The sequence below is a fragment of the Bradyrhizobium mercantei genome (genome assembly GCF_001982635.1).
GTDB lineage: Bacteria > Pseudomonadota > Alphaproteobacteria > Rhizobiales > Xanthobacteraceae > Bradyrhizobium > Bradyrhizobium mercantei.
On the sequence record NZ_MKFI01000012.1, the window covers coordinates 115,343 to 171,884 of the forward strand.

Here is a 56,542-nt window from a genome sequence, read left to right on the forward strand (position 1 = left end):
GGCACACGGACCGATTCGAGCAGGTCCGTTTCCCCGTCGCGGAACACCCCGTCCGCCGGTCTCACAACATGTTGCGTTGGCAGGTCTCCCGGCTTGCGGAGCAGGTTTTACCCTTCGATACCCACCTTCCCGACTCCATATGGAATCAGTGGCTTGGACATCTCTCCGGTCACGGTCGCGGGGGCGGCTGCACTTCAGGCCCGATCTAGCTGAGCCCTATCGCATTCCCTCTTCGCCTGTCGTAGGACAGGAACCAACGCGGGCCCACCATTCGTCCAAGCCCCGCACTTGTCAAGCCGAAGGACCATGATGATTTCTGATGGAAACGACGCCGGGAACGGCACCGTCGGCACCGACCCATCGCTGGATGCGCGCCATGCCGACAAGATGGCGAAAAAGAAGGCCGCCCGCGACCGCATCATGGCGACCAAGAGCGGCGAAAAGGGCCTGATCATCGTTCATACCGGCGCCGGCAAAGGAAAATCCTCCTCCGCGTTCGGCATGATCGTGCGCTGTGTCGCGCATGGCTTTCCCTGCGCGGTGGTGCAGTTCATCAAGGGCGCCTGGGATACCGGCGAGCGCCGCCTGCTCACCGGGCATTTCGGCGATCTCTGTCAATTTCACGCGATGGGCGAAGGCTTTACCTGGGAGACGCAGGATCGCGCCCGCGACATCGCAGCAGCGCAGGCCGGCTGGGAAAAGGCCAAGCAGTTGATCGCAGACGAAAGCCTGCGCATGGTCGTGCTCGACGAGATCAACATCGCGCTGCGTTACGATTATCTCGCGATCGCCGATGTCGTGGACTTCCTGACCACGTCGAAGCCGCCGATGACGCATGTCGTGCTCACCGGGCGCAACGCCAAGGACGAGCTGGTCGAGATCGCCGATCTCGTCACCGAGATGACGCTGGTGAAGCATCCATTCCGCTCCGGCATCAAGGCGCAGCCGGGCGTCGAGTTCTGACCGAAATCGCCATGGCGCGCGCATTGATGATCCAGGGAGCCGGCTCGGACGTGGGCAAGTCGCTCATCGTCGCGGGCCTCGCGCGCGCCGCCAGACGGCGCGGCCTGCGCGTGCTGCCGTTCAAGCCGCAGAACATGTCCAACAACGCCGCGGTGACGGTCGATGGCGGCGAGATCGGACGCGCGCAGGCCTTACAGGCGCTCGCCGCCGGCGTCGAGCCGCACACCGACATGAATCCGGTGCTGCTGAAGCCGGAGACCGATGTCGGCGCCCAGATCATCGTGCACGGCAAGCGGATCGCGACCGCGCGCGCGCGCGAATATGCCGGCATGAAGCCGTCGCTGATGGGCGCGGTGCTGGAGAGTTTTGGGCGTCTGAAGGATCGCGCCGACCTCGTGCTGGTCGAGGGCGCCGGCAGCCCCGCCGAGGTCAACTTACGCAAGGCCGATATCGCCAACATGGGTTTTGCGCGCAGGGCCGACGTGCCCGTGGTGCTGGTCGGTGATATCGACCGTGGCGGCGTGATCGCGCAGCTCGTCGGCATTAAGACGGTGATCGACCCTGATGATGCCGCGATGATCCAGGGCTTTGTCATCAACAAATTCCGCGGTGATCCCTCGCTGTTCGACGACGGCTACCGCCTGATCGAAGCCCGCACCGCCTGGCGCGGCTTCGGCGTACTGCCCTGGTTCACCCGCGCCGGCGAACTTCCGGCCGAGGACGCGCTCGGGCTCGGCGAGGCGCGCAAGCCCGGCCAATGCAAGATCGCCTTTCTGGCGCTGTCGCGGATCGCCAATTTCGACGATCTCGATCCGCTCAAGCTCGAGCCCGGCGTCGATCTCGTGATGGTGCGTCCGGGCGAAGCCATCCCGGGCGATGCGCGGCTCGTCATCCTGCCCGGCTCGAAATCGACCCGCGGCGATCTCGCCTTCCTGCGCGCGCAGGGCTGGGACATCGATCTCATGGCGCATCATCGCCGCGGCGGCCATGTCCTCGGCCTGTGCGGCGGCTACCAGATGCTCGGACACACCGTCGCCGATCCCGACGGGATCGAAGGCCCGGCCGGCGAAACGCGCGGCCTCGGATTGCTCGATGTCACCACCACGATGACCGAGCAGAAGACGCTGACCCGCGTCAGCGCGGTGCATGCTGCGACCGATCAACCGATCAGCGCCTACGAGATCCATATCGGCCGCACCGATGGCCCGGATCGCGCCCGGCCGTTTGCATCGCTCGACGGCGCAGCCGAAGGTGCGGTGTCCGCCGACGGACGTGTTCACGGCAGCTATCTGCACGGCCTGTTCAGCTCGGACGATTTCCGCAGGGCATTCCTCGCGCAACTCGACATTCCCACGGCTGATCAGCAGTATGGTGCCAGGGTCGAGAGCGCGCTCGACGCGCTTGCCGAGCACATCGAGACCCATCTCGATGTCGAGGGCTTGCTCGCGCTGGCGCGCTAAACCGACAGCACGGCGGACAGGCGGGACCACTCGGCCTCATTGCCCGGCAGGCCGAGGCGCAGCCATCCCGGCTTTTGCTCGAACACCCGCGACCAGATCTGACCGCGGGCGAGCTTTTCTTGCGCGGCCCGCGCATCGCCAGTCTCATAGAGCCGGAACAGCGGCGTGCCACCGACCATCGTCCAACCCTGCACGCGTGCCTCCGCATCGAGCCTGACGCAATCGTCCGCCAGCCGCGCGGCCGTCGCCTTGGCCCAGTCGTGATCGAGCAGCGCGCACCGTCCGATCGCGATTGCGGCGCCCGACACCGGCCACGGTCCCGCCATCGCCGCGAGCGCGGCAACATCCGCTTCACTGCCGAGCGCGAAGCCGAGCCGCAAGCCGGCCAGTCCGTAGAATTTGCCGAATGAGCGCAGGATCAGGAGCCCCGCTCGTCCAGCTTCAGGTGCGAGCGAGATGCCGGGAACGGCGTCCGCAAAACTCTCGTCGATGACGAGTCGGCCGACGCGCGGCAACAACGCCAGCACTTCGTCGCGATCATGGCATTGCCCATCGGGATTGTTCGGATTGACGACGACGGCAAGATCGGCTCCCGCAAGCGCGGCGAGATCGGATACCTCGGCGACGTCCCAGCCGGCCGCCGACAACACCGCGGCATATTCATTGTAGGTCGGCGCGAGGATGCGCGCCTGCCCCCGAGGCGCGAGATGCGGCAGCAACTGAATGGCAGCTTGCGCACCGCCCATTGCCACGATCGGCGCCTTGGTGGCATAGGCCTGCCGCGCGGCATCGTGCAGCGATTCAATGTCGGATCGCGACGGCAACGCGCTCCAGTGCCGCGGCTCCACAGCGACGACAGGATACGGCACCCGATTGATCCCGGTCGACAGGTCGATCCAGTCGTCTGCCGTGCCGCCGAAGCGTTGCTGGGCGACGTCGAGATTTCCGCCGTGCTCACGCATCCGCCGGTCTCCTACAACAGCGCCAGGGCGACGAACACCCCGGCCAGCAGCATCATGGCGCGGCGATAGAACTTCAGCCCGGCGAAGATGTCGGTGGCTGCCGGATCGCGCGCGCCCTGGTTCAGCCACGGCTCGTCGGCGACGTGCCCGTGATAGATGCGCGGACCACTGAGGCGGACGCCGAGCGCGCCGGCCATCGCGGCTTCAGGCCAGCCGGCATTCGGCGAGCGATGCCGATGCCCGTCGTGCAGCATGCATGACCACGCCTGCGAACGGTCTGGCGCGAGCAGCACGAACAAGACGCCGGTCAGCCTCGCTGGAATCAAATTGGCCAGATCGTCGATCCGGGCAGCCGCCCAGCCGAACGCTTCATGCCGCTCGGTGCGATGGCCGATCATCGAGTCCAGCGTATTGATCGCCTTGTAGCCGAGGATTCCGGGCAAGCCGAACAGCGCGCCCCAGAACACCGGCGCCACAATGCCGTCAGACGCATTCTCGGCGAGGCTCTCGATGGTCGCGCGCGCGATGCCGGCCTCGTCCAGCGTTGCCGGATCGCGTCCGACAATTTGCGCGACCGCGGAGCGCGCCGCTGTCATATCGCCGGACGCCAACGGATGGGCCACCGCAGCGACATGGTCATGCAACGAACGCAACGCCACCAGCGGCCACGCCAGCACACCGACCAGGACGACGCGCACCCATCCGGATGCGAGCACGGACTGAACGGCCCAACCGAGTGCGACCACCAGCGCGATCACCAGGACGGCAGCCGCGACGCCAGCCGCGCGCCGAAACGCCGGTGCATCGGACATCCGGTTCCAGCTGGAATCGGCAAAATGGATCAGGCGACCAAGCCAGGTCACGGGATGGCCGATGCGTGCAAACAGCCACGCGGGCCAGCCGATCAAGGCATCCACGGCCATCGCCACCGCCATCGCTCCCGCAAAAACCACGCACCTCTCCTCGCCGCGATCCCCCTGATGCGCAAGACATCGGCCGAGTGCAAGCCCTCCGTGACGGATTTCGGCTTTGTCTTTCACCCCGATTGGTGGTTAGAGCGGACGTGAACAGGAGATCACATGTCCGCCATTCTGATCACGGGGGGAGCCCGGTCCGGGAAAAGCCGGCGCGCCGAGCTTCGCGCGCAGAGCTTTCCGGGGCAGCCGGTCTATGTCGCCACCGCCGAGGCCCTCGATGCGGAAATGGACGAGCGGATCGCCAAACATCGCGCGCGGCGCGGCAATGACTGGATCGAGCGCGAGGTGCCGCTCGATCTCGTTGACGTGCTGTCCGCGACCGATGGCGGCGGCGCAAGGCTGGTCGATTGCCTGACGCTGTGGCTGTCCAACCTGCTGCATGCGGAGCGCGACTGGTCGCGGGAGGTGACGCGACTGGCGGATGCGTTGCCGCGTCAACACAGCCCGGTCGTGCTGGTCACCAACGAGGTTGGCCTCGGCATCGTGCCCGACAATGCGCTGGCGCGGACCTTCCGCGACGCCGCGGGCCTGATGAACCAGACGATTGCAGGTGTGGCTGACGAAGTGGAATTCGTCGTGGCAGGCTTGCCGATGAAGCTTAAATGATGTCCGCTACCCAGCGTATCAAAGGCCCGCGATGATCTCATTCGACGATGCGTTCCGCCGGCAACTGCACGAGCTGTTCGTGTGGCGGCGCGACGTGCGGCGCTTTCGAACCGATCCGCTGCCGGATGGGTCGATCGAACGGCTGATCGAGATCGCCTGCCTGTCGCCCTCGGTCGGGCTGAGCCAGCCCTGGCGCTTCGTGATTGTCGACGATGTGGCACGGCGCCGCGCTGTCATCGAAGACTTCAAGGCCTGCAACGCCGATGCGCTGCGCTCCTATTCGGGCGAACGGGCCGCAAAATATGCCGCATTGAAATTATCCGGCCTCGAGGAGGCACCGGGCCATCTCGCCGTGTTCGCCGAGAGGAGCGACCAGATCGGCTCCGGCCTTGGCCGCGCGACGATGCCGGAAACGACGGAATACTCGGTGGTCGCCGCGATCTGTTCGATGTGGCTTGCCGCGCGCGCTGAAGGCATCGGGCTCGGCTGGGTGTCGATCCTCAACCCAGGGCGCATTCACGAGATCCTGGAGATTCCGGATGCGTGGAAACTGATCGGCTATCTCTGCGTCGGTTATCCCCAGGCCGAATGCGACCGCCCGGAGCTCGAGCAGGCCAAGTGGGAATCGCGGCGAGGTCCGGATGAGTTCACCATCCGGCGCTGACGAATGTCCGGCCGGCAGCGGCGCCGCGCACTGGCGCGCGGACATCGCCTCCCTGGTCTTTGCCGTTCCGGAGCACGGCGCCATCTGCGCCGTGCATCGGGGTGCGTTTCGGACGCTGCTCGGCGCGGAGCCGGTGCCGGAGGCCTGCATCGGCTATTTCGAGCGGTATCGAGACGCGTTCAGGGCCGCGGCCGACGCCAAGATCCTGCGCAAGCGCATCCCTCCTGGAACAAATCTGCATCTTACCAGTCGCGACATCGCTCGAAAGCTGCTAGAAGCCGACCAAATCGAATGTGGAGAACGACCATGAGCCAGTCCCAGACCGCGCAAGCCCAGCATCTGCCGGTTGCCACCCGACAGGTCGGCCGGCTTGCCCAGTCGCTGATGGCGATGACGCTCGGCCTGTTCATCGTCGGCGTGGTCGGCTTCTCGCACATCGACGTGATCCACAATGCCGCGCACGATGTGCGCCACTCCAACGCGTTCCCCTGCCACTAACTCACCGGCATGAACACGTTTCGCTCGATCGTCTTCTCGTCGGTCATTGCCGGATTCATCGTTGGCCTGATCGTCACCGCGGTCCAGCAGTTCGGCACCGTCCCCCTGATCCTCAAGGCCGAGGTCTATGAGAAGGCGGCCGAGCACAAGCACGAAGCCGCAGCGCCGCCGCAGGCCATCCTCGTGCACGATCACGCCGATCATGATCATGGCGCCGAGGCCTGGGAGCCGCGGGACGGGCTGGAGCGCAATCTCTATACCGCGGGCGCGAACATCCTGACCGGGATCGGCTTTGCGCTTTTGCTGTGCGGCTTCCTTGCGGTCCGCAGCGGTGCGACCGGCGAGCCGATCTCGTGGCACGAAGGCCTGATGTGGGGTCTCGCCGGTTTTGCCGTCTTCACCATCGCGCCCGGTCTCGGGTTGCCGCCCGAATTGCCGGGCGTGCCCGCCGCTCCGCTGCTCTCGCGCCAGATCTGGTGGACGATGGCGGTGCTGGCGACATCAGCCGGCCTCGGGCTGATCGTGTTCCGGCGCTCGATGCCGGCCGCGATCGCCGGCGTGGTGCTGATCATGCTGCCGCATCTGATCGGCGCACCCGAGCTCGAGCATGTCGAGACCAACGTGCCCTCGTCACTGTCGCATCAGTTCGTCGTCGCCGTCACGCTAACCAGCCTGGTGTTCTGGTCGCTGCTCGGCGGCCTGACCAGCGCCGCCTTCGCCTATTTCGATCGGCCCGCGTCGGCCTGACTTCGCTGTTCGAGCGTGACGCCGCTCAGCTCGCCTGCCTGAGCGGCTTTTTCGCCCGCAACTCCCTGTCCTGCACCAAAACCTTGTCCGCGTAGAGCTGGTCGATCTCCTGCTCGGACAGGCCGAGCTCGCCGAGGATTTCCTCATTGTGCTCGCCGAGCAGGTCGGCCCTCAGCTCGGTGCGCTGCGGCCATTCCGAGAAGCGCATCGGCGCGCCCGGAATGGCAAATTGGCCGATCCTGGGATCGCTGACATGGCGCACCGTGCCGCGCTCGATCAGATGCGGTTCGGCCATCGCGTCATTCAGGGTCAGCACCGGCGCGCAGGGAATCCTCTCCTGCTCAAGGGCTGCGATCGCGGCCTCGCGCGACGGGAAGGTCTTGAGCCAGGCTTCGACAATCTCGCCGACCTCCACCCTGTTGTCGGCACGGGCGCGTGCGGACTCGAACCGCGGGTCCTTCTCGAGCTCCGGCCGCCCCAGCGCGCGGACCATCTGCGGCCATTGATGCGCCAGCGCGCAGATCACGAGAAACTCGCCCCGGCCGCAATCGAACACCCCGACCGGGCCGCCATTCGGGTGCAGCGAACCTTCCCGCTGCGGCACGAAGCTGTCGCCGCGCAGCGCGACCTTCGGCACGTTGGCCTCGTGCATATGAAAGTAGGTGTCGAGCAGCGTCGATTCGATGAACTGCCCCTCTCCGGTCCGCTCACGGTGAAGCAGCGCAAAGCCGACGGCCATCGCCGCGGCGACGCCGGTCGAGGCGTCTCCGATCGCGACCGGCACCTGCGCCGGCTTGCCATCGGGATCGCCGATCACCCCGGTGATCCCCGCGAAGGCCTGCGCGATGTAATCGAAGCCGGGCTTGTCGCTCAGCGGACCGGTCTGCCCCGCGAACGAGATCGAGCACATGATCAGCCGCGGATTGATCTGCTTGAGCGTTTCGTAGCCAAGCCCGGCGCGCTCCATCACCCCGGGCGTAAAGTTCTCCACCAGAACGTCGGCCCTGGCCGCGAGCCGGGTCAGGATCTGGCGGCTCTTCTCATGCTTGAAGTCGAGCGCGAGGCTGCGCTTCGAATGGTTTTGCTGGAAGAAATAGGTGCTCTGCGACGTGTTCTTGTAAGTGGGGTCGCGCGGCTTCAGGCCCTGGAAGCGCGACCGGTCGCCGAATGGCGCGAGCTCGATCTTGATCACGTCGGCGCCGGCCTCGGCCAATAGTCGCGTGCAAGTCGGGCCCGCGACGAACTGGGTGATATCGAGCACGCGGTAGCCGCTCAGCATTTTCGGAGGCAGGGTCATCTCAATGATCCAGTTGTTGTGATTGCAGAGCTCCGCCGGGCGCGTCTCCGCCCGCCGGCCTCGTTCCAAACAGATTGCTGCGCGCCTCGTCGTCGAGCGTCCTGCGCACCGCGCGGCGGCCGACCGCCAGCCCCTGCTGGAGCTTGGGCCGCGCGCGCAGCTCAGCGAACCAGCGCCTGACATGCGGGACGTCGTCGAGCGTGAAACCCTGCGCCTTGTGGGTCATCACCCAGGGAAAGCAGGCGATGTCGGCGATCGAATAATCGTCGCCGGCGACATAGCCGCTCTCGCCCAGCCGATCGTCGAGCACGCCGTAGAGGCGGCGTGCCTCATTGCCATAGCGCTCGACTGCGTAGGGAATCCTGCTCGGCGCATAGAGCGAGAAGTGCCCGTTCTGGCCCAGCATCGGGCCGAGCGCGCTCATCTGCCACATCAGCCATTGCTGCACGCGGTAGCGACCACGCAGGTCGTGTGGAAAGAACCTTCCGGTTTTCTCCGCGAGGTAAAGCAGGATTGCTCCGGACTCGAAGATCGTCAGCGGCGCGCCGCCGCCGGGCGGATCCCTGTCGACGATGACAGGGATCCGGCCATTGGGATTGAGCTTGCGGAATTCGGGCTTGAACTGGTCACCGCGCGTGATGTTGACCGGCACGACGGTGTACGGCAGCCCGCATTCCTCGAGCATGATCGAGATCTTCCAGCCATTCGGCGTCGGCGCGAAATGAAGGTCGATCATCGCAGCCTCCGGCACGGCTCAGGCCAGCTGCTTTTCGCGCGACAGCGACAGGCCGGCCTCCAGCAGCCGCCGCTCGAGCATCGGCACCCGATCGTTGCCCCAGAATTGCTCGCCGCGGAACACGCAGATCGGCACGCCGAAGATGTGATCGCCCTGGCTCTCCTGCTGCGCCTCCTCATATTCGCGGCGGCCGTCGCCCTCGAAATAGCTGCGGAACTCCGCGCCGGACATCCCAAGCGACTCGATGAAGCGCTCCACCGCATCGACCTCGTCGACCGCAAGCTCGCGGCGGAAGAACAGCTCATAGACCAGCCGGCTGTATTCGATCAGCCGCCCCTGCTTCTCCGCGAACAGCCCGCCGATCAGCGCCGGCGCGGTGTCGAAGATCTTCAGCGGGCCGCGGATGATCTTCTTGTCGCCGCGCTCGTTGGCGCTCCGCCGTGCATCCATGTAGGAATACTTGACCTTGTATTCCGAATAGACGCTGCGCTGGCCGGAGCCCTTGATCCGCAGCTGGAACGGCCGCCACTGCACCCTGATGTCGAACTTCTTCTCCAGCTCGAACACCGGATCGAACGCCAGCCAGGCGTACGGGCTCTTGTAGTCCGAATACATCTTGAGAACTTCGCGGGACATTGTCTCTCCTTTCATGTCGATGTCATTGCGATTGGGCGACGAGCGGGCACTGGCTCTCCGACAACGGCTGCGCCGCTTCGGAAGCCGGAATGACCTTCTCGATGGTGTAGTAGTCCCAGGGCTTCCTGACCTCGCCGGGGGCCTTGATGCTTGCCATGTAGAACGGATGCATCAGCCAGCCGTCGGCGCGCACCGAGCCGTTCTCGACATACATGTCGTTGACCGGCAGCTTGCGGATCTCGTCGGCGACCTTCAGACCGTCCAGGCTGTTGGCGGCAGCAACCGCCTGCAGATAGTGCAACGTTCCCGAATAGACCGCGGCCTGGTCCATGGTCGGCATCGCGTGATGCTGCTTGAAGAAGCGCGCCGACCAGGCCCGCGTCTTGTCGGTCCGGTCCCAGTAGAACGGCGTCGCAAAGGTCAGCCCCTGCACGTTGGCAATGCCGAGCGCGTGCACGTTGGTGATGTAGGTCAGCGGCACCACGATGTGCTGGCCGCCCTCGGCGATGCCGAACTCCTTGGCCTGCTTCAGCGCGTTGGTGGTGTCCTCGGCTGCCGAGATCAGCCAGATCACCTTGGCTTTCGACGCCACCGCCTGCAGCAGGAAGGAGCTGAAGTCGGGGTTATTCTGCGGGAAGCGCACCGAGCCCAGCACCTTGCCACCGGCCGCCTTGATGGCGTTTGCCGCGGCATCCTCCATCGCCTTGCCGAAGGAATAGTCGGCCGAGAGGAAGAAGAAGCTGTCGAGCCCGCGCTCGATCAGCGGCTTCGGCAGCGGCGCCGAGATGGCGTAGGCATTGAGCGACCAGGAAAACGCAGTCGGCGCGCAGGCCTGCTGGGTGATCGCAGGACTCCCCGTCACGCCATGGATCACGATCTTGTTGCGTGTCCGCGCCAGCTCCTGCACGGCGAGCGCGACGGCAGATTGCGCCACGTCGACCACGACATCCGCGCCGCCATTGTCGAACCAGTTGCGGGCAATCGCCGCGCCGACGTCGGGCTTGGCCTGGTGATCGCCGGAGATCACCTCGATCGGACGGTCAAGCACCCTGCCGCCGAAATCCTCGACCGCCATCTTCGCTGCGAGCACCGAGCCCGGCCCCATGATGTCGCGGTACATCCCCGACATGTCGGTAAGCACGCCGATCCTGACCGGCCGCACGTCCTCCGCCCGAACCGGCGTCAACATCGCGCTGCCGACCAGCAACGCGATCGCCGCACCTGTTATTCCTGATTTCTTCGCCATGACTGTCCTCGACGCTCCCCGTGTGGGCCGGCATGCGTGTGCCGGCCTCTTTGCTTCAGATGATCCGCCTTGACTTCAAATCGTCGATCCTCTCACTGGAGAGGCCGAGCAGGCCGCCATAGATCTCCTGGTTGTTCTGCCCGAGCGTCGGAGCCGGCGCGGTATATCCCCTGTGCGTCCGCCCCATCTTGATCGGGAACCCGGCGCCGATCACGCGCTGCTCCAGCGTCTCGGTCGGATGCTCGACCGCTTGCAGCATGTCGCGCGCGTCGAGATGCTCCCAGGCGAGGATGTCATCGATGTCGCGGATCGGGCTCGCGGCGACATCACCGCGATTGAGTGCATCGATCGCCTCCGACGTGGTGCGTGCCCGGGTCCATTCGGTGACGATGGCGTCGATGATCGCGTTGTTTGCCACGCGCCAGCTGGTGTTCATGAACTTCGCGTCTCCGGCGAGGTCCAGCCGGTCCATTACGCGCAGCAGCGCCAGCCAGTCCTCGTTGGTCGCGGCGCCGAGCGCGATCGCACCGTCGCGCGTGGCATAGGTGTTGAAGGGCGAGAACCGCATGATGCGATTGCCCTGCCGTGGCGCCATCCCCATCTGCGGATAGCAATCCAGGGGTTCGTCGAGCACCAGCGACAGCAGGCAATCGACCATCGCGACGTCGACGAACTGGCCGCGTCCCGACATGCGCTGCTCGGTCAGCGCGGCGAGAATGCCGGAAACGGCAAAGGCGCCGGTGATGCCGTCGGCAAGCGCGGTGCCAGCCTTGCTCGGACCGGCATCCGGCTCACCGGTAATGGACATCAATCCGGCGGCCGCCTGGATCATCAAATCGTAGGCCTTGAGGCGCTTGTCGGCACCGGTCGAACCGTAGCCGGTCAGCGCGCAATGCACGATTGCCGGGTTGACCTGACGGTTCACCGCGTAATCGATCCCGAGCCGCTCAGCGGCACCGGGACGCAAATTCTCGACCAGGATGTCGGCCTTGCGCAGCAGCGCATGGAACAGCTCCATGCCCTCCGCCGAGCGCATGTTCAGCGTGATCGACTTCTTGTCGCGGCAGCGCTTCAGATAGGCAAGGCCGAGATCGCTGTCATGCTTGCGGTCGAGCGAAACGCCATCCCTGCCGAGGAACGGCGGCCCGGTCATGGTGGGATCGCCCTGATCCGGGGTATCGATGCGGATGACCTCGGCGCCGAAGCCCGCCAGCATCAAGGTCGCGAACGGACCCGAATAGAAGCGTGTGAGGTCGAGAACGCGGACACCGTGCAGCGCGCCTTGCCTCGTCATCATCGGGCTCGCCGTCATCCGCAATTTCCCTTCCCGCTCGCTGCTCTGTCGTTGTCTTCATCGTTGACGCCGCGGGCATATAGGTCAAATATTTTCCGATCCGGATTATTGATGCCAGAATGGAATGAATGATGCGCGAGCGACGTCCACGCGGGTTCGAGGTCAGCCTCAAACATCTTCGCGCCGCCAACTCGGTCGCGGTGTATGGCAGCTTCACCGCGGCCGCCGCCGACCTCGGCATGACGCAATCGGCGGTGAGCCGTCTCGTGCTTCAGCTCGAACGGCAGCTCGGCGTCTCGCTGTTCCTGCGATCGACGCGCAACGTCATCCTGACCGCGCCGGGCCGCGAGTTCACGGCGTCGATCCAGCGCCTGCTCGCCGATCTCGGCGCCCAGGTCGACAACGCCCGCGCGCTGGGCGAGCAGATCAAGGGACGCCTGATCGTCTCCTGCCTGTTGTCGCTCACCCACCACGTGGTGCCGGAGGCCGTGCTGAAATACAGGAAGGCGCATCCGGGCGTCGAAATCCATTTGCGCGAGGGCCTCGGCAGCCAGGTCTATGAGGACGTGCGCAGCGGCTTTGCCGACTTCGGCGTCGGCAACGTCACTGCGCTCGGCCATGAGGTCGTCAGCGACGACGTGGTGCAGGAGTCCTGCTTCGCGATCCTGCCGTCGCGCCATCCCTTGCGGGACAAGAGCACGCTGAGCCTGCGCGAATTGCGCAACGAAGCGTTCGTCTCGCTTCCGACCGGCTCGGGCCTGCGGCAGCAAATCGACAGCGTCGCGACCGCGAACGGCATCGTGCTCAAGCACAGCACCATCGTCGAGCAGTTCGGCACGCTGTACGATTTCGTCGGCGCCAATGTCGGCATCTCGATCGTCCCGGCCTCGGCGTTGCCGCCGCGCGCCCCGCGCGGCGTGGTCGTCAAGCGGCTGGTCTCGCCGCCGCTGGTCCGCAAGATCGGGATCCTGCGGCTGAAGAACCGCCCGCTGACCCCGGCCGCGACCGGCTTTCTGGATATCTTCCGGCCGCTGTTCCTGAGCGCCTCACGGCGATAGCAGGCGGCGCACCGCGCCCGACATCCAAGAATCATTTGAGATTCGCGGCCGAGCCTGATTAGGTTCGGCAACACCAGATGCGACGGGACCCGACCACGAATGGCAAAGGCGCGACGGACACGACCGACGATTCGTGACGTCGCGGCCGAGGCCGGCGTGTCCGTCTCAAGCGTCAGCCGCACGCTCAATGGCGGCATCTATACCAGTGCGGAGCTGCATGCCCGCATCATGCGCGCGGTGAAGCGGCTGGGCTTCGAGCCCGACCAGGCGGCGCAGGCGCTGCGCTCGCGCGCCTCCAACACGATCGGCTGCATGGTCGCCGATTTCTCCAATCCGCACTACACCGGCATGGTGAGCGCGGCGGAGGAGGAATTCCAGCGCGCCGGCTTCCTGTTGATGCTGGCGGCCACCAAGCATGAGGAGGCGCGCGAGGCGGCGTTCCTGTCGGCGGTGCGGCGGCGCCAGATGGATGGGCTGCTGCTGTTCGCGGGCGACAATTCGCACAAGGATTTCATGAAGGGCCTGGCGACGCTCGAGCTGCCCTGCGTCACCGTCGATCGCGACGTGCCGGATAGCATCCCGGTTCGGGTCGATCACCGTGGCGGCGCGCTGGAGGCGACGCGCTATCTGATCGGCCTCGGCCACCGCCGGATCGCGCTCCTCACCGGCAGCGCCGCGGTGCTGCCGAGCTCGGAGCGGCTCGCCGGCTACCGACAGGCGCATCAGGAGGCGAAGATCGAGGTCGACGCAGGCCTGATCCGCCCGCACATGCAGGGCGCCAACACCGCCTTCAGCTCGGTGTGTCAGCTCTTGCAGTCGGCGAAGCCGCCGACCGCAATCATCTCGCTCGGCACCAGCATGCTGGCCGAGGTGCTGGACGCGATCACCAGCAACGGCCTGCGCTATCCGCAGGACGTGTCGATCGTGTGCAGCGGCGACACCGACCTCGCGCGCCATGCGACGCCCGCGATCTCGGCCCTGAGCTGGGACATGAACGAGGTCGGCCGCACCGCCGCGCGGCTGTTGCTGGAGCGGATCCGCGACAGCGAGAAGCCTGCCGGCACGGCCGAGCCGATCTATCTGCCGACGCGCCTCATCCTGCGCCATTCCTGCGCCGCACCGGCGGCGCCCGCGCGGGGACGAAAGTAGCGTCGCGCGCCGGTCAATCCGCCTGCGGCGCCGCCGCGTATTGCGCATCGGAGACGTGCTCCATCCAGGTCGCGTAATCGCTGTCGAGCGCTTCGTGGATCGCGATGTGGCTCATGCCCGTGGTCGGCGCCGCGCCGTGCCAGTGCTTTTCGCCCGGCGGAATCCACACCACATCGCCCGGGCGGATCACGCGGATCGGACCGTCCCAGCTCTGCACATATCCGGCGCCGGCGGTGACGTAGAGCATCTGGCCGAGCGGGTGGGTGTGCCACGCCGTGCGTGCCCCCGGCTCGAACGTGACGCGCGCACCTTGCAGGCGCGCCGGCGCGGCCGCATTGACGATCGCGTCGGCCCATACGGTGCCGCTGAACCATTCCGCATTGCCGCGGCGGCTCGGGACCGTTCCTGCGCGCTTGATCTCCATGTTCTGTCCTCCAACCTTTCTCAAATCTGGAAACGGTTCCAACCCTATCGTCATTGCGAGCCAACGCGTCGCGCGAACGCGCGCCCGATGGCTCGCAATGACGGAGAGAGACAGCCGCCCGCGAGACCCCGCCTCAGCGCAGCACAAATCCTTCGTAACCGCGCTGCGCGATCTGCGCGATGCGGTGGCGGTAGCCCTGGCCGACATAGGGCATGAACACGCGTGGCTTGCCCGCGATGTTGGCGCCCTGGTACCAGGAATTGGCCTTCGGATAGAGCGTGCGGCTGGCCGCATCCGCGACATGCGCCATCCAGGCACGCTCGGCATCGCGCTCCGGCTCGATCCGCGTCTGTCCCTTGTCGCGCATGCTGCCGACGCAGGCCGTGATCCACTCGACATGGTTCTCGCAGGCATGGATCACATTGCCGATCACTGATGGACTGCCCGGCCCGGTCACGACGAACAGGTTCGGGAAGCCCGACACCATCAGGCCGAGATAGGCGCTGGGTCCGTCGGCCCAGGCCTCCTGCAACGTGGCGCCGTCGCGTCCCCGGATCTGCATCGCGGCGAGTGCGCCGGTCATCGCGTCATACCCCGTCGCGAGCACCAGCGCGTCGAGCGCGAACGACCGAGTCGCAGTCTCGACACCGGTCTCGGTGACCGTCGTCAGCGGCTCCGCACGCAGATCAACCAGTTCGACATGCGGCAGATTGTAGGTCGTGAAATAGCCGGTATCGATGCAGATGCGCTTGACGCCGAGCGGATAATCCTTCGGTGACAGCACGTCCGCCGTGGTCGCGTCGTCGACCATGCCGCGGATCTTGTCGCGCACGAAATCGCAGGCGACGTCGTTGACGGCCTCATCGGTCAGGATGTTCGGGAATGCGGTCAGGATGCCGCCGCCGCCCTGCTCCCACAGCTGTTGATAACGCGCCCATTGCACGTCGCGGTCGGGCACCGCAGCATCGAAGGCGTTGGCGGGCACCCGTCCGAATTCCGGCGTCTCGAGGCTTTCGCGATATTTCGCGATCACGGGCTCGGCCGCCGCGATGTCGTCGTCCGACAGCGGCGCATTGCGCGCGGGCACCGAGTAGTTCGGCGTGCGCTGGAAGACGGTCAGGCGGCTCGCCGCCTTTGCGACCATCGGGATGGTCTGCACGCCCGACGAGCCGGTGCCGATCACCGCGACGCGCAGGCCGGAAAAGTCGACCTCCCGATGCGGCCATTGCCCGGTGTGATAGACCGGCCCGCGAAACCGCTCGAGACCCGCGAGCTTCGGCTTGTTGGGGACGGAGAGGTTGCCGGTCGCCATCACGCAGATCGATGCGACGATGCAATCGCCGCGATCGGTGCGCACGGTCCAGCTCTCGCCAGCCTCGTCCCAATCGGCGCTGGTCACCCGCGTCTCGAAACGGATCAGGGAGCGCAGCTCGAACCGATCGGCGACGTGCTGCGCATAACGCAGGATCTCCGGCTGGGCGGCGTATTTCTCGCTCCAGCGCCATTCCTGCCGCAGCTCCTCCGACCAGGTGTAGGAATAGAACAGGCTCGGTATGTCGCAGCGCGCGCCGGGATAGCGATTCCAGTACCAGGTGCCGCCGACATCGGACGCCGCCTCGATGCCGATCACCTTCAGCCCGAGCTGGCGCAACCGGTAGATCGCATACAGCCCGCCGAAGCCGGCACCGACCACGACGGCATCGCATTCGGCGACCAGCGGCGGCCTCGCGCCGTGCTCCAGGCTCGCCTGTTCCAGTCTGCTCATTTGTCACACCTCTCCGGCCGCAGGAATATTGCCATCGCTGGGAACACGCGCTAGTCTGGAAACGTTTCCAGACGGAAGCGCATACGATAATTGTCGCCGGGCGTCAACGCACGGGCCGCTCGAGAAGCAGGCCCGCGCATACGTCACAAGGCAACAAATGGATCATCAGGGAGTGACCGAGGGATGTTGGACGGTTTTTGTCTTCGCGCGTGCGCAATGGTCGCGGCAACGATCGGCGCGCTGTCGCCGGCGCTCGCGCAGAAGAATTACGGCCCGGGGGTCTCGGATACCGAGATCAAGATCGGCAACATCATGCCCTATAGCGGCCCCGCGTCCGCCTATGGCGCGATCGGCCGCACCGAGGCGGCCTATTTCAAGATGATCAACGACCAGGGCGGCATCAACGGACGCAAGATCAACTTCATCAGCTATGACGACGGCTTCTCGCCGCCGAAATCGGTCGAGCAGGCGCGCAAGCTGGTCGAAGGCGACGAGGTGTTGCTGGTGTTCCAGCCGCTCGGCACCGCGCCCAATGTCGCGATCCAGAAATATCTCAACGGCAAGAAGGTCCCTCACCTCTTCATCGCGTCGGGCGCGACGCGCTTCGGCGATCCGAAGGACTTCCCCTGGACCATGGGCTGGCAGCCGAACTACCAGAGCGAGGGGCGGATCTACGCCAAATACATCCTGGACAAATTCCCTAACGGCAAGATCGCGGTGCTCTGGCAGAACGACGATGCCGGCAAGGACGCGCTCAAGGGGCTGCGCGACGGCCTCGGCGACAAGGCCGGCAGCATGATCGTCGCCGACAAATCCTACGAGCTGACCGATCCGACGCTGGACTCGCAGATCGTGGCGCTGCGCGCCTCGGGCGCCGACATCCTGTTCACCTGGGCGGCGCCGAAGGGCGCGGCGCAGACCATCAAGAAGGTCGCCGAACTCGGCTGGAAGCCGACCTTCTTCCTGACCTCGACCGCAACCTCGGTCGCTTCGGTGATGCGCGCCGCCGGCATCGAGCATTCGCAAGGCATCATCTCGGTCGCCTACCTCAAGGATCCGACCGACACGATCTGGAACGATGACGCCGAGACGAAGGAGTGGCGCGCCTTCATGGACAAGTACATGCCCGACGGCGACAAGACCAACGGCAATCACGTCTATGGCTACGCCGCCGCGCAGACGCTGGCGCAGGTGCTCAAGCAGTGCGGCGACGATCTCACCCGCGAGAACGTGATGAAACAGGCCGCCAGCCTGAAGGATTTTGCACCGAAGATGATCCTGCCCGGAATCAGGATCAACACCAGCGCGTCCGACTTCCGCCCGATCGAGCAGTCGCAGCTGATGCGGTTCGAAGGCGAGAGCTGGAAGCTGTTCGGCAACATCATCACCGGCGAAGTGGGCAGCGAATAACGCCTCCCGGCGTCATCCGGTCAGCCAGGCGAACGCGCGGCGCAGGAATGCCCGCGCATCCTGCTCCACGGGCGTGCCATGGGCCATCAGCACCTTTTCGGCAGGCCACGCCAGAATGCGTTGCATCGCCTCGCGCGCCGCGCGGCGGCCGGTGAAGGCAACGCGGAACTTGCGCGGCACCGACGGCTCAGGCCCGACCATCAGGTCGAGTTTCGCGATCATCGCCCGCCAGCCCGCGACCAGTTCGGCCGGAATCTGCTGCAGCAGGTCGGTGAACAGCACCGTCCTGCTCTCGACATGGAAGAACACCACCTCCGACGTAATCAGATTGCCGCGCATCACCACCTGGTCGATCTGCCCCGCCCAATCAAGGCTTGCTCCATCGGCGAGATCGGCATCGAAGGCGAGATCACGGCGCCGCTTGCGCAGGCCCGGCGGAGCGTGGAGCACGGCGGCCGGATAGGCCCGCTTCCACTCGGCGAGGAACAGATGATGCAGTGAGTTGGGCGCCACGATGTGCCTGACCTGGCCGAGCGCGTCCACGGCGGCGCGCAGTTCCTCCGTCAAGTGGACCGGCGACCAGATGAAAAGACCCCCATCCGAGAGCCTGATGACGGCCATCCGGGTCGGATAGTGAAACCCGGCGACCGCGACGTTCGGTCCTCCGGCAATCCAGATGTCGTCGCCGAAGTCCTGCAATACCGTCATGTCCGATCAACCACCGTCGCGCCGCACACCGCCGGCGTGGCCGGTTCATCTACCATGCTGGCACGACGGGCCGCGGACAAGAGGCAATGTCGGTGTCGTCCCTGCGAAAGCAGGGACCCATAACCACCGATGCAGATTGTTGCACGACGCCGGAACGACGAGTCCCGTTGACAATCTCTGCCGCGGAGTATGGGTCCCTGCTTTCGCAGGGACGACGCGTGGAGGGAATCCTGTCCCACTCACACCTGTCATCTTGAATCGAGAACCATCCGCACTGTCGTCCTGGCGGAAGCCAGGACCCATTACCCCCGTTGCCAATTGTTGCACGACGCTGGGGCGACGATCCCTCTCACAACATGCACCGGTGGTTATGGGTCCCTGCTTTCGCCAGGACGACGCCTGGAAAGCGTCGTAGCGCGGATGATGACACCGAACAGGCTGTTTGAACCAGAACTACTCGGTCCGCGTCAGGATCGCCTGCTGTGCCGCATGCCAGCTCGCCTCGTCGGGCGCGCAGAGCAGGCCGCCGGTCAGGTTGACCGGCTTGTAGGGTGATCCGTCGAAATGCGCGCTGTAGCCGCCGGCCTCGCGATGCAGCAGCCAGCCCGCGGCATGATCCCACGGCATCAGCTTGTTGTAGAACAGGAGATGGCAATGGCCGGACGCCGCCATGCGGTACTCATGCGCGGCGCATCGGAGCCAGGCGCTGGCACCGAGCTTGGACAGATTCCCGGCGACAATTGCGCGCAGCGGCTCGGGCAGGAAGTTGACACCGACCACCGCGTCCATCTGCTCGACCGGCACGGCCGCGGCCACCTTCAGGTCATGCCGCCGGCCGTCCGGCATTTCGAGCCAGGCGCCCTCGCCGCGCAGCGCGAATGCGGTGTCGCCACAGTCGGGATCATGGATCGCGCCGAACACGATCTCGCCGCGCATGGTGGCGGCCACCATGCTGCCGAACAGCGGCAGGCTGGAGGTGAAGTTCCGGGTGCCGTCGATCGGATCGATGATGAAGGCGAGCTCCGCGGTACCGACCTGATCAAGCGCGGCCGGATCACGCGCCGTGCCCTCCTCGCCGATCACGGCGGCATTCGGGAATGCCCGCAGCAGCGCCGCCGAGATCGCCTGCTCAGCGAGCTCGTCGGCTTCAGTGACGACGTCGAACGCCGACGTCTTGGTGCGGACCTCGATCTCGCGGACGCGGCGGAACCGCGGCATGATCTCGGTACGGCCGACTTCAGCGAGGATGTTTCCGATGGTCAGCGCATCGGCATGCGACAGTTTCACGCGGCGTTCTCCTGGATTGCGCAGGCATCCTACCGCAGAAATGTGACCAGGTCGCCGTCAGCGGCGCTGGTTGTAGACATCGATGCAGACGGCGCCGAGCAGCACGAGACCCTTGATCACCTGCTGGTAGTCGATGCCGATACCGAGGATCGACATCCCGTTGTTCATCACACCCATGATCATGGCACCGACCACCGCGCCGCCGACCCGGCCGACGCCGCCATAGGCCGAGGCGCCGCCGATGAAACAGGCGGCGATCACGTCGAGCTCGAAGCCGAGGCCGGCCTTCGGCGTCGCGGTGTTGAGCCGCGCGGCGAACACCAGGCCGGCAAGCGCGGCGAGCACGCCCATATTGACGAAGGTGAGAAAGGTCAGCCGCTCGGTCTTGACGCCCGAGAGCTTCGCCGCCTTGGCGTTGCCGCCGACGGCATAGATCTGCCGGCCGACCACCGTTCGCCGCGTGACAAATCCATAAAGCGCGATCAGGGCCGTCATGATCACGAGCACGTTCGGCAGGCCGCGATGCGAGGCGATCAGGTAGGTGAAGTAGAGCACCGCACCTGCCAGCGCGATGCTCTTGGCCAGGAAGAACGCATAGGGCTCGACCTCGATGCCGTGCGACTGCTCGCGCGCCCGGCTCTTGGCGCTTGCGAGCACCAGCGCGAACGCCAGCACGACGCCGATCAGCAGCGACGTCGGATAGAGCGTACCGGCGCTCGGAAACAGCTCGGGAATGAAGCCCGACGACAGCTTCTGGAAGGTCGGCGGAAACGGCCCGACCGACCGGCCCTGCAGCACCGCGAGCGCAAGGCCCTTGAACACCAGCATGCCCGCCAGCGTCACGATGAAGGACGGAATCTTGAAATAGGCGACCCAGTAGCCCTGCGCTGCGCCGATCGCGGCACCGACCAAAAGACAGACGATGAAGGCGACGGGATAGTCGACGTGGTAGGTCACCATCAGCACCGCGGCGACCGCGCCCACGAACCCCGCGACCGAGCCGACCGACAGGTCGATATGCCCGGTGACGATCACCAGCAGCATGCCGAGCGCCATGATCACGATGTAGCTGTTCTGCAGCACGAGATTGGTGAGATTGACCGGCTGCAACAGCGTGCCGTCGGTCACGATCTCGAAGAACAGCATGATCGCCAGCAGCGACAGCAGCATGCCGTAGTTGCGCAGGTTGTTCTTGATGAAGCCGGAATGCTTGGGGGCCTCGGGAAGTGACACCGTCTTGTCGGTCATTGTGCTCCGCCTCCCGCCCGTGCCTCACTGGCAGGGGCGCCGTTTCCGGACATCCTGACATTGCGCATGATGGCGCGCATGATTTTCTCCTGCGTCGCGTCACCCTTGGCGAACTCGCCGACGAAGGCGCCGTCATTCATCACGCAGATCCGGTCGCAGATGCCGAGCAATTCCGGCATTTCCGACGAGATCACCACGACGCCCTTGCCGGCCTCCGCGAGCTCGTTGATGATACAATAAATCTCGTATTTCGCCCCGACATCGATGCCGCGGGTCGGCTCGTCCAGCAGCAACACCTGTGGATCGGTCATCAGCCATTTCGACAGCACCACCTTCTGCTGGTTGCCGCCCGAAAGCTGCCCGGTCTCCTGGTAGACGTCGGAACAGCGGATCCGCATCCGGTTGCGGTAATCGCTCGCCGCCTTCAGCTCGACGACATCGTCGATCACGCCACGATCCGACACTTGGCGAAGGCTCGCGAGCGTCACGTTCTTGCGAACGTCGTCGGCAAGCACGAGGCCAAGCTGTTTGCGGTCCTCGGTGACATAGGCAAGGCCGGCACCGATCGCCGCCGGCACGCTGGAGACGTCGGCCTGTCGGCCATCAAGGCTGATCCTGCCGGTGATATTGTAGCCCCAGGCGCGGCCGAACAGGCTCATGGCGAACTCGGTGCGGCCGGCGCCCATCAGGCCGGCAATGCCGACCACCTCGCCGCGGCGCACCCTGAAATCGACGTTCTTGATCACCTGCCGGGCGGTATGCAGCGGGTGATACACCGACCAGTTCTCCACATTCATCACGGGATCGCCGATCGCAACGCTCCGCTCGGGGAAGCGATGCGCGAGGTCGCGGTTGACCATGCTGCGGATGATCCGGTCCTCGTCGACCTCTTCGGTCCGGCAATCGATACTGTCCACCGTGCGGCCGTCACGCAGCACTGTGATCCGGTCGGCGACGCGCGCGACCTCATTGAGCTTGTGCGAGATCAGGATCGAGGCGATGCCTTGCTCGCGGAACGACAGCAACCGGTCCAGCAGCGCGGCGCTGTCGGCCTCGTTGAGGCTCGCGGTCGGCTCGTCCAGGATCAGGAGACGCACCTTCTTCGACAGCGCCTTGGCGATCTCGACCAGCTGCTGCTTGCCGACGCCGAGATCGGTGACCAGGGTATCCGGCGATTCCCGCAGGCCGACCTGCGCCAGCAGCTCCGCGGTCCGCCGGTACGCCGCGTTGCGGTCGACCACCCCGAACCGCGACGGGGCGCGAGAGAGAAATATATTCTCGGCGATCGACATCAGCGGGATCAGCGCCAGCTCCTGGTGGATGATGATGATCCCCAGCGCCTCGCTGTCATTGATGTCGCGGAACCGGCGCTCCTCGCCGTCGAACAGGATCGACCCCTCATAACTGCCGGCGGGATAGACCCCGCTCAGCACCTTCATCAGGGTCGACTTGCCGGCCCCGTTCTCGCCGACCAGCGCATGGATCTGGCCGGCTTCCACGGTGAAGCTGACGTCGCGCAAGGCCTGCACGCCGGCAAAGCTCTTGCTGACGTTACGCATCTCAAGCATTGCCGTCATCGGATCATATCCCGCAGCATCGATCGGCTTCGGCGTGGTGCGCCCCGCTCACCTGCCTTAGTCGAATTGCGAGCGCTTGTAGTAGCCGCTGTCAATCAAGACTTTCTCCCAATTGGTCTTGTCCACCACGACCGGCTTGAGCAGATAGGACGGAACCACCTTGACTCCGTTGTTGTAGGTCTTGGTGTCGTTGACGCTGACTTCTTTCTTGCTCAGCACGGCATCGACCATGTCGGCGGTGACCTTGGCGAGATCGCGGGTGTCCTTGAAGATGGTCGAATATTGCTCGCCACGCAGCATCGCCTTGATCGAGGGCACCTCGGCATCCTGGCCGCTGATGTACGGCATCGGCTGGTCCTTGCTGCCGTAGCCGACACCCTTCAGGGAGGAGATGATGCCGATCGACAGGCCGTCATAGGGCGACAGCACGGCATCGACCCGCTTCTTGCCGTAGAAGGCGCTGAGCAGATTGTCCATGCGGGCCTGCGCGGTCGCGCCGTCCCAGCGTAGGGTCGCGACCTTGTCCATCCCCATCTGGCCGCTGCCGACCACGAGCTTGCCGCTGTCGATGTAGGGCTTCAGCACCGACATCGCGCCGTCGTAGAAGAAATAGGCGTTGTTGTCGTCGGGCGAGCCGCCGAACAGCTCGATGTTGAAGGGGCCCTTGCCGTCCTTGAGCCCGAGCGCGTTCACGAGCGAGCTCGCCTGCAGCACGCCGACCTGGAAATTGTCGAAGGTCGCGTAATAGTCGACATTCGGCGTGTCGCGGATCAGCCGGTCATAGGCGATCACCGTGATGCCCTGGGCCTTGGCCTGCTTCAGCGCGTCGGACAGCGTGGTGCCGTCGATTGCGGCGATGACCAGCACCTTGGAGCCCTTGGTCACCATGTTCTCGACCTGGGAGAGCTGGTTCGGGATGTCGTCATCGGCATATTGCAAGTCGGTGCCGTAGCCGCGCTCCTTCAGCACCTTGACCATGTTGTTGCCGTCGTCGATCCAGCGTGCCGAGGATTTTGTCGGCATGGCGATGCCGATGGTCGGCTTGCTCTGCGCGAACGCATCCGAGGCGGCCACGGATAGACCCGCCAACGCCAGCGCGAACAACGAAACCTTCAATTTGAACATGCGTCACTCCCTTGGCTTTTTTGAATTTGGGTACCGTTGCCCTGGACGGCGTCAACCGACGGCCATCATGCGTTGGCTGATTGCAGATCTACGGCGACGCCGGATCGGCGCCGCAGCCGTCACGAACCGAAATCGTGGATTGTCGATTGAACCCGTCAACAGCGCCATGCTCACTCCGCACGATCAGCCATATCGATCCTACAATGCCGGGGTCACCCGCGAGCCATCCCGTGGGACGAACGAGCCGTCGGAATGACGTGAAGGATCATGAGGCGCTGTCTCGAGCAACTATTGCCAACCTCTGGTGGTCCATCGTTGATTCTAGCAACCCTTGGTAGATGGTGCCCCTGCCCAGTCATGGATGCAAGCACCATTTATTCAATCGCCAGAATAAATTGATCGGAGGCAAGGAGGATCACGAGGCGCCATCTCCCGAAACTGTTGGCAGCCGTCACCACCTGCCAGAATTTCTGGCGGTCCGGCGCTGCTTTCGGCGAAGATGCCCCTACTGTGCTACGGAAGCAAGCGCGATTTATTTAACACGCCGAATAAATTGATCGGAACGGCCGGCCGCAGCCGGCGGCGTCTAGTCGTCCACCTCGGAGAGGTCATCGACGACCAGAAGCGCCTCGGCGAAGTCATCATCGCCGAAATACACGCTGCGGGTGATGACCACGGGGATGCCGGCCCGCGCCGCGGCGGCGAGGCCGTTGCCGGAATCCTCGATGGCAATGCAGTCCACCGGTGCGAGTCCAAGCCGCGCCAGCACCTCGACGTAAACATCGGGCGCCGGTTTCTTGCGCGGCACGTCGTCACCGGCAACGATCGTCTCGAACAGGTCGCCCCAGTCCGGTCCCAGCGCGACCGACAGCAACGCCTCGATATTGCCGTGCGAGGTCGTCGTGGCGATCGCCAGGCGCTGGCCGCGACGGCGCGCACCGGCGAGCCAGGCCGTGACACCCGGCCGCAACGGGCAGCCACCCGCCGCGATCAGCGCGGCATAGCGCACGGTCTTGATCCGGTGCAGATCGGCGATCTCGGCGAATGTCAGCATAGGCACCGCGTTGCGCTCATCGAAGGCGCGGATGCGCTCCTTGCCTCCGGTCACCCGAAGCAATCGTCCATAGGTGACCTGATCCCAGAACCAGTCGAGCCCGGCTTCGGCAAACGCCTCGTTGAAGGCGCGACGATGCACCTCCTCGGTCTCGGCGAGCGTGCCGTCGACGTCGAAGATCAAGGCGCGGGCGCCCGCAATGATGTCGCGCATCCCGGCGGTCCGGATCGCCGCGAGCGCCTCACTCATCGCGCCTCGCCTGCCGTGCCGGCACCCTTGGCGAACACGCGGCTCGCCAGCACGTCGCCGGCCTCGATCGACATCACGTCGTCGGCCGTGAGCGTGCGGTCGAGCTTGGCCACGATCCGGTTGGCCTGGCGCAGCCGGATGCGGTCGAGCGCGTTGCGGATCGAGCGCGCATTGGAGAACAGCGGTTGCTCCTTGCGGATGCCAATGTATCTGGTGAAAGCCTCGCGCGCTTCCGGGGAGAAACGATAATTCTGCTGCTGCAACATCAGCTCGGCGATCCAGAGCAGCTCCGGATCTGAATAATCCGGGAAGTCGATGTGATGCGCGATGCGGGAGCGGAAGCCCGGATTGCTCTGGAAGAATTTCTCCATCCGGTCGCCATAGCCGGCCAGGATCACCACCAGATCCTCGCGCTGCGCTTCCATGATCTGCAGCAGGATCTCGATCGCCTCCTGGCCGTAGTCGCGCTCGTTCTCGGGGCGATAGAGGTAATAGGCCTCGTCGATGAACAGCACGCCGCCCATCGCCTTCTTCAATATCTCCTTCGTTTTCGGCGCGGTGTGGCCGATATATTGCCCGACGAGGTCATCGCGCGTGACACTGATGACGTGACCGCGGCGGACGAAGCCGAGCTTGTGCAGGATGCCGGCCATCCGGAGCGCGACCGTGGTCTTGCCGGTGCCGGGATTGCCGGTGAACGACATGTGCAGGGTCGGAAACGTCGTCGCCAGCGCCATCTTCTGCCTGATGCGTTCGACCAGCAGCAGCGATGCGATCTCCCGGATGCGGGTCTTCACGGGCTTCAGGCCGATCAATTCGGAATCGAGCTGGTCGAGCACGTCGCCGATGCCGAGGTCGGCGAATTCATGCCGGAGGTCGATGGTCTCGAGCGGCGTCTCGGGGATCTGCTCGCTGATTTTTTCTTGTGCTTGGGTCATTGTCCTCTCACTTGGAAAAAAGCTCCGTCGCCGCGGCGGGCGACGACGGAGAAGTGCATCCGGACCAGGCGGTCGAGGGAGCAACCCGCCTGGTTTACAAGCCGGACGCGGTCACTGATCGGCGTAGCGCTCGCCCTCGGGGCGATCCAGCGCGTAAGCCCTGGTCGTATAGCTAACGCTCCGGCCGCCGACCTCTTGCCGCTCGAGCCGGAAGCCAGGCTCGTTCTTTGGCCGGTTGACGATGAAAGAGATGCGCACGGACTCCCAGCCATGGGAAGAATCGAAGCCGCTCATGCGGATGTAGCGGTCTCCATAGACACGGCGGCAATCGGCGAGCTCCTTCATGATGCCGGCGGCATCGCGCAGGTCGAACATCGGCAGGCCCCACATGTCCCAATAGGTGTTGCGGGGATGTGGGTCGTCGGTGAACTCGATGTTCACCGCCCAGCCCTTTTCGAGGCAGTATTGCACCTGCGCTGCGATCTGCTCATCGGTGAGATCGGGCAGGAAAGAAAAGCAGCCTTGGGTCACTCTCATGTCGGTTCTCCTTTCGCCGCGTCACGTTGCCGGGGTCGCGGTCGGGGCAAAGTCCGGCGAGTCAGTCGACTCGTAGTTGAAGCTCACGTCCTTCCAAACCTCGAGCGCGTCGCGCAGCGGCGTGCAGGTCTGGGCCGCCTTGGCGAGGATCTCCGGACCTTCGTGGACGTAGTCGCGACCCTCGTTGCGGGCGAGAATCATGGCTTCGAGCGCGACGCGGTTGGCGGTGGCGCCGGCCTGGATACCCTTCGGATGACCGATGGTCCCGCCGCCGAACTGCAGCACGACGTCCTCGCCGAGATGATCGAGCAATTGGTGCATCTGGCCGGCGTGGATGCCGCCCGAGGCGACCGGCATCATCTTGTTGAGGCTTGCCCAAGGCTGATCGAAGAACACGCCATGCTCGAGCGTCATCGGGTTGAAGTCCTCGCGGCAGATGTCGTAGTAGCCGCGCGTCGTCGCCGGGTCTCCTTCAAGCTTGCCGACGACGGTGCCGGCATGGATGTGATCGACACCGGCGAGCCGCATCCATTTGGCGATAACGCGAAACGAGACGCCGTGCAAACGCTGGCGCGTGTAGGTCGAGTGGCCGGCGCGATGCAGATGCAGGATCATGTCGTTGCGGCGCGCCCATTTCGCCATCGACTGGATCGCCGTGTAGCCGATCACGAGGTCGATCATGATGATGACGGAGCCGAGCTGCTTGGCGAAATCGGCGCGCTCGTACATGTCTTCCATGGTGGCCGCGGTCACGTTGAGGTAGGTGCCCTTGACCTCGCCGGTAGCCGCCTGTGCGCGATTGACGCCTTCCATGCAATACAGGAAGCGGTCGCGCCAATGCATGAAAGGCTGCGAGTTAATATTCTCGTCGTCCTTGCAGAAGTCGAGCCCGCCTTTCAGCGCCTCGTAGACGACGCGGCCGTAGTTGCGGCCGGACAGGCCGAGCTTCGGCTTCACGGTGGCGCCGAGCAAGGGGCGACCGAACTTGTCGAGCCGCTCGCGTTCCACCACGATGCCGGTCGCCGGGCCCTGGAACGTCTTCACATAGGCGGTCGGCAGCCGCATGTCCTCGAGGCGCAACGCCTTCAGCGGCTTGAAGCCGAACACGTTGCCGATGATCGAGGCGGTCAGGTTCGAGATCGAGCCCGGCTCGAACAAATCGAGATCGTAGGCGATATAGGCGAAATAGCTGCCCGGCGAGTTCGGCACCGGATCGACGCGGTAGCACTTGGCGCGGTATTTCTCCGCGGCGGTCAGCCGGTCGGTCCACACCACGGTCCAGGTCGCGGTCGAGGATTCACCCGCCACCGCAGCGCAAGCCTCGGTCGGATCGACGCCGTCCTGCGGCGTGACACGAAACAGCGCGATGACGTCGGTGTCCTTGGGCTCGTAGTTCGGCTCCCAATAGCCCATCCGCTTGTATTCCATCACGCCGGACTTGTAGCGATCCTTGCCGCGCACCGTGATCGACTGCTGCATATTCATCATAATCTCCTGTCTTTCGCCGCCCTTTGCTCAGGCGGCCTGGGTCATCTTTCCAATCTGCGGATCGAGCGCGCCGGCGCGATAGCGTCGGGCCATCTCCGGCAGGGCAACCACCTTGATCCGGGCGGCATTGCCGGCCGTGCCGAACTGCTCGAAGCGGTCACGGCAGAGTTCGCGCAGCGCATCCATCGCCGGCTTGAGGAATTTGCGCGGATCGAACTCGCTCTTCGACTGCACCGCGACCTTGCGGAAGGCCGCGGCCATCGCCAGCCGGCAATCGGTGTCGATATTGACCTTGCGCACGCCGTGCTTGATGCCGCGGACGATCTCCTCGACCGGCACGCCCCAGGTCTGCGGCATCTCGCCGCCGAACTGGTTGAACATGTCCTGCAGCGGCTGCGGCACCGAGGACGAGCCGTGCATCACCAGATGCGTGTTCGGCAGCCGGGTGTGGATCTCCTCGACCACCCGCATCGCCAGGATCTCACCGTCGGGCTTGCGCGTGAACTTGTAGGCGCCGTGCGAGGTGCCCATCGCGATCGCGAGCGCATCGACCTTGGTGGCGCGGACGAAATCGACCGCCTGGTCCGGATCGGTGAGCAGCTGATCGTGGCTGATCTGGCCTTCAACCCCGTGACCGTCCTCCTGCTCGCCGCCGCCATGCTCGAGCGAGCCGAGCACGCCGAGCTCGCCTTCGACCGACGCGCCGACCCAGTGCGCCATGTCGACGACCCGGCGGGTGATATCGACATTGTAGTCATAGTCGGCGGCGGTCTTGGCGTCGGCCTTGAGCGAGCCGTCCATCATGACCGAGGTGAAGCCGTAGCGGATCGCGGTGGCGCAGGTCGCCTCCTCGTTGCCGTGATCGAGATGCAGGCAGAGTGGAATCTGCGGATACATCTCCTCCAGCGCGTCGATCATCTTGGCCAGCATGATGTCGTTGGCGTAGGACCGCGCACCGCGCGAGGCCTGGATGATCACAGGCGCATCGCAGGCCGCCGCCGCCTCCATGATGGCGAGGCCCTGCTCCATGTTGTTGATGTTGAAGGCCGGCACGCCGTAGCCGCGTTCGGCGGCGTGGTCCAGCAATTGCCTCAGTGTGATCCGCGCCATCGTGGCGTCCTCCTTTCAGTTCGCTCGTTGAATGAGCTGTTTTGCTGCGGCAGCGACCGCCGCAGGCGTGATGCCGAATTCGCGGTACAGCACGTCGGCCGGCGCGGAGGCGCCAAAGCCGGTCATGCCCACGAAGGTTCCGTTGTCACCGAGCCAGCGCGCCCAGTCGCCCTCGACGGCGGCTTCGACGCCGACGCGCGGCGCGCTGCCCAGCACCTTGGCGCGATAGTCGCTCGGCTGCTGGCGGAACAGGTCGAAGCACGGGGCCGAGACGACCGCGGCCTGTACCCCTTCTTCCGCCAGCAGCCTTGCGGCTTCGAGCGCGATCGCCACCTCCGAACCCGTTGCAATCAGGGTGACGTCACGCGCGAAGGCCGGCTCGACCAGAACGTAGGCGCCGAGCGTGACCTGGTTGTCCTTGCTGCCGTCGCGAACCGTCGGCAGCGCCTGCCGCGACAGGCAGAGGATCGACGGCGAACTCTCCGCCTTGAGCGCGCAGTCCCAGGCTTCAGCGGTCTCGACCGCATCGGCCGGGCGGAACACCAGCACATTGGGAATCGCGCGCAGCGCTGCCAGATGCTCGACCGGCTGATGCGTCGGGCCGTCCTCGCCGAGCCCGATCGAGTCATGGGTCATCACATGGATGACGCGGATGCCCATCAGGGCCGCAAGACGGATCGCAGGCCGGCTGTAATCGGCGAAGCTGAGGAAGGTGCCGCCATAGGGAATGAACCCACCATGCAGCGCGATGCCGTTCATCGCAGCCGCCATGCCGTGCTCGCGGATGCCATAGTGGATATAGCTGCCGTCGAGCGTCTCCGGCCGCACCGAAACCTGCGACTTGGCCAGCGTGAGATTGGAGTGCGTGAGGTCGGCCGAGCCCCCCAAGAGGTTAGGCAACGCTTCCGCGATCACGTCGATGACCTGCTGCGAGGCCTGCCGCGTGGCGAGTTTCGGCCGCTCGGTCGCAAACCGCTGTATGAGCTTCGTCATCGCCTCGGCATAGGTGCAGGGCAATTTCCGGTTCAACGCGTCGTGGAACGGCGACCGCCCGTCCTTGTCGCCCTTGCAGGCGCTGCGCGAACGTTCGATCCAGGCGCGCCGCGCGTCGCGGCCGCGGCCGCCGAGCTCGCGCCACTCGGCCAGCACCGCATCGGGGATTTCGAACGCCGGATACGGCCAGCGCAGCGCGCTGCGGGTCTTCGCCACCTCATCGGCGCCGAGCGGCGCACCATGCACCTTCTCGCTGCCCTGCCGGTTCGGCGCACCGAACCCGATCACCGTGCGGCAGGCGATCAGCGACGGACGATCGCTCGATCGCGCCTGCCGGATCGCCGCCGTGATTGCATCCGGATCGTGGCCGTCGATGCGGCACACGTCCCATCCGCTGGCCCTGAACCGTGCCGCCTGATCGTCCGAGCAGGACAACGAAGTGGCGCCGTCGATCGAGATGTGGTTGTCGTCGAACAGCACGATCAGCCGGTTGAGCCGCAAATGGCCGGCGAGCGAGATCGCCTCATGGCTGAGGCCTTCCATCAGGCAGCCATCGCCGGCGATCACATAGGTGTAGTGATCGACGAGATCGTCGCCGAAGCGCGCGTTCATCAGCCGCTCGGCAAGCGCCATGCCGACCGCGGTCGCAATCCCCTGCCCGAGCGGCCCGGTCGTGGTCTCGACTCCAGGCGTATGGCCATACTCGGGATGGCCCGGGGTCTTCGATCCCCATTGCCGGAACGCCTTGAGCTGATCGAGCGTCATGCTCTCGTAGCCGGTCAGATAGAGCAGCGCGTAGAGCAGCATCGAGCCGTGCCCGGCCGACAGCACGAAGCGGTCGCGGTCGGGCCAGGCCGGATCGGCCGGATCGAATTTCAGATAGTCCGTGAACAGCACGGTCGCGACATCGGCCATGCCCATCGGCATGCCGGGATGGCCGGACTTCGCCTGCTCGACCGCGTCGACGGCGAGGAAGCGGATGGCGTTGGCCATCTCGTCGTGGCTGATTTCGGGGCGGCTGGCAACGGACGCAAGTGCGGTCATATCGTTCGCCTCTTTCGTTCGATCAATTGCAGGATCAGCGGGGTCAGGATGAGCTGCATCGCGAGGTCGAGCTTGGCGCCGTGCACTACGATCGAATTGGCGCGCGACATGAAGCTGTTCGGGATCATCGAGAGCAGATAGGGGAAATCGATGCCGCGCGGGTTCTTCAGCCGGATCACGACCATCGATTCATCGGGCGTCGGGATCCAGCGAGCGATGAACGGGTTCGACGTATCGACCGTCGGCACGCGCTGGAAGTTGATGTCGGTCTCGGTGAATTGCGGGCAGATGTAATTCACATAGTCCGGCATGCGGCGCAGGATGGTGTCGGTCACCGCCTCGGTGGAGTAGCCGCGATGGCTGCGATCGCGATGCAGCTTCTGGATCCATTCGAGGTTGATGACCGGCACGACGCCGATCTTGAGGTCGGCGTGCTGGGCGACGTTCACCTTGTCGGTGACCACGGCGCCATGCAGGCCCTCGTAGAACAGGAGGTCGGAATTCTCCGGCAGCGCCTCCCAGGCGGTGAAGGTGCCGGGCTTGGCGCCGTACAGCCGTGCCTCCTCCTCGTCGTGGACATAGTGCCGCGTCGTCCCGGTGCCGGTCTCGGCATAGTCGCGGAACAGCTTCTCCAGCTCCTCGAACAGATTGGTCTCGGGGCTGAAATGGCTGAAGTGCTTGTTGCCGCGCTCGGCCCGCTCCGCCATCATGCTGCGCATCTCGGCGCGGTCGTAGCGGTGGAAGGCGTCGCCCTCGATATAGGCCGCGACCACGTTCTCGCGGCGGAAGATGTTCTCGAACGTCTTCTTCACCGAGGTGGTGCCGGCGCCGGACGAACCGGTGATCGAGATGATGGGATGTCTGCGAGACATGCGCTCCCCCTCAGCGGAACAGGCCGCGCCGCGCGAACAGCGGGGCATCGCTGCTCTCGAACAACGGCTCGACGGTCAGGTGGATCGCATCGACGTCGCGCACGGCGCGCGCCGATCCCATGATCAGGGGCACGCGCTGATGCGGCGTCCGTGCCGATAGTTCGAGGATGCGCGACCGGCCGCTCGACGCGGCGCCGCCCGCCCATTCCATGATCAATGCAATCGGATGCGCCTCATACAGCAGGCGCAAGCGGCCCTCGCGGTAGCCCTGGCGCGCATCCGCCGGATACAGGAACACGCCGCCGCGCATCAGGATGCGGTAGGCCTCTGCGACCAGCGATCCGATCCAGCGCATGTTGAAGTCCTGCCCGCGCTCGCCGTTCACCCCGGCGAGGCAGTCGTCGATGTAGTTGCGCACCGGGCCGCTCCAGTGCCGCCGGTTCGAGGCATTGATCGCGAATTCGGAAGCATCCAGCGGCACCCGCAGGTCGCGCGCGGTCAGGACGAACTCGCCGCTTCGCGGATCCAGCGTGAAGCAGTCGACGCACTGGTCGAGTGCCAGCACCAGCACGGTCTGCGGACCGTAGATGAAGCAGCCGGCGGCACATTGCGCCGTGCCGGGCTCGAAGAAGGTCGAGATGATGTCGTTTCCCTTCGGCCGGATCGAGAAGATCGTGCCGATCGAGATGTTGTTTTCGAGATTGGCCGATCCATCGAGCGGATCGATCGCGACGCAGAGCGGCGCATAGGGATCGAGCGTCTCGGGCAGTTCGACCTCCTCCGACAAGACCGCGGCGACCGGCGCGGTGCGCAGCGCGTCGCGCATCAGGCCGTCGGCGACGATGTCGATGGTCTTCTGGCGATCGCCGTCGGGATTGACGCCGCCGCTCTCGCCGCCGATGCCGGCGAGCGGCCCGGCGGCAATGGTGCGCGAGAGCTCGATCGCGGCCCCGGCCAGCGCTTCGATCACCGCAACGGTTGCGGCCCGCAACGGGTTGTGCTGCGCCGGCCACTCCAGATGGGCATGCAATGCAGGACGAATCTCCACCGGCCTTCTCCCATTGATCGCGTCCTCTGTTCCGAGGCGTCGAGCGGCGACCTCAGGGAGTCGCCTTGGCACTATCAACGCGCGAATTGCCGAATTAGGGAAATTTCATTATCTTAGGTGCGGGCAAAGTTTTTCTTATGGAGCGTGTCATATGGCTGGCAACTTCTCGCGGGACCTCACCATCCGCCAGCTGCGCGCACTATCCACCCTGCACGAGGCCGGCTCGATCACCTCGGCCGCCAACCGGTTGAACCTGACGCAGCCGGCGGTGACGCTGCAGCTCCGCAACCTGCAGGCGCTCGCGGGACTGCCGCTGATCCAGCGCACCGGCGACGGCATGGCGCTGACGGATGCCGGCGCACATGTGCTGACGCTGGTCGAGCGGATCGAGGCGGCGCTGAAGGATTGCGAGCAGTCGCTCGACATGATCGCGGGCCGCAGCGGCGGCCGCGTCGCGATGGGAGCGGTCTCGACCGCGAAATACTTCGTGCCGTTCGCGATCGCGGCGTTCTCGCGCCGCTTTCCCAAGATCGAGGTGACGCTGCGGATCGGCAACCGCGAGGAGATCCGCGACGCGCTGCGCGGTTACGATCTCGACATCGCGGTGATGGGCCGTCCGCCGGCCGATGTCGAGGTCGAGATGAAGCCGCTTGGCCGCCATCCGCACTTCATCATCGCCGCCCCCGATCATCGGCTGGCGCGGCGGCGGCACGTCTCCCCGCCGGAGCTCGCCAATGAAACCTTCATCACCCGCGAGCAAGGATCCGGCACGCGGATGCTGATGCAGCAATATTTCGAGCGGGTCGGGCTGGAGCCGAAGCTCGGCATGGCCATGGACAGCAACGAGACCATCAAGCAGGCGGTCATGGCCGGGCTCGGCATCGCCTTCATCTCCCAGCACACGGTGTTTCATGAGCTGGAGGACGGCCGGCTGGTGGTGCTCAAGGTGAAGGGCCTGCCGATCGTCCGGCAGTGGCATGCGATCAGGCGCACCGACAAGATCCTGCTGCCGCCCGCGCAGGCGATGCTGGACTTCCTGGGCAAGGAGGGCTGGCGCTACCTGCCGAATTCGCACTAGCAACGGCGTGCGCGACCGAAAAATCGAGCCGGTACCGTATGTTAACCATTGAAGTTCCGGCAACCGCGTGTCACATCTTGAGTACGGTCAGTGGCGGACCGTATCCCTGCGAGGGAGGATGAACTGCAAAACCAGTCCCCGCCGATGCCTGACTTCAAGGCATTATTCGAGGCGGCGCCCGGCCTCTATCTGGTCCTGACGCAGCCCGACTTCCGCATCGTGGCAGTGAGCGACGCCTATCTGCGCGCCACCAAGACCGAGCGCGCCGCAATTCTTGGCCGCGGGCTGTTCGATGTGTTTCCCGACAATCCCGACGATCCGGCCGCCGACGGCGTGCGGAACCTGCGCGCCTCGCTCGAGCGCGTGGTCCAGTTCCGCCGCCCCGACACCATGTCGGTGCAGAAATACGATATCCGCAAGCCCGAGTCGGAGGGCGGCGGATTCGAGGAAAAGTACTGGAGCCCGCGCAATACGCCGGTGTTCGGGCCGAGTGGTCAATTCATCTACATCATCCATCGGGTCGAAGACGTCACCGGCTTCATTCAGCTGAAGCAGCGCGGCGCCGAGCAGGACAAGCTGACCGACCGGCTGCGCGAGCGCACCGAGCAGATGGAAGCCGAAATCTTCATGCGCGCCCGCGAGGTCGAGGCCGCCCGCGAGCAGCTCGAAGCCGAGCAGAAGCTGCGCCAGGTGCAGAAGATGGAGGCCGTCGGACACCTCACCGGCGGCATCGCCCACGACTTCAACAACATCCTGACCGTCATCACCGGCCTGATCGACATCCTCGCCGAGGCCGTCGAGCACGATGCCGCGCTATCGTCCGTCACCAAGATGATCTCTGATGCCGCGTTTCGCGGTGCCGAGGTGACCAAGCATCTGCTGGCCTTCTCGCGGCAGCAGCCGCTGCAACCGCGCGAAGCCGACCTCAACACGCTGGTGCAGGACACCGCGCGGCTGCTGCGCCCCTCGCTCGGCGAGCAGATCGAGATCGACACCGCGCTCGAGCCCGACGCCTGGCCGGCCTTCATCGATCCGAACCACATGGCGACCGCGCTGCTCAATCTCGCCGTCAATGCCCGCGATGCGATGCCCGACGGCGGCAAGCTGATGCTGGAGACCAGCAACGTCATCCTCGACGAGGTCTATGCCGCCGCCAACCCGGATGTGCGGGCGGGGGAATATGTGATGGTCGCGGTCAGCGATACCGGCGGCGGAATCCCGGCGGCGATCCGCGACAAGGTGTTCGAGCCGTTCTTCACCACCAAGGACACCGGCAAGGGCACAGGCCTCGGGCTGAGCATGGTCTACGGCTTCATCAAGCAGTCCGACGGGCATCTCAAGATCTATTCCGAAGAAGGCCACGGCACCTCGATCAAGCTCTATCTGCCGCGCAGCATGGGCGACATGGTCGACGTCGAGCCGCCGGCTCCGGTCGACGCGCGCGGTGGCCACGAATCCATCCTGGTCGTCGAGGACGATCCGCTGGTCCGCAATTACGTCAGCGCGCAGCTCGAGCAGCTCGGCTACCGCACCATGGTCACCGCCAACGGCCCGGAAGCATTGGCCGCGGTCGACAACGGGTTCGTCTGCGACGTGCTGTTCACCGACGTCATCATGTCCGGCGGCATGAACGGCCGGCAGGTGGCCGATGCCGTGATCGCCAGGCTCCCCTCGGTGCGCGTGCTGTTCACGTCGGGCTATACCGAGGACGCGATCATCCATCACGGCCGTCTCGACCCCGATGTGACGCTGCTGCCGAAGCCCTACCGCAAGGCCGATCTCGCCCGGATGATCCGCCAGGTGCTGACCCAGCCTCCCGCGTCAGCCGTGGCTGCGAAGTAGCGCCTAAAGCACGATGGGTTGAATCGTCATCGCGCGGTCTCGCTTCACCTCTGCCCGTTGGGGAGAGGTCGGATTGCGAAGCAATCCGGGTGAGGGCTCTTGCTCTCCCGATAGACCGTGACCCCTCACCCGATTTGCTGCGCAAATCGACCTCTCCCCCAAGGGAGAGGTGAACTATCGACGCCGTTCCAGCTCAGCGTAATCTCGTCAGTTCAGGGACCGAAGCTCGAGCGGCTCTGGATTTTCCAGGCACCGTCGAGCAGGCTCAGCACGTAGAGCGAATCGTAGACCCCGATCACCGAGCCGTCCTCGCGGTAGCGCGTATAGCGGACGGCGTAGTGCGCCTTCGCCGGCGACGACTGCACGAGCTTCGTCTCATTCCATGCGCTGTGATGCCAGCCGTCCTGCTTGCGCAGCCGCTCGAACAGGTCCATCGGGTTGTTGCCGCTCTGCTGATAGACGGTGACTGCGCCGCCGGCGATCCGCAGATGCGGAAAGTGCATCAGCGCGTCCATGGCGGAGGCGTCATAGCGGTTGAGCGCCGCCATCCAGCGCGTCAGCACATCCTCGCACTTTGCCTGGTCGGCGCGCGAGATCTGCGCCTCGACCGAATAGGTCGCACCGGCTCCAGGCATCACGCGTCTCCCCTCTGCTTGCCGGCCGGCTCGGGGCGCACGGCGCAGCCGGACAGGAAGAGCGCCGCGCACGCCCTGGCGCGCGCTTCCATCTCCCTGTGCAGCGGCGCGGGCTTGTGCCCGTACATGACGTCGCGCTGCGGCTTGAAGACGAGCATACCAAGCAGCATGCCCGCAGCGGCCTCGGTATCATCGAGCACGATCCGCCCGCGCCGCTGCTGCACGTTCAGCCAGCTCGCGAGCGCGGCAATGGTCCGCTGCATCGCCTTCTCGTAGAACGTCTCGGAAATGTCGGGAAACTTGTCGCTGTCGGCCAGGATGATGCGTTGCAGGGCAATGACCTCGGCATCGAGCACGAGTTCGGCGCAGGTCAGCAGCACGCCCTCCAGGGCCGCCGCGACGTCGCGGCCGTCGCAGGCGCCGAAATTCACGATGGACACGAACCGGTCCATCCGGTCCGTCACCGTTTCCTCGAACAGCGCGAGCTTGGTCGGGACCAGCCGGTACAGCGTCTTGGTGGAGACGCCGGCGCGGCAGGCCACGTCGGCGATATTGGCCGCGGCAAACCCGCGCTCCGAGAATTCGCGCCGCGCGGCGTCATAGATCAGCGCGCGCGTCTCGTCGTCGGAGCGCAGCTGCGGCCGGCCGCGGCCGCGCCGCTCCGGCGCCGCCAGGCCTTGCTCAGTCTGATCTCTGTCATTCCGGTTCATCGGCGAGCCATGCTTTTAGATGATGACTGTCATTCTATTGACAGTCCCAATATGGGCTCTATTTTGGAAAACATCAAGTTTCCTAATTAGTCCCGTGACCGGGCGCCGAGATTGGCAAGGTTTTCCAACGGGATAGAACGGATCAGGAGCGCCGCCATGAGCCAGCATGAGACATCATTCAAGGCCGAGAGCCAGGTTCCGGCCGAGACCGCCAAGCAGCTGATCGCCACCCCGGAAGCCGCCAAGCCGCCCGCCGCCAAGGGCAAGCTGCGCCCCCTGCTGCTCGCCGGCGCAGCGCTCGCGGTCCTCGCCGGCGGCGGCTGGTACGGCTGGGATTACTGGACGGTCGGCCGCTTCCAGGTCTCGACCGACGACGCCTATGTAAAGGCCGACAACACCACGATCGCACCAAAAGTCTCCGGCTATCTCAGCGCGGTGCTGGTCGGCGACAATGAGCATGTGCGCGCCGGCCAGACCCTGGCGCGGATCGACGACCGCGATTTCAGGGTCGCGCTCGATCAATCCAAGGCCGACGTCGCCGCCGCCGAAGCTGCGAGCGCAAGCAAGCATGCGCAGCTCGACGTGCAGCAATCCGTGATCGAAGCGGCCCGCGCGACCCTCGCCGTCGACACCGCGACGCAGACCTTCGCCGAGCAGGAGAACAAGCGTTACACCGACCTCGCCGGCACCGGCTTCGGCAGCGTGCAGAACGCGCAGCAGGCGCAGTCGCGCTACGCCAGCGCGCAGGCCGCCGTCGCCCGCGATACCGCCAACCTCGCCTCCGCGCTCCGTCAGGTGGAGCTGCTCAAGGCCGACATTGCCCAGGCCGTCGCGTCCCAGGCTCGCGCGACCGCGCTCCAGCACCAGGCCGAGCTGAACCTCGGCTACACCACCATCATTGCCCCGATCGACGGCGTGGTCGGCAACCGCACCCTGCGCACCGGCCAGTTCGTTCAGGCCGGCACGCAGCTGATGTCGCTGGTGCCGGCCACCGGCGCCTACGTGATTGCGAACTACAAGGAGACGCAGCTCACCAACGTCCGCAAGGGCCAGCCGGTCGAGATCGCCGTCGACATGTTCCCGGGCCACGTGGTGCGCGGCCATGTCGACAGCCTCGCCCCCGCCAGCGGCCAGGAATTCGCGCTGCTGCCGCCCGACAACGCCACCGGCAACTTCACCAAGGTGGTGCAGCGCATCCCGGTGAAGATCGCGCTCGACGCGACGCCGGTTGAGCTCCGGCCCGGCATGTCGGTGATCCCGACGATTGCGACCACAACGCAAACCGCTGAAGCCCCGCGCTCCAGCGCCTCTCCCAAGCTCGCTGTCGCCTCCTTCAAATAGGTGATGTCATGTCCGACCTCGCGCTCTCCTCCCCGGCTGCCGCGCCCCGCGCAGCAGCCGCCGCGGTCGATCCCAACCGCGCCAGCATGGCCGTCTGGATTTCCATCGTCGCCGCGATGATCGGCGCCTTCATGGCGATCCTCAACATCCAGATTACCAACGCCTCGCTGCTCAACATCGAGGGCGGCATCGGCACCGGCGTCGACAACGGCTCCTGGATCTCGACGTCCTATCTGATCGGCGAGATCGTGGTGATCCCGCTGACCGATTATCTCAGCCGGGTGTTCTCGTTCCGCAGGATCATGATCGGCCACGCCACGCTGTTCGCGATCTTCTCGGTCGCCTGTGCCTTCGCCCACGATCTGCCCTCGATGATCGCGATGCGCGGCCTGCAGGGCTACTTCGGCGGCGTGCTGATCCCGATGGCCTTCACGCTTGTCTTCACCAAGCTGCCGAAGGTGCAGCAGCCGATCGGCCTTGCGATGTTCGCGCTCGCCGTGACCTTTGCGCCGGCGATCGGTCCGACCATCGGCGGCTACCTGACCGAGAATTACGGCTGGCAGACCATCTTCTTCGTCAACGTGGTTCCGACCGCGGTCATGGTCGTCACCCTCTCTTTCACGCTGGAAAAGCAGCCGATGCAGCTGCATCTGCTCCGCGAGGGCGACTGGCTCGGCATCGCCACGATGGCGATCGGCCTCTCGTCACTGCAGGCCGTGCTCGAGGAAGGCAACAAGGACGACTGGTTCGGCTCGCCCTTCATCGTCAAGCTCGCGGTGATCGCAGCCGTCAGCCTGACCTTGTTCGTCTGGATCGAACTCGTGGTCGAAAAGCCGCTGATCCGGCTGCGCCTCTTGACCCAGCGGAGCTTCGGCTTCGGCACGATCTCCGCGGTGTTCGTCGGCTTCGCGCTGTTCGGCTCGGTCTACCTGCTGCCGGCCTATCTCGGCCAGGTGCAGCGCTACAATGCCGAGCAGATCGGCCAGGTCTTGGCCTGGACCGGCCTGCCGCAGTTGATCCTGATCCCGCTGGTGCCGAAGCTGATGCAGCGCTTCGATGCCCGCTACATCGCCTTCGCCGGCATGATCCTGTTCGCGGCCTCATCCTTCATGAACATCCAGATGTCGCTCGACTATTCCGGCGACCAGTTCTTCGTCCCGAACATCGTCCGCGCCATCGGCCAGGCGATCATGCTGGCGCCGCTGTCGGCCGTCAGCCTCGGCAGCGTCGCGCCGCAGGATGCGCCGGCGGCCTCCGGCATCTCCAACATGATGCGCAACCTCGGCGGCGCGATCGGCACGGCGCTGCTCTCGACGATCGTCACCAAGCGCGAGCAGTTCCACTCCAACATCATCGGCCAGTCTGTCCACCTCGGCCGTGAGGAAGTGCGCACAAGGATCGCCGAGATTACCAACTACTTCCTGAGCCACGGCATCTCCGACCCTGCCACCGCGCACAACCAGGCGATCGTGGCGATCGGCAATATCGTGAAGCGCCAGGCGCTGGTGCTCGGCTTCAGCGACGCCTTCGCCGTGATCGGCATCGTGCTGGTGTTCGCCGCGATCGCGATCCTCTTGACCGGCAAGCCGAACAACACGGCCGGTGGCGGCGCCGCGCATTGATTGGTTGTTGATCGCGAATTGATCTCTCGGGCGACGGCGAAGAGCCGTCGCCCAATTCTTAGCTAGCCTCGCGCAGCTTGAAGCGCTGGATCTTCCCGGTCTGGGTCTTCGGCAGCGCCTCGACGAAGGCGATCGCGCGCGGATATTTGTACGGCGCGATCGTCGCCTTGACATGATCCTGCAACAGCTTGACCTCGACATCGTCGCTCCGCGCGCCCTGCTTCAGCACGACGAACGCCGAGACGATCTGCCCGCGCTCCTCGTCCGGTGCGCCGATCACCGCGCATTCCGCAACATCGGGATGTCCGAGCAGCGCCGCCTCGACCTCGGGACCGGCGATGTTGTAGCCCGCCGAGATGATCATGTCGTCGGCGCGCGCCACGAAAGACAACCGGCCGTTCTCGTCGCTGACGAAGGCATCGCCGGTGATGTTCCAGCCGTCGCGGACATATTTGGTCTGCCTGGAGTCGGCGAGATAGCGGCAGCCGGTCGGGCCGCGAACCGCCAGCTTGCCGACCTGCCCCGGCGGCTGTTCGTTCATGTTCTCGTCGACGATCTTCGCCTCGTAGCCGGAGACGGGCGTCCCCGTGGTCCCGCCGACCGCGCTGCCTGTGCGGTTGGTGATGAAGATGTGCAATAGCTCGGTGCTGCCGATGCCGTCGAGGATCGGCTTGCCGGTCTTCTTGGTCCAGCTCTCGAACACCGGCGCCGGCAGCGTCTCGCCGGCCGAGACCGCAAGCCGCAGCGACGACAGGTCGGCGCCCTTGTCCATCGCGGCCATCATCGCCCGATAGGCGGTCGGCGCGGTGAAGCAGATCGTCGCCTTGTAGGTCTCGATGATCCGGATCATCTCGCTCGGCGCCGCGTTCTCCAGCAGCGTCGCGGTGGCACCGAAGCGCAGCGGGAAGATCGCGAGCCCGCCGAGGCCAAACGTGAACGCGAGCGGCGGCGAGCCGACGAACACATCGTCCGGCGTCACCCCGAGCACTTCCTTGGCATAGCCGTCCGCGACGATCAGGAGATCGCGGTGGAAGTGCATGGTCGCCTTGGGTTCGCCCGTGGTGCCCGACGTGAAGCCGAGCAGCGCGACGTCGTCGCGGCCGGTCTTCACCGCGTCGAACTTGACCGGCTTGTTCAGCGCGATCCGGTCGAGCTCTGCGTCATGATTCGAGGTGCCGTCGAAATTGACCACCTGCTTGAGGAATTTGCTGGTCTTGGCGCAGGCCACCAGTTCATCGGCGATGCGGCTGTCGGTCAGCGCCAGCGCGATCTCAGCCTTGTCGACGATCTTGGCCAGTTCGCCCGCGCGCAGCATCGGCATGGTGTTGACGACGACAGCGCCTGCCTTCGTCGCCGCGAGCCAGGCCGCGACCAGCGCCGGATTGTTGCCCGAGCGGATCAGCACGCGATTGCCGGGCTTGACGCCGTAATTCTCCACCAGCGCATGCGCCAGGCGGTTCGACCAGTCGGTCAATTCCTTGTAGGTGCGCTGGCGGCCGTTGCCGATCAGCGCGATGCGATCGCCCATCCCCTGCTCGACGATACGGTCGGTCAGTTCGACCGCGGCGTTGAGATAATCGGGATATTTGAATTCGGGCCGGTCGAGCAGCAGCCGCGGCCATTGCTCTGACGGCGGCAGGTTGCGCCGCGCGAAATCGTCGACATGCCCGGATGGACCGAGCCCGGGATATTCACCTGACATTCGATTGCCCCTCGCTTTCCATCCAGAAAGGCCAAGACCAAATATCGAGAAGACCAGTATCGAGGACGCCCGCAGCGTTCCAATCGCCAATCATTTTATACTTAAAACAATTTGGCGCAAGGGTGGAGAATGGCTGTGATCCCGGGAATCTCAGATCTGGGTGAGCTGCTTCAGCCGCGCCACCATCTCCGACTCCGGGTCGGCAAGCGGCGCGATGGCGGTGAAATGATTGGCATCGGGCACAGTGCCGAAGCGCGTCGCCACGCCCGCCTGGCCCCAGACATCGACGATGGTCCGGCTCTGCCGGTGATATTCGGCACTCTCGGCGCCGCCAACCACCGCATCAAGCGTCGCGCCGGCGGGTGCTTTCCAGAGCAGCGGGCTCACCGCCCGTGCTGCGGCGCGGTCGAGGCCAAGCGCCTTGTTGATGGTGGTGCCGACCAGCGGCTCGAGCTCGAACAGGCCGGAGATCGCGTAAGCAGCCCTGACCAGATTGTTCGGCAGCGCCGCATCATAGGCCGTCCAATCCGTCGCCAGCATGCATGCGGCAAGATGCCCGCCGGCGGAGTGCCCCGACACGACCAGCGGCCGGCCGAGTTTTGCAAGCTCACGGCACGCCGCGCGCATCTCGCCGATGATGTCGCTGATCGAGACGTTGGGGCAGAGATCGTAGCTCGGCACCGCGACGCTGATGCCGTGGCCGTTCAGGCCCCGCGCGCAGTGGCTCGACGACGAGCCGTCGAGCGCCTGCCAGTAGCCGCCATGGATAAAGACCACGAGCGGCCCGTCGCTGTTACCCTCGAACAGGTCGATGACGTTGCGGCTGCCCGGACCATAGGTCAGGCGCCGCGGCGGGAGCTGCTCGCGATAGGCCGCGGAGTCCCGCGCCCAGCCGGCCATGATCGCCGGGTTCTCCGGCACCCGCGCCCGGTTGTTGTACTCGACCTCGTAATCGATCCCGCTCACGGCTTAGGCGCTCCGCGCCTTGGCGGAGCGCTGCGCCGAGCCCTTGGCCTTGGCGAGCAGCCGCATCAGCTCGCGGATGTCCTTCGGCGAGAGGTCGCCGAAGATATCGGCGATCCATTTCTCGTGCTCGGCCGCCATCTTGCGGAATTCGGCCCGGCCGAGTTTTGTGAGCCGGATGAACTGCACGCGGCGGTCGGTTTCCGAGGTGCGGCGATCCAGATGGCCTGATTCAACCAGGCGCTCGACCAGCCCGGTGACGTTGCCGTTCGACACCATCATCCGCTTCGACAGGTCCGACAGCGTCATGCCGTCGGACACCTTGTCGAGCTGGGCCATCAGGTCGAAGCGCGGCAGCGTGACGTCGAATTTCTCGCGTAGCCGGCTGCGCACCTCGCCCTCGATCAGCGTGGTGCAGGTCAACAGGCGCAGCCACAGCCTGAGCTCGGTGCCGTGATCGTCGGGCAGTTCGACGGCTTTGGTTTCGGAATCGAGGATCATGCGGCGATCGTGCCTCCGCGGCGGGTTTCGGTCGGACCGATTGCTTTGAGCTTCAAGCAATTCGTGGCGCCCGGCAAGGACAATTGCGAATCCGGGCCGATACGCCGGGGCAATTTTGCAATTTCTTTAAACTTCAAGCAATTGGCGCGGCACTTGCATGTTTCGCGACCGATAACCTGACGCAATGCCACATCGCTTGCAGCGGTCGCGCACGTCAGACTAAGCTGCGGCCAAATAAGCTGAGGCCAAGGCATCAAGCCAGTGATCGGGGGAGCGACATGAAACAATTGACCAGGCTGATGGGATTGGCGGCGCTGCTGGGTGTCGCGGCGACCCCGGCGACCGCGCAGGAGAAGATCAAGATCGGCGTGCTGGTGACGACCTCGGGACCTGCCGCGGCGCTGGGCCAGCAGGTCCGCGATGGCTTTGCGCTCGCGATCAAGGATCTCGGCGGCAAGATGGCCGGCCGCGATGTCGAGATCATCAACGCCGACGACGAGCTCAAGCCCGACGCGGCCGTGGTCAAGGTGCGCGGCCTGCTCGAGCGCGACAAGGTCGATTTCGTGGTCGGCCCGATCTTCTCCAACATCCTGCTGGCGATCCACCGCCCGGTCACCGACAGCAAGACCTTCCTGATCAGCCCGAATGCCGGCCCCTCCAGCTACGCCGGCAAGGAGTGCAACCCGTTCTTCTATGTGACGTCGTACCAGAACGACCAGGTGCACGAAATCCTCGGCAAGGTAGCGCAGGACCGCGGCTACAAGCGCGTCTACCTGCTGGTGCCGAACTATCAGGCCGGCCGCGATTCCGTCGCCGGCTTCAAGCTCGACTACAAGGGCGAGATAACAGAGGAATCCTACACGCCGCTGAACACGCTGGATTTCCAGCCCGAGCTGTCCAAGATCGCCGCGCAGAAGCCGGACGCGCTGTTCACCTTCATGCCAGGCGGCATGGGCGTGAACCTCGTCAAGCAGTACAAGCAGGCCGGCGCCACCGTGCCGGTGCTGTCCGCCTTCACCGTCGACGAATCCACTTTGCCCGCGCAGCAGGACGCAGCGGTCGGCATGTTTGGCGGGGCGAACTGGGCGCCGACTCTCGACAATCCGCAGAGCAAGAAATTCGTTGCGGCCTATGAGGCGGCCTATAACGGCGTGCCCGGCACCTACGCGATGCAGGCCTATGACGCCGCGCTCCTGATCGACAGCGCGGTCAAGGCCGTGAAGGGCGACCTTTCCAACAAGGATGCAGTCGCAGCGGCGCTGAAGAAGGCCGACTTCACCTCGCTTCGCGGTAACTTCAAGTTCAACAACAACGGCTATCCGATCCAGGATTTCTACCTCACCAAGGTCGCGAAGCGGCCGGACGGCAAATTCCAGACCGAGATCGTCGAAAAGGTGTTTTCGAATTACGGCGACCGCTACGCCAAGGACTGCGCCGCTAAGTAAAAGCATGGAGGAGTTATGACGATAAAAGACGAGATCGCCGGCATCACCCGCGCCAATGAGGGCATCCAGGGCATTTCCTGGGGCATCCTCGGCCAGACCTACGTGCCGAAGAGCCGCAGCGAACATTCGTTCTCCTGGCACGCCACCTTCCCGCCCGGAACCTTCGTGCCGCCGCATATCCATCCCGACCAGGACGAGTATCTCTACATCCTCGAGGGCAAGCTCGACTTCATGCTCGACGGATCAGACGAATCCGCAACGCCCGGCGATTTGGTGCGCCTGCCGATGGGCAAGCCGCACGGCATCTTCAACAAGTCGCAGCAGACGGCCAAGACGCTGTTCTGGGTGTCGCCGACGCGCCGGCTCTACGACCTGTTCTGGGCGATCCACAACATGAAGGAGCAGAACCCGGACGACGTGGTGCGGCTCGCCGCCGAGCACAACATCCACTTCCTGCCGCCGCCTCCGGCGTAGTCTGCGCGCAGGTCTCTCTCCGTCATCCTGAGGTGCGAGCGCAGCGAGCCTCGAAGGATGAATGGCCCCGCTGGTGGCCGTCGACCCTTCGAGACGGCCGCGTTGCGGCCTCCTCAGGGTGACGGATCGAAAGTTGCCGCCTCACCAAGCAGAGCGGCGGTCTGAGCTCCGACGCGCTCTCCTCCGGGAGTGTTCCCCTACTGCCGCGCCACCACGCGCGCGGCGAAGCCGGCCTTGGCGGCATAGCCGCGCACGATCGCCTCACGCGCCTCGTAATTGAGGATGGTGTCGACGTCGGTAAAGCCCTGCGGCGCGAGCTGCTCGACCGCGTCGATCACGCCCTCCGGGCCGCCGCGGCGGTTGGAGGCGACGATGTCGGCGGTCATCGGCAGCCGCTGCCGCTCATAGGCCGCCAGTGCCTGGCGGGGGTGCTCGGCCCTCGCCAGCATGTCGGCAAGGCAGCGCGCATCGAGGATCGCCTGCGAGGCGCCGTTCGAGCCGACCGGATACATCGGATGCGCGGCGTCGCCGAGCAGCGTGACGCGGCCACTCGACCAATAGGGCAGCGGATCGCGGTCGCAGCACGGATACTCCCAGAACTCCGGCGTCGCGTTGATCAGGCCGGTGAAGTCGACCTGCGGGATCGTGAAGCTCGTGACATAGGGCATCATCTCGTCGCGCCGGCCGAGATTGGACCAGCCCTCGCGGCGCGGCGGCGGCGAAGAGCCGTCGCCGATCCGCACCAGCACCGCCCAGTTGGTGAGGCGGCTTGCCGGGCTCGAGCCCGGCGCGATCGGATAGATCACGGCCTTGGCGTTCAGCCCACCGGCAATGATCATCGAACGTCCGGTCAGGAAGGCCGGCCAGTCGGCGGCACCGCGCCACAGCATCAGCCCGTTCCAGCACGGCCCGCCCTCACCCGGAAACAGCGTCTCGCGCACCTTGGAATGGATGCCGTCGGCGCCGATCAGGATGTCGCCGCGCGCGGTGTGCACATGGGCTCCGCTGCGATCGAAGAAATACGCCGAGACGCCGCCCTCGTCCTGCGTGAAGGAGCCGAGCCGACAGCCGGTGCGGATCGCATCCAGGCCGAGGCGGTCGATCACGGCCCGATGGATCACGCTTTGCAGCCGGCCGCGATGGATCGAGAATTGCGGCACGTCGTGGCCGGCGTCGAGCCCGCGCTTCTCGTGCCAGACCTGCTGGCCATGCCGCGTCAGATAGAACAGCTCATAGGTGCGGATCGCGACGTCGTCGAGCCTGTCGAGCAGGCCAAGCCCCGCCAGCTCGCGGATCGCATGCGGCAATGTGTTGATGCCGACGCCGAGCTCGCGGATCGTCTCGGACTGTTCGTACAGCTCGCAAGCGATGCCGCGCGAGCGCAGCATCAACGCGGTGGTGAGGCCGCCGATTCCGCCTCCGACGATAATCGCCTTCATCGTCCCTTACTCCACTCACAACAGGACGTTCTTACGCTTTCGCCTAGGGTCGCACGCCCGCTTGTCCGGCCGCAAGCGGCTTTGTCGTGCGCACTCTCGGCCAATCCCTGCTGTTTGGGCTTAGGATTAACATTGGATCAGCGGATTCCCTTCGTTCCCCGTCATCCTGAGGTGGCCGCTTCTTCAGCGGCCCTCGAAGGATGGACGGCCACCAGCCGGCCCGTACATCCTTCGAGGCTCGCTCCGCTCGCACCTCAGGATGACGGGTCTGGTAACAGTGCGGCATCAATCCGGCACCACCGCAAGCGCCTGGATTTCCACCTTGGCGCGGTCCTCGATCAGGCCGGCAACCTGGATCGCGGTCATCGCCGGAAAGTGCCGGCCGATGATGTCGCGATAGACCACTCCGATCTCCTTCAGCCGTGCGGAATATTCCTTGCGGTCGAGCAGGTACCAGGTCATCGACACGATGTGCTCGGGCCCCGCCCCGCCGGCGGCGGCGACCGCTGTGATGTTGCGCAGGGTCTGGCCGATCTGCGCCACGAGATCGTCGGTCTCGAACACGCACTGCCCATTCCAGCCGATCTGGCCGGCGATGAAGATCTGTTTGCCGCGCGCGGCCATCCCGTTGGCGTAGCCGATCGGCTTGGCCCATCCGTCCGGTTGCAGGATCTCGATCATCTCAATTGCCCTCGAACGCGGGTTTCTGCTTGGCGGCGAAGGCCTCGAAGGCGCGGCGGAAATCCCCGGTCACCATGCAGATCGCCTGCGCCTGCGCTTCGGACTCGATCATCTCGTCGACGCCCATCGCCCATTCCTGGTTGAACATCGTTTTCGTCACGCCATGCGCGAACCACGGGCCATCCGCGAGCGAGCGCGCCATGTCTTGCGCGGCCGCGGCGAGCTCGGCCGCCGGCACCAGGCGGTTGTGGAAGCCCCACGCAAAGCCTTCGTCGGCGCTCATCGCGCGACCGGTGTAGAGCAGATCGGCGGCATGGCCCTGCCCGATCACCCGCGGCAGCAATCCGCAGGCGCCCATGTCGGCGCCGGCGAGGCCGACACGGGTGAACAGGAACGCGGTCTTGGCCTGCGGCGTCGCCAGCCTGAGGTCAGACGCCAGCGCCAGCATCGCGCCGGCGCCGGCGCAGATGCCGTCGATCGCGGCAACGATGATCTGGGGGCATTTGCGCATCGCGCGCACCACCTCGCCGGTCATCCGGGTGAAGGCGAGCAGGTCCGGCATCGCCATCCGCGTCAGCGGCTCGATGATCTCGAACACGTCGCCGCCGGAGCAGAAATTGCCCTCCGCACCGGTCAGCACGATCGCCCGAACATCGGAGGCGTATTTGAGATTGGTGAAGAGGTCGCGCAGCTCCTCGTAGGACTCGAAGGTCAGCGGGTTCTTCTTGTCCGGCCGGTTCAGCGTGATGGTCGCGACGCGGCCGCTCGCATCCGTCGACCAGCGGAAATGCTTCGCGGGATAGTCCTTGAACGGACGGAGCTTTGCTTTCATCTCGGACATGATCTGTTCCTTCACCCGGTAAAGACTTCGCCGCCGGCAACCGCGACGGCTTGTCCGTTGATTGACGATGCGCCCTCTGAGGCAAGCCAGAGGATCGTGTCGGCAACCTCCTCCGGCGTCACCAGCCGCTGCATCGGATTGACCTTGGCGAGTGCAGCGCGCGCTTCCTGCTCGCTGCGCCCGGTCTTGGCCACGATGTTCGCGGCGGCATCCGCCACCAGCGGCGTATCGGTGTAGCCGGGGCAGACCGCATTCACCGTGACGCCGCGCCGCGCATATTCCAGCGCCAGCGAGCGCGTCAGGCCGACGACGCCGTGCTTGGCGGCGACATAGGCCGAGACGTACGCGTAGCCCGTGAGGCCGGCAGTCGAGGCGACATTGATCACGCGCCCGCGGCCGCGCTGCGCCATCCCGGGCAGCATGGCCTGGGTCAGCAGGAACACGCTGGAGAGGTTGCTCGCAAGCATATCCGCCCACAGCGCCGCACTCGTTTTGTCGAACGGCGCGCTGCCGGCCTTGCCGGCATTGTTGACGAGGATATCGATCGGGCCCGCCTCGCGCTCGATGTCAGCGACCCCCTTGGTCACCGCAGCCTCATCGGTCACGTCGATCGACACGACGGCGCCCACCTGCTTGCCGAGCGCCGATGCGGTCGCGTTCAACGCGTCGATCCGGCGCCCGGCGATGCTGACGCGCACGCCGGCATTCGCCAGCGCGATCGCCGTCGCAGCGCCGATGCCGGAACCCGCGCCGGTGACGAGCGCATGGGCGTTGGGCCAGAAGCGTGTCATGCCTTCACTCCCGCGGCTGCGCGTTCGAGATTGGCCTCATACTGCGACTTGCCCGACAGATATTGCTTCGGCCAGGCCACCTGCTTGACGCCGATCTTGGCGGCCTCGTGCAGCGTCCAGGCCGGATCGGCGAGATGCGGCCGGGCGATGGCGCACAGATCGGCACGGCCGGCGGCGATGATCGAGTTGGCGTGATCGGCCTCCGAGATCGCGCCGACCGCGATGGTGGCGATGCCGACCTCGTTGCGGATCTTGTCGGCGAACGGCGTCTGGTAGAGCCGGCCGTAGACCGGATGGTCGTCGGCCCAGACCTGACCCGAGGAGCAATCGATCAGGTCGGCGCCGGCCTCCTTGAACAGCTTTGCGATGGCGAGCGCGTCCTCCGGCGTGTTGCCGCCCTCGGCCCAGTCGTGACAGGACAGGCGCACCGACATCGGCTTGTCCTCCGGCCACACCGCGCGAACGGCGCGGAACACCTCCAGCGGATAACACGCGCGGTTCTCGATCGATCCGCCATACGCGTCGCTGCGGCGGTTGGTGAGCGGCGAGAGGAAGCTCGACAGCAGATAGCCGTGCGCGCAGTGCAGCTCCAGAATATCGAAGCCCGCGGCGGCGCCACGCCGGGCCGCCGCGACGAACTGGTCGCGCACCTCGTCCATCTCGGCGCGGCTCATCGGCTCCGGCACCTGGCCGTCGGGCAGATAAGGCACCGATGAGGCCGACACCAGCGGCCAGTTGTCGTCCGGCAGCGGCTCGTCCATGCCCTCCCAGGCGACGCGCGTCGAGCCCTTGCGGCCGGCATGGCCGAGCTGGATGCCGATCTTGGCTTGCGAATTGCGGTGCACGAACTCGACGATGCGCCTGTAGGCCGCCGCCTGCGCGTCATTCCACAGGCCGCAGCAACCGGGCGTGATCCGCGCTTCCGGCGAGACGCAGGTCATCTCGGTGAACAGGAGGCCGGCGCCGCCGAGCGCGCGCGAGCCGAAATGCACCAGATGGAAATCGTTCGGCACGCCCTCCTCGGCCGAATACATCGCCATCGGCGAGACGATGATCCGATTATGCAACGACAGGCCGCGGATCTGGAACGGCGTCAGCATCGGCGGCGTGACGCGGTCGTTGGTGGCGGGGGCGCCGCTGCGCTCCGCGAACCAGCGCTCATAGCCTTCGAGCCAGGCCTTGTCGCGCAGCCTCAAGTTCTCGTGGCTGATGCGCTGCGAGCGGGTCAGCAGCGAGTACATGAACTGTTCCGGCTCCAGCGTGTCGGCATAACGCGAGCCGACCACCTCGAACCATTCCATCGCGTTGCGCGCGGCGTTCTGGATCCGCGCCACGTCGACCCGGCGCAGCTCCTCGTAAGCCTTCAGCACCGCCGGGATACTGTCCCGCGTCGCGCCGTGGATCTTGAACTGGTTGGTCAGCTCGATCGCGTCTTCCAGCGCGAGCTTGGTACCCGAGCCGATCGCGAAGTGCGCGGTGTGGGCGGCATCGCCCATCAGCACGACATGGCTGTTGCCGTTGTACGCGGTCCACTTGCCGCAGATCAGCCGCGGGAACGACAGCCAGGCCGAGCCGCGCAGATGCCGCGCATTGGACACCAGATGATGGCCCTCGAGGATCTCACTGAACACGTTCTCGCAGAACGCGATGGACTCGCCTTGCTCCATCTTGTCGAGGCCGTGGGCGAGATACGCCTCCTCGGTGGTCTCGACGATGAAGGTCGCCGCGCCCTCCTCGAACTTGTAGATGTGCGCCTGGAACCAGCCGTGCTCGGTCTTGCGGAAGTCGAAGGTGAAGGCGTCGAACGGCCTGACGGTGCCGAGCCAGATATAGCGGTTCGGCCGCATCAGCATGTCGGGCTGGAAGGTTTCGGCATATTTGACGCGTACCTTCGAGTTCACGCCGTCGCACGCCACGATCAGATCGGCATCGGGAAATTCGAGGTCGGAATTGACCTCGCGCTCGAAGATCAATTCGACGCCGAGCTCCTCGGCCCGCGCCTGCAGGATGTTGAGCAGCCGCTTGCGGCCGATGCCGACGAAGCCATGCCCGGTGGTGCGCATGCGGCGGCCCTTGATCAGGACCTCGATGTCGTCCCAGTGGTTGAAGGCCTGCTCGATCGTATCAGCCGTAACCGGATCCCATTTGCGCATGTTGTCCATGGTCGCATCCGAGAACACCACGCCGAAGCCGAAGGTGTCGTAGGGCCGGTTGCGCTCGACCACGGAAATCACGTGGCTGGGATCCAGCATCTTCATCAGGATGCCGAAATAAAGCCCGGCCGGCCCGCCTCCAATGCAAACGATGCGCATGGCGTTCTCCCGTTGGCTTCGGCAGATCGGGCTGGTTCCTCCCGTAGCCGACGAGGCATATTATTTTATACTTAAAATAATTGTCAAGGGTAGACCTCACTGTCATCGCCCGGCTCGACCGGGCGATCCAGTATCCCAGAGGCGGTCGTGATTACACCGATAGGCCGCGGCGTACTGGATCGCCCGCTTTCGCGGGCGATGACAGGGTGGAATGCGGATTGTTCTGTCATTCCGGGGCGACGCGTAGCGTCGAGCCCTCAGGTGCGCACTTGCGCACCGGGGAATGACGATGGGGAAGGCCGCGGCGCCGCCGCGCGCCCTCAATGCACCGCGGCGTACAGGATCTTGTCCTGGGTCGCATCCGCCGCGTCGAACTCGGCGACGATACGGCCGGTGCGGGCGACCAGGATGCGGTCGGACACCGCGAGGATCTCCGGCAGGTAGGACGAGATCACCACCACCGCCTTGCCCTCGTCGGCGAGGCGGCGGATTTCGCCGTGGATGTGCGGGATGGTGCCGACGTCGACGCCGCGGGTCGGCTCGTCGAAGAAGATGATCGATGGCTCCTGCACCAGCGTCTTGGCCAGCACCACCTTCTGCTGGTTGCCGCCGGACAGCTCGATGATCCGCGCCTTGCGCTGCAGCGCGCTGATCTTGAGCCGGTCGACCCAGTAGTTGGCGAGCTTGCTGCGTTTGGCGCGCGACAGCAGAAAGCTCCAGCCCTTCCGCGTGGCGAGGCTGCCGATATAGACGTTGTCGTCGACCACCATGGTCTCGAAGAAGCCGTTGGCCTTGCGGTCCTCGGTGATGTAGGCGATGCCGTCATTGATCGCCTGCCGCGGCACGCGGTAGCGGATCGGTTTTCCGCGCAGCCTTATGGTGCCGCCATTGACCAGGTTGCGCTTCAGCGCGCCGTAGATGATCTTGGCGATCTCGGTGCGGCCGGAGCCGATCAGGCCGGCGATGCCGACCACCTCGCCGGCATAGACCGAGAACGACATGTTCTTGACCGCCATGCCCATGGTGACGTTCTCGACCGTCAGCACCTTCTCGCGGCGCTGATGGGTCTTGGCCTTGCCGCCATAGACCGCCTGCGCCACCTCGCGGCCGACCATGTGCTGCACCAGCGCATCGCGGGTCAGCTGCCTGGCGGGCGCCGTGATCACCAGCTTGCCGTCGCGCAGCACGGTGATGCGGTCGGCGATCTGCAGCGATTCCTCCAGCGCATGGGATATGTAGATGATCGAAACGCCGCGGGCGCGCAGGTCGCGCACCAGATGGAAGAAGTGGACGATCTCCTCCGGCGTCAGCGACGCGGTCGGCTCGTCGAAGATGATGATGCGCGCCTTGTTGTAGATCGCGCGCGCGATCTCCACCATCTGCTTCTTGGCGGTGCCGAGCAGCGCCACCGGCGTCGCCGGATCGACATGGAAGTTGAGCGACTGCAACAGTTGCTGGGCCTGGATGTTCAGGGTGCGGAAGCGCGTCAGCAGCTTCTCGTTGCCGAGCTCGATGTTCTGCGCCGCCGTCATGGTCGGCACCAGGCTGGTCTCCTGATAGACCATGCAGATGCCGGCATCGAGCGCGTCGCGCGGCTGCTCGAAATTGGCGGGCTTGCCGTCGAGCAGATAGTCGCCGGAGGTGAGATTGATCGCGCCCGCGATCGCCTTGCACAGCGTCGACTTGCCGGCGCCGTTCTCGCCGACCAGCGCATGCACCTCGCCGGGATAGAGATCGAAATCGACGCCCTCGATGGCGTGGACGCCGCCATAGATCTTGGAGCCGTTGCTGATCCGCAGCACCGGCTCGCGGGTTGCGGATTGGGTTGCGGTCGCCGCCTGCATCACGCCGTCATTCATCGCAGGTCTCCCGTGGTGCGCAGCAGCCGTCCCGCGCCGCGCGCGGCGATCACGACGCCGGAGGGCACAGCGCAAGCGGCGGTGATGCCGTGGAAGCGGCCGCCGGCGCGGCTGTGCAGGCTGTCGGTCGCATCGCCCTCGGCGTCGAGATGCACCAGCAGGCCGTAGGAGCGCGGCGGCGCCCACGGCTTCTGGATACCGAGCGCCTTGACGCTGCCGATCTGCATCGGCTCCAGGCAATCGCTGCCGCCGACCAGCGCCGGCGCCACCCAGTAATCCGGCGGCATCGTCGCCATCATCTCCTCGCGGAAATCGTCTTCCTTGAGCACGAATTCGATCAGATGGGTGCGGCGCGCGAACATCGCGAGCAACAGCCCGCCATGGCCGTCGGGATGCAGCCGCGCCGGATAGCCCGGCATGTTGGCGGCGACGCTCTCGCGCGGGCCAAGTCCGTTCGGCGTGAGCGCGAACTTGCTGAGGCGATGCGCCCAGCTTTCGGTGAGCCACAGGCTGTTGCCGTCGGGCGAGACCATCACGCCATAGGGATATGGCAGGTCGCGCAGCAGCATCTGCGGATTGTCGAGGCCGGCGCCGCAGCTGATGAGGCGGCCGTTGGCGCGCTTCTCCATCAGATCGTGCCGCCACTCGCCGGGGCGGCGACCGACGCTGCCCTCGACGGCATAGATACGGCCATCGGGCGCCGCCGTCACCGACAGCAACCCGGTGAGCGCGCTGCCGCCGACTGCATCCAGCCAGCGCGGCACGGGCTTTGCGGGATCGATCGCGGCAAGCCCCCTGCCCGCGACGCAGACCAGCAGGCGGCCGTCCGGATGCAGCGCGAGCCCGCCCGCATCATCCTCGAACTCGGCAATGACCGCGCGGGTCGAGAAATCCGCGCCGCTGAGCTTCAGCACCTGGCGGCCGGCGGAGACATAGATCGCGCCGTCGCCGGCGGCGATCACGTCGTCGACGCCGGGCAGCGGCTCACCGATCGGCACGGCAGCGTCGAGCCGGTCGTTCGGGCTCAGCGCGCCGTCGAGCGGCGGGATCGCGTTCTGGCCGCCGTCACGGTCGATGACGCTGCGGATATCGCGCAGCAGATGATCGAAGAATCCCATTATTTCGTCACCCTGCTCTTTGCGCCCCAATAGGCATCGTAGCCGGTCCAGCTGTCGTCGACGCCGTCGAGCTTGATGCGGCCGATCCGGTTGTTCTCGAGCCCGCCGAGATAGAGATAGCCCTGGTGCTCGCGCATCGAGGTCAGGGTCGAATGCGAGATGCCGGTCGGGTCCCACCACGACTCCAGCGCCTCGCCCTTCTCGTTGAACTTCAGCACGCAGCCATGGTTGAGCGCGGGCGCCAGCCATTCGTCGGTCGGCACCTGCTTGACCATGCGCAAACGGAAGCCGGGTTTGCGGCAGGAGAGATCGAACGTCGGGGTGCGGATGCCGACCAGCGCCAGCCAGTAGGTGCCGTCGGAGGCGCGGTTGATGTTGTCGGGATTGCCCGGCAGCTCGTCCATCAGCACTTCGGTCTTGCCCTTGTTCGGCCCGTCGATCCAGTGGCGGAACACCTTGCACAGCGAGGTCGACGCGATCAGGATCGACTTGCCGTCGTGGGACACGCAGATCCCGTTCGGGAAGTAGAAGTGGTTGATCACCGTGCGGGTGGTCTTGGTCGCCGGGTCGTAGCAGACCACGCGGCCGTTCGGCCGGCCCTCGAGGATGTCGAGGGTGTTGGTGGTCATCTCGTAGCGCGTGGTGCAGTCGCTGAAATAGATCTTGCCGTCCGGCGCGATGTCGAGGTCGTCGGCCATGCGCAGGCGGCTATCGTCGTTCAGCTTGTACCAGGTGCGGTTGGTCTCGTCGGTGACCTTGAAGATGCGGCCGTCGGGCGCGACGCCATAGACGCCCATGCCGGCGACGGCGACGATCAGATTCTCGTCGCGATCGAACTGCATGCCGAGCGGCCGGCCGCCGATATGGGCGAACACCTCGCGGGTTTCAAAATTCGGCCCGGAGAAGCGGATGACGTTGCCGTCGCGGGTCGAGCCGTAGAGCCGGCCCTGGCGGTCGAGGATGACGTCCTCGGGACCCTCGACCTGATCGACGCCGATCGCCTGCGCGTTGATCAGCCGGTCGTTCTGCGCGTAGGGCGAGGTCGTGCCGGGCTGCACCGCGGGCGCCGAGGCGAGCGGCACGAAGGCCGGATTGACATAGATCTTCTGGATCGCCTTGCCGCGGTTCTTCGACCATTTGACGTCGATGCCGACGGCGGCGAGCAGGATCATGCCCGTCACCGCCGAGGTGACGTAGCCCGGGATGCCCATGCGCACGAGGCCGTTGATCAGGAGGAAGATGATCAGCGCGCCGATCATCGCCCGCCACACCGTGCCCTTGCCGCCGGCGAGCGACACGCCGCCGAGCACCACGGCGGTCAGCGCCTGGAATTCCCAGCCCACGCCGGTGGTGGAATCCGTCGAGGCCTGGCGCGCCGCGTAGAAGATGCCGCTCGCCGCGCACAGCGTGCCCGACAGCACATAGGTCATGAACAGCATCAAGCGGACGCGGATGCCGGCGTGACGCGCCGCCTTGCGGCTGGCGCCGATCGCGGTGAGATGCCAGCCATAGCGCGAGCGAGACAGGAAGACGTGGCAGATCAGGAGCACCACGAACAGCGTCGCCGCATTGACGGGAATGCCGAGCACGCTGCCGCCGCCGATGAAATCCCAGGCGTCGCTCTCGACCGAATTGGTCGCGAACACCTGGGCGTAGCTGGTGTTCAGCAGGTTGACCGAGGCGCGCAGGATGATCAGCGTCACCAGCGTGGTCAGGAACGGCCGCGTCTTCAGGAAGCCGATCAGGAAGCCATTGATGCTGCCGAGCAGCGCGCCGACCAGAAGCGTCGCCGGCACCGCGAGGCCGACCGGCCATTCGCGCACCAAGAGGAAATACAGCGCCGCGAAATTGCACAGCGCGAAGATCGCGCCGACCGAAAGGTCGATGCCGCCCGTGACGAGACAGAAGCCCATCGCCAGCGCGACGAAGCCGAATTCGGCGAACAGCCGCAGCAGCGACACCGAGTTCTGCACCGAGGCATAGTCGGGAATGGTGAGCGCGAAATAGGCCCACAGTCC

51 protein-coding genes and 1 riboswitch (1 of these 52 only partly in view) are annotated in these 56,542 nt (G+C 65.5%); of the genes, 16 read left to right on the forward strand and 35 right to left on the reverse strand.

What is annotated here, in order from left to right; translation table 11 throughout:
- Nucleotides 1-61: 61 nt before the first annotated feature.
- Nucleotides 62-273: riboswitch (cobalamin riboswitch) on the reverse strand.
- A gap of 36 nt (nucleotides 274-309) precedes the next feature.
- Nucleotides 310-963: a cob(I)yrinic acid a,c-diamide adenosyltransferase gene (gene cobO / locus BI327_RS38640; RefSeq protein ID WP_076866934.1), complete on the forward strand. Its 654-nt coding sequence runs from the start codon at nucleotides 310-312 to the stop codon at nucleotides 961-963.
- An 11-nt stretch (nucleotides 964-974) separates the two neighbouring features.
- Nucleotides 975-2,423: a cobyric acid synthase gene (locus tag BI327_RS38645; protein ID WP_076866876.1), complete on the forward strand. Its 1,449-nt coding sequence runs from the start codon at nucleotides 975-977 to the stop codon at nucleotides 2,421-2,423.
- Here the strand turns inward: BI327_RS38645 and cobD are convergent.
- Both cobD and cbiB read right to left on the reverse strand, forming a co-directional pair.
- Nucleotides 2,420-3,385 carry a threonine-phosphate decarboxylase CobD gene (cobD, locus tag BI327_RS38650; protein ID WP_076866877.1) on the reverse strand — a complete coding sequence of 322 codons (966 nt, stop codon included), beginning with the start codon at nucleotides 3,383-3,385 and terminating at the stop codon, nucleotides 2,420-2,422. The two genes, BI327_RS38645 and cobD, sit on opposite strands and share 4 nt — an antisense overlap.
- A gap of 11 nt (nucleotides 3,386-3,396) precedes the next feature.
- A complete protein-coding gene (gene cbiB, locus BI327_RS38655; protein WP_076866878.1) occupies nucleotides 3,397-4,338 on the reverse strand; it encodes an adenosylcobinamide-phosphate synthase CbiB in 942 nt (313 codons plus the stop codon).
- Between the two features lie 126 nt (nucleotides 4,339-4,464).
- Between cbiB and cobU the strand changes: the two genes are divergently transcribed.
- The 5 genes from cobU to BI327_RS38680 are packed head-to-tail and all read left to right on the forward strand — an operon-like array spanning nucleotide 4,465 to nucleotide 6,877.
- Entirely contained in the window at nucleotides 4,465-4,968 is a 504-nt protein-coding gene (gene cobU, locus BI327_RS38660; protein ID WP_076866879.1) for a bifunctional adenosylcobinamide kinase/adenosylcobinamide-phosphate guanylyltransferase, read from the forward strand.
- A gap of 31 nt (nucleotides 4,969-4,999) precedes the next feature.
- Nucleotides 5,000-5,632 (forward strand): 5,6-dimethylbenzimidazole synthase, encoded by a 633-nt coding sequence (bluB, locus tag BI327_RS38665; RefSeq protein ID WP_076866880.1) that lies wholly within the window; start codon nucleotides 5,000-5,002, stop codon nucleotides 5,630-5,632.
- Nucleotides 5,610-5,942, forward strand: a complete 333-nt coding sequence (locus BI327_RS38670) for a DUF1488 family protein (RefSeq protein WP_076866881.1) — start codon at nucleotides 5,610-5,612, stop codon at nucleotides 5,940-5,942. The genes bluB and BI327_RS38670 overlap by 23 nt, the downstream gene beginning before the upstream one ends.
- Complete coding sequence (locus BI327_RS38675; protein ID WP_021082128.1) at nucleotides 5,939-6,130, forward strand: CbtB domain-containing protein; 192 nt, start codon at nucleotides 5,939-5,941, stop codon at nucleotides 6,128-6,130. Before BI327_RS38670 ends, BI327_RS38675 begins: the two co-directional genes overlap by 4 nt.
- Before the next feature lie 9 nt (nucleotides 6,131-6,139).
- The gene (locus BI327_RS38680) at nucleotides 6,140-6,877 is read left to right on the forward strand and encodes a CbtA family protein (RefSeq protein WP_076866882.1); all 738 of its coding nucleotides are present in this window, start codon (nucleotides 6,140-6,142) and stop codon (nucleotides 6,875-6,877) included.
- 25 nt (nucleotides 6,878-6,902) lie between these two features.
- On the opposite strand, the gene BI327_RS38685 is transcribed toward BI327_RS38680, so the two are convergent.
- From BI327_RS38685 to BI327_RS38705, 5 genes are read right to left on the reverse strand one after another with little or no spacing between them, the layout of a single operon-like run.
- Entirely contained in the window at nucleotides 6,903-8,174 is a 1,272-nt protein-coding gene (locus BI327_RS38685) for a CaiB/BaiF CoA transferase family protein (RefSeq protein ID WP_076866883.1), read from the reverse strand.
- 1 nt (nucleotide 8,175) lies between these two features.
- The gene (locus tag BI327_RS38690; RefSeq protein ID WP_076866884.1) at nucleotides 8,176-8,910 is read right to left on the reverse strand and encodes a glutathione S-transferase N-terminal domain-containing protein; all 735 of its coding nucleotides are present in this window, start codon (nucleotides 8,908-8,910) and stop codon (nucleotides 8,176-8,178) included.
- 18 nt (nucleotides 8,911-8,928) lie between these two features.
- Nucleotides 8,929-9,546 (reverse strand): DsbA family protein, encoded by a 618-nt coding sequence (locus tag BI327_RS38695; RefSeq protein WP_076866885.1) that lies wholly within the window; start codon nucleotides 9,544-9,546, stop codon nucleotides 8,929-8,931.
- Between the two features lie 22 nt (nucleotides 9,547-9,568).
- Nucleotides 9,569-10,792, reverse strand: coding sequence for an ABC transporter substrate-binding protein (locus tag BI327_RS38700; protein WP_076866886.1), 1,224 nt, complete (start codon nucleotides 10,790-10,792; stop codon nucleotides 9,569-9,571).
- A 55-nt stretch (nucleotides 10,793-10,847) separates the two neighbouring features.
- The gene (locus BI327_RS38705; RefSeq protein WP_083742394.1) at nucleotides 10,848-12,104 is read right to left on the reverse strand and encodes a CaiB/BaiF CoA transferase family protein; all 1,257 of its coding nucleotides are present in this window, start codon (nucleotides 12,102-12,104) and stop codon (nucleotides 10,848-10,850) included.
- Nucleotides 12,105-12,214: 110 nt separating this feature from the next.
- On the opposite strand from BI327_RS38705, the gene BI327_RS38710 reads away from it, so the two are divergent.
- Both BI327_RS38710 and BI327_RS38715 read left to right on the forward strand, forming a co-directional pair.
- Nucleotides 12,215-13,144, forward strand: coding sequence for a LysR family transcriptional regulator (locus tag BI327_RS38710; RefSeq protein ID WP_076866887.1), 930 nt, complete (start codon nucleotides 12,215-12,217; stop codon nucleotides 13,142-13,144).
- A 99-nt stretch (nucleotides 13,145-13,243) separates the two neighbouring features.
- Nucleotides 13,244-14,293 carry a LacI family DNA-binding transcriptional regulator gene (locus BI327_RS38715; protein WP_076866888.1) on the forward strand — a complete coding sequence of 350 codons (1,050 nt, stop codon included), beginning with the start codon at nucleotides 13,244-13,246 and terminating at the stop codon, nucleotides 14,291-14,293.
- 13 nt (nucleotides 14,294-14,306) lie between these two features.
- On the opposite strand, the gene BI327_RS38720 is transcribed toward BI327_RS38715, so the two are convergent.
- On the reverse strand, nucleotides 14,307-14,717 hold the full coding sequence (locus tag BI327_RS38720) for a (R)-mandelonitrile lyase (RefSeq protein ID WP_076866889.1): 411 nt from the start codon (nucleotides 14,715-14,717) through the stop codon (nucleotides 14,307-14,309).
- Nucleotides 14,718-14,850: 133 nt separating this feature from the next.
- Complete coding sequence (locus tag BI327_RS38725; RefSeq protein ID WP_076866890.1) at nucleotides 14,851-16,482, reverse strand: flavin-containing monooxygenase; 1,632 nt, start codon at nucleotides 16,480-16,482, stop codon at nucleotides 14,851-14,853.
- A 216-nt stretch (nucleotides 16,483-16,698) separates the two neighbouring features.
- On the opposite strand from BI327_RS38725, the gene BI327_RS38730 reads away from it, so the two are divergent.
- Nucleotides 16,699-17,892 (forward strand): ABC transporter substrate-binding protein, encoded by a 1,194-nt coding sequence (locus BI327_RS38730; RefSeq protein ID WP_089025717.1) that lies wholly within the window; start codon nucleotides 16,699-16,701, stop codon nucleotides 17,890-17,892.
- 12 nt (nucleotides 17,893-17,904) lie between these two features.
- On the opposite strand, the gene BI327_RS38735 is transcribed toward BI327_RS38730, so the two are convergent.
- The 13 genes from BI327_RS38735 to BI327_RS38795 all read right to left on the reverse strand — a co-directional run bounded on the left by BI327_RS38735 (nucleotide 17,905) and on the right by BI327_RS38795 (nucleotide 33,164).
- Complete coding sequence (locus tag BI327_RS38735; RefSeq protein ID WP_076866892.1) at nucleotides 17,905-18,600, reverse strand: DUF4336 domain-containing protein; 696 nt, start codon at nucleotides 18,598-18,600, stop codon at nucleotides 17,905-17,907.
- Nucleotides 18,601-19,053: 453 nt separating this feature from the next.
- Nucleotides 19,054-19,887, reverse strand: a complete 834-nt coding sequence (locus tag BI327_RS38740; protein ID WP_076866893.1) for an inositol monophosphatase family protein — start codon at nucleotides 19,885-19,887, stop codon at nucleotides 19,054-19,056.
- Nucleotides 19,888-19,944: 57 nt separating this feature from the next.
- Nucleotides 19,945-21,135 (reverse strand): multiple monosaccharide ABC transporter permease, encoded by a 1,191-nt coding sequence (mmsB, locus tag BI327_RS38745; RefSeq protein ID WP_076866894.1) that lies wholly within the window; start codon nucleotides 21,133-21,135, stop codon nucleotides 19,945-19,947.
- On the reverse strand, nucleotides 21,132-22,712 hold the full coding sequence (mmsA, locus tag BI327_RS38750; protein WP_076866895.1) for a multiple monosaccharide ABC transporter ATP-binding protein: 1,581 nt from the start codon (nucleotides 22,710-22,712) through the stop codon (nucleotides 21,132-21,134). The genes mmsB and mmsA overlap by 4 nt, the downstream gene beginning before the upstream one ends.
- Nucleotides 22,713-22,769: 57 nt before the next feature.
- Entirely contained in the window at nucleotides 22,770-23,837 is a 1,068-nt protein-coding gene (chvE, locus tag BI327_RS38755) for a multiple monosaccharide ABC transporter substrate-binding protein (protein WP_076866896.1), read from the reverse strand.
- A 586-nt stretch (nucleotides 23,838-24,423) separates the two neighbouring features.
- The gene (locus BI327_RS38760; RefSeq protein ID WP_076866897.1) at nucleotides 24,424-25,140 is read right to left on the reverse strand and encodes an HAD family hydrolase; all 717 of its coding nucleotides are present in this window, start codon (nucleotides 25,138-25,140) and stop codon (nucleotides 24,424-24,426) included.
- Nucleotides 25,137-26,078 (reverse strand): CbbX protein, encoded by a 942-nt coding sequence (gene cbbX, locus BI327_RS38765; protein WP_076866898.1) that lies wholly within the window; start codon nucleotides 26,076-26,078, stop codon nucleotides 25,137-25,139. Before cbbX ends, BI327_RS38760 begins: the two co-directional genes overlap by 4 nt.
- Nucleotides 26,079-26,189: 111 nt before the next feature.
- On the reverse strand, nucleotides 26,190-26,615 hold the full coding sequence (locus tag BI327_RS38770; RefSeq protein ID WP_076866899.1) for a ribulose bisphosphate carboxylase small subunit: 426 nt from the start codon (nucleotides 26,613-26,615) through the stop codon (nucleotides 26,190-26,192).
- Nucleotides 26,616-26,636: 21 nt separating this feature from the next.
- On the reverse strand, nucleotides 26,637-28,094 hold the full coding sequence (locus tag BI327_RS38775; RefSeq protein WP_076866936.1) for a form I ribulose bisphosphate carboxylase large subunit: 1,458 nt from the start codon (nucleotides 28,092-28,094) through the stop codon (nucleotides 26,637-26,639).
- Nucleotides 28,095-28,130: 36 nt separating this feature from the next.
- Entirely contained in the window at nucleotides 28,131-29,213 is a 1,083-nt protein-coding gene (gene fba, locus BI327_RS38780) for a class II fructose-bisphosphate aldolase (protein WP_076866900.1), read from the reverse strand.
- Between the two features lie 15 nt (nucleotides 29,214-29,228).
- Nucleotides 29,229-31,250, reverse strand: a complete 2,022-nt coding sequence (tkt, locus tag BI327_RS38785; protein WP_076866901.1) for a transketolase — start codon at nucleotides 31,248-31,250, stop codon at nucleotides 29,229-29,231.
- Nucleotides 31,247-32,122 (reverse strand): phosphoribulokinase, encoded by an 876-nt coding sequence (locus BI327_RS38790; protein WP_076866937.1) that lies wholly within the window; start codon nucleotides 32,120-32,122, stop codon nucleotides 31,247-31,249. The genes tkt and BI327_RS38790 overlap by 4 nt, the downstream gene beginning before the upstream one ends.
- 10 nt (nucleotides 32,123-32,132) lie before the next feature.
- The gene (locus tag BI327_RS38795) at nucleotides 32,133-33,164 is read right to left on the reverse strand and encodes a class 1 fructose-bisphosphatase (protein WP_394329914.1); all 1,032 of its coding nucleotides are present in this window, start codon (nucleotides 33,162-33,164) and stop codon (nucleotides 32,133-32,135) included.
- 157 nt (nucleotides 33,165-33,321) lie between these two features.
- Between BI327_RS38795 and BI327_RS38800 the strand changes: the two genes are divergently transcribed.
- Both BI327_RS38800 and BI327_RS38805 read left to right on the forward strand, forming a co-directional pair.
- Nucleotides 33,322-34,248, forward strand: coding sequence for a LysR family transcriptional regulator (locus tag BI327_RS38800; RefSeq protein ID WP_076866903.1), 927 nt, complete (start codon nucleotides 33,322-33,324; stop codon nucleotides 34,246-34,248).
- Between the two features lie 144 nt (nucleotides 34,249-34,392).
- Complete coding sequence (locus BI327_RS38805) at nucleotides 34,393-36,090, forward strand: ATP-binding protein (protein ID WP_076866904.1); 1,698 nt, start codon at nucleotides 34,393-34,395, stop codon at nucleotides 36,088-36,090.
- A gap of 212 nt (nucleotides 36,091-36,302) precedes the next feature.
- Here BI327_RS38805 and BI327_RS38810 read toward each other — a convergent pair whose 3' ends face one another.
- Nucleotides 36,303-36,725 carry a hypothetical protein gene (locus tag BI327_RS38810; protein ID WP_076866905.1) on the reverse strand — a complete coding sequence of 141 codons (423 nt, stop codon included), beginning with the start codon at nucleotides 36,723-36,725 and terminating at the stop codon, nucleotides 36,303-36,305.
- A complete protein-coding gene (locus BI327_RS38815) occupies nucleotides 36,725-37,435 on the reverse strand; it encodes a TetR/AcrR family transcriptional regulator (protein WP_076866906.1) in 711 nt (236 codons plus the stop codon). The genes BI327_RS38810 and BI327_RS38815 overlap by 1 nt, the downstream gene beginning before the upstream one ends.
- Nucleotides 37,436-37,591: 156 nt before the next feature.
- On the opposite strand from BI327_RS38815, the gene BI327_RS38820 reads away from it, so the two are divergent.
- Entirely contained in the window at nucleotides 37,592-38,776 is a 1,185-nt protein-coding gene (locus BI327_RS38820) for an HlyD family secretion protein (RefSeq protein ID WP_076866907.1), read from the forward strand.
- A gap of 8 nt (nucleotides 38,777-38,784) precedes the next feature.
- Entirely contained in the window at nucleotides 38,785-40,398 is a 1,614-nt protein-coding gene (locus BI327_RS38825; protein WP_076866908.1) for an MDR family MFS transporter, read from the forward strand.
- A gap of 58 nt (nucleotides 40,399-40,456) precedes the next feature.
- On the opposite strand, the gene BI327_RS38830 is transcribed toward BI327_RS38825, so the two are convergent.
- The 3 genes from BI327_RS38830 to BI327_RS38840 form a co-directional block, all read right to left on the reverse strand.
- Nucleotides 40,457-42,100: an AMP-binding protein gene (locus tag BI327_RS38830; RefSeq protein WP_076866909.1), complete on the reverse strand. Its 1,644-nt coding sequence runs from the start codon at nucleotides 42,098-42,100 to the stop codon at nucleotides 40,457-40,459.
- A gap of 150 nt (nucleotides 42,101-42,250) precedes the next feature.
- Nucleotides 42,251-43,066, reverse strand: a complete 816-nt coding sequence (locus BI327_RS38835) for an alpha/beta hydrolase (protein WP_076866910.1) — start codon at nucleotides 43,064-43,066, stop codon at nucleotides 42,251-42,253.
- Between the two features lie 3 nt (nucleotides 43,067-43,069).
- Complete coding sequence (locus BI327_RS38840) at nucleotides 43,070-43,564, reverse strand: MarR family winged helix-turn-helix transcriptional regulator (protein WP_016845834.1); 495 nt, start codon at nucleotides 43,562-43,564, stop codon at nucleotides 43,070-43,072.
- A 278-nt stretch (nucleotides 43,565-43,842) separates the two neighbouring features.
- On the opposite strand from BI327_RS38840, the gene BI327_RS38845 reads away from it, so the two are divergent.
- Nucleotides 43,843-45,009 (forward strand): ABC transporter substrate-binding protein, encoded by a 1,167-nt coding sequence (locus tag BI327_RS38845; RefSeq protein WP_076866911.1) that lies wholly within the window; start codon nucleotides 43,843-43,845, stop codon nucleotides 45,007-45,009.
- 15 nt (nucleotides 45,010-45,024) lie between these two features.
- Nucleotides 45,025-45,483 (forward strand): cupin domain-containing protein, encoded by a 459-nt coding sequence (locus tag BI327_RS38850; protein WP_076866912.1) that lies wholly within the window; start codon nucleotides 45,025-45,027, stop codon nucleotides 45,481-45,483.
- 197 nt (nucleotides 45,484-45,680) lie between these two features.
- On the opposite strand, the gene BI327_RS38855 is transcribed toward BI327_RS38850, so the two are convergent.
- The 8 genes from BI327_RS38855 to BI327_RS38890 form a co-directional block, all read right to left on the reverse strand.
- Nucleotides 45,681-46,922 (reverse strand): flavin-dependent oxidoreductase, encoded by a 1,242-nt coding sequence (locus BI327_RS38855; RefSeq protein ID WP_076866913.1) that lies wholly within the window; start codon nucleotides 46,920-46,922, stop codon nucleotides 45,681-45,683.
- A 285-nt stretch (nucleotides 46,923-47,207) separates the two neighbouring features.
- Nucleotides 47,208-47,603, reverse strand: a complete 396-nt coding sequence (locus tag BI327_RS38860; protein WP_076866914.1) for a RidA family protein — start codon at nucleotides 47,601-47,603, stop codon at nucleotides 47,208-47,210.
- A gap of 1 nt (nucleotide 47,604) precedes the next feature.
- On the reverse strand, nucleotides 47,605-48,444 hold the full coding sequence (locus BI327_RS38865; protein ID WP_076866938.1) for an enoyl-CoA hydratase family protein: 840 nt from the start codon (nucleotides 48,442-48,444) through the stop codon (nucleotides 47,605-47,607).
- 11 nt (nucleotides 48,445-48,455) lie between these two features.
- Nucleotides 48,456-49,235 (reverse strand): SDR family NAD(P)-dependent oxidoreductase, encoded by a 780-nt coding sequence (locus BI327_RS38870; RefSeq protein ID WP_076866915.1) that lies wholly within the window; start codon nucleotides 49,233-49,235, stop codon nucleotides 48,456-48,458.
- Complete coding sequence (locus BI327_RS38875) at nucleotides 49,232-51,547, reverse strand: bifunctional salicylyl-CoA 5-hydroxylase/oxidoreductase (protein ID WP_076866916.1); 2,316 nt, start codon at nucleotides 51,545-51,547, stop codon at nucleotides 49,232-49,234. Before BI327_RS38875 ends, BI327_RS38870 begins: the two co-directional genes overlap by 4 nt.
- A 320-nt stretch (nucleotides 51,548-51,867) precedes the next feature.
- Nucleotides 51,868-53,406 carry a sugar ABC transporter ATP-binding protein gene (locus tag BI327_RS38880; RefSeq protein WP_245335062.1) on the reverse strand — a complete coding sequence of 513 codons (1,539 nt, stop codon included), beginning with the start codon at nucleotides 53,404-53,406 and terminating at the stop codon, nucleotides 51,868-51,870.
- Nucleotides 53,403-54,524, reverse strand: coding sequence for an SMP-30/gluconolactonase/LRE family protein (locus tag BI327_RS38885; protein WP_083742396.1), 1,122 nt, complete (start codon nucleotides 54,522-54,524; stop codon nucleotides 53,403-53,405). The genes BI327_RS38880 and BI327_RS38885 overlap by 4 nt, the downstream gene beginning before the upstream one ends.
- Nucleotides 54,524-56,542, reverse strand: partial view of an ABC transporter permease gene (locus tag BI327_RS38890; protein ID WP_347337689.1) — the 3' portion only. It continues 114 nt past the right edge of the window; 2,019 of the gene's 2,133 nt are visible here — the last part of the coding sequence; its start codon lies off the right edge, out of view; it ends in the stop codon at nucleotides 54,524-54,526. The genes BI327_RS38885 and BI327_RS38890 overlap by 1 nt, the downstream gene beginning before the upstream one ends.

What these genes read in the sequence shown, in the direction of transcription:
- BI327_RS38675 (WP_021082128.1), top strand. Translation starts at nt 5,939, where the DNA reads ATGAGCCAGTCCCAGACCGCGCAAGCCCAGCATCTGCCGGTTGCCACC.
- BI327_RS38710 (WP_076866887.1), top strand. Translation starts at nt 12,215, where the DNA reads ATGATGCGCGAGCGACGTCCACGCGGGTTCGAGGTCAGCCTCAAACAT.
- BI327_RS38800 (WP_076866903.1), top strand. Translation starts at nt 33,322, where the DNA reads ATGGCTGGCAACTTCTCGCGGGACCTCACCATCCGCCAGCTGCGCGCA.
- chvE (WP_076866896.1), bottom strand. Translation starts at nt 23,837, where the DNA reads ATGTTCAAATTGAAGGTTTCGTTGTTCGCGCTGGCGTTGGCGGGTCTA.
- BI327_RS38860 (WP_076866914.1), bottom strand. Translation starts at nt 47,603, where the DNA reads ATGATCGAGATCCTGCAACCGGACGGATGGGCCAAGCCGATCGGCTAC.
- BI327_RS38790 (WP_076866937.1), bottom strand. Translation starts at nt 32,122, where the DNA reads ATGTCTCGCAGACATCCCATCATCTCGATCACCGGTTCGTCCGGCGCC.
- BI327_RS38685 (WP_076866883.1), bottom strand. Translation starts at nt 8,174, where the DNA reads ATGACCCTGCCTCCGAAAATGCTGAGCGGCTACCGCGTGCTCGATATC.
- BI327_RS38690 (WP_076866884.1), bottom strand. Translation starts at nt 8,910, where the DNA reads ATGATCGACCTTCATTTCGCGCCGACGCCGAATGGCTGGAAGATCTCG.
- BI327_RS38680 (WP_076866882.1), top strand. Translation starts at nt 6,140, where the DNA reads ATGAACACGTTTCGCTCGATCGTCTTCTCGTCGGTCATTGCCGGATTC.
- cbbX (WP_076866898.1), bottom strand. Translation starts at nt 26,078, where the DNA reads ATGACCCAAGCACAAGAAAAAATCAGCGAGCAGATCCCCGAGACGCCG.
- BI327_RS38735 (WP_076866892.1), bottom strand. Translation starts at nt 18,600, where the DNA reads ATGACGGTATTGCAGGACTTCGGCGACGACATCTGGATTGCCGGAGGA.
- BI327_RS38850 (WP_076866912.1), top strand. Translation starts at nt 45,025, where the DNA reads ATGACGATAAAAGACGAGATCGCCGGCATCACCCGCGCCAATGAGGGC.
- cobU (WP_076866879.1), top strand. Translation starts at nt 4,465, where the DNA reads ATGTCCGCCATTCTGATCACGGGGGGAGCCCGGTCCGGGAAAAGCCGG.
- BI327_RS38815 (WP_076866906.1), bottom strand. Translation starts at nt 37,435, where the DNA reads ATGAACCGGAATGACAGAGATCAGACTGAGCAAGGCCTGGCGGCGCCG.
- tkt (WP_076866901.1), bottom strand. Translation starts at nt 31,250, where the DNA reads ATGACCGCACTTGCGTCCGTTGCCAGCCGCCCCGAAATCAGCCACGAC.
- BI327_RS38705 (WP_083742394.1), bottom strand. Translation starts at nt 12,104, where the DNA reads ATGACGGCGAGCCCGATGATGACGAGGCAAGGCGCGCTGCACGGTGTC.
- BI327_RS38855 (WP_076866913.1), bottom strand. Translation starts at nt 46,922, where the DNA reads ATGAAGGCGATTATCGTCGGAGGCGGAATCGGCGGCCTCACCACCGCG.
- BI327_RS38775 (WP_076866936.1), bottom strand. Translation starts at nt 28,094, where the DNA reads ATGCAGCAGTCGATCACGGTGCGCGGCAAGGATCGCTACAAGTCCGGC.
- BI327_RS38805 (WP_076866904.1), top strand. Translation starts at nt 34,393, where the DNA reads ATGCCTGACTTCAAGGCATTATTCGAGGCGGCGCCCGGCCTCTATCTG.
- BI327_RS38845 (WP_076866911.1), top strand. Translation starts at nt 43,843, where the DNA reads ATGAAACAATTGACCAGGCTGATGGGATTGGCGGCGCTGCTGGGTGTC.
- BI327_RS38725 (WP_076866890.1), bottom strand. Translation starts at nt 16,482, where the DNA reads ATGAGCAGACTGGAACAGGCGAGCCTGGAGCACGGCGCGAGGCCGCCG.
- fba (WP_076866900.1), bottom strand. Translation starts at nt 29,213, where the DNA reads ATGGCGCGGATCACACTGAGGCAATTGCTGGACCACGCCGCCGAACGC.
- BI327_RS38760 (WP_076866897.1), bottom strand. Translation starts at nt 25,140, where the DNA reads ATGAGTGAGGCGCTCGCGGCGATCCGGACCGCCGGGATGCGCGACATC.
- BI327_RS38870 (WP_076866915.1), bottom strand. Translation starts at nt 49,235, where the DNA reads ATGACACGCTTCTGGCCCAACGCCCATGCGCTCGTCACCGGCGCGGGT.
- BI327_RS38865 (WP_076866938.1), bottom strand. Translation starts at nt 48,444, where the DNA reads ATGTCCGAGATGAAAGCAAAGCTCCGTCCGTTCAAGGACTATCCCGCG.
- BI327_RS38730 (WP_089025717.1), top strand. Translation starts at nt 16,699, where the DNA reads ATGGTCGCGGCAACGATCGGCGCGCTGTCGCCGGCGCTCGCGCAGAAG.
- BI327_RS38840 (WP_016845834.1), bottom strand. Translation starts at nt 43,564, where the DNA reads ATGATCCTCGATTCCGAAACCAAAGCCGTCGAACTGCCCGACGATCAC.
- BI327_RS38670 (WP_076866881.1), top strand. Translation starts at nt 5,610, where the DNA reads ATGAGTTCACCATCCGGCGCTGACGAATGTCCGGCCGGCAGCGGCGCC.
- BI327_RS38695 (WP_076866885.1), bottom strand. Translation starts at nt 9,546, where the DNA reads ATGTCCCGCGAAGTTCTCAAGATGTATTCGGACTACAAGAGCCCGTAC.
- BI327_RS38700 (WP_076866886.1), bottom strand. Translation starts at nt 10,792, where the DNA reads ATGGCGAAGAAATCAGGAATAACAGGTGCGGCGATCGCGTTGCTGGTC.
- BI327_RS38885 (WP_083742396.1), bottom strand. Translation starts at nt 54,524, where the DNA reads ATGGGATTCTTCGATCATCTGCTGCGCGATATCCGCAGCGTCATCGAC.
- BI327_RS38645 (WP_076866876.1), top strand. Translation starts at nt 975, where the DNA reads ATGGCGCGCGCATTGATGATCCAGGGAGCCGGCTCGGACGTGGGCAAG.
- BI327_RS38880 (WP_245335062.1), bottom strand. Translation starts at nt 53,406, where the DNA reads ATGAATGACGGCGTGATGCAGGCGGCGACCGCAACCCAATCCGCAACC.
- bluB (WP_076866880.1), top strand. Translation starts at nt 5,000, where the DNA reads ATGATCTCATTCGACGATGCGTTCCGCCGGCAACTGCACGAGCTGTTC.
- BI327_RS38720 (WP_076866889.1), bottom strand. Translation starts at nt 14,717, where the DNA reads ATGGAGATCAAGCGCGCAGGAACGGTCCCGAGCCGCCGCGGCAATGCG.
- BI327_RS38830 (WP_076866909.1), bottom strand. Translation starts at nt 42,100, where the DNA reads ATGTCAGGTGAATATCCCGGGCTCGGTCCATCCGGGCATGTCGACGAT.
- BI327_RS38770 (WP_076866899.1), bottom strand. Translation starts at nt 26,615, where the DNA reads ATGAGAGTGACCCAAGGCTGCTTTTCTTTCCTGCCCGATCTCACCGAT.
- BI327_RS38715 (WP_076866888.1), top strand. Translation starts at nt 13,244, where the DNA reads ATGGCAAAGGCGCGACGGACACGACCGACGATTCGTGACGTCGCGGCC.
- mmsB (WP_076866894.1), bottom strand. Translation starts at nt 21,135, where the DNA reads ATGACCGACAAGACGGTGTCACTTCCCGAGGCCCCCAAGCATTCCGGC.
- BI327_RS38825 (WP_076866908.1), top strand. Translation starts at nt 38,785, where the DNA reads ATGTCCGACCTCGCGCTCTCCTCCCCGGCTGCCGCGCCCCGCGCAGCA.
- BI327_RS38875 (WP_076866916.1), bottom strand. Translation starts at nt 51,547, where the DNA reads ATGCGCATCGTTTGCATTGGAGGCGGGCCGGCCGGGCTTTATTTCGGC.
- BI327_RS38810 (WP_076866905.1), bottom strand. Translation starts at nt 36,725, where the DNA reads ATGCCTGGAGCCGGTGCGACCTATTCGGTCGAGGCGCAGATCTCGCGC.
- mmsA (WP_076866895.1), bottom strand. Translation starts at nt 22,712, where the DNA reads ATGACGGCAATGCTTGAGATGCGTAACGTCAGCAAGAGCTTTGCCGGC.
- cobD (WP_076866877.1), bottom strand. Translation starts at nt 3,385, where the DNA reads ATGCGTGAGCACGGCGGAAATCTCGACGTCGCCCAGCAACGCTTCGGC.
- cobO (WP_076866934.1), top strand. Translation starts at nt 310, where the DNA reads ATGATTTCTGATGGAAACGACGCCGGGAACGGCACCGTCGGCACCGAC.
- BI327_RS38820 (WP_076866907.1), top strand. Translation starts at nt 37,592, where the DNA reads ATGAGCCAGCATGAGACATCATTCAAGGCCGAGAGCCAGGTTCCGGCC.